The organism is Rhizobium sp. 01L419, assembly GCF_056400025.1.
This window is the reverse complement of sequence record NZ_JBFTSM010000001.1, coordinates 223498-278884: the sequence shown is the minus strand read 5'-3', so window position 1 is coordinate 278884 and position 55387 is coordinate 223498. Positions and strand designations below refer to the sequence as shown.

At 60.2% G+C, this 55387-nt stretch carries 54 protein-coding genes and 1 pseudogene (2 of these 55 running past the window's edge); 25 read left to right on the top strand and 30 right to left on the bottom strand.

Features of this window, described 5'->3' with window-relative positions; translation table 11 throughout:
• From greA to AC1DUP_RS01365, 6 genes are all read right to left on the bottom strand, one after another.
• Nucleotides 1-391, bottom strand: partial view of a transcription elongation factor GreA gene (gene greA / locus AC1DUP_RS01390; protein ID WP_113297484.1) — the 5' portion only. The gene continues 92 nt to the left of window position 1, outside the view; only the first 391 of its 483 coding nucleotides appear in the window; the start codon lies at nt 389-391; the stop codon falls past the left edge of the window.
• 32 nt (nt 392-423) lie between these two features.
• Nucleotides 424-1173, bottom strand: a complete 750-nt coding sequence (gene map / locus AC1DUP_RS01385; protein WP_115034289.1) for a type I methionyl aminopeptidase — start codon at nt 1171-1173, stop codon at nt 424-426.
• 40 nt (nt 1174-1213) lie between these two features.
• Nucleotides 1214-2275, bottom strand: coding sequence for an LLM class flavin-dependent oxidoreductase (locus AC1DUP_RS01380; RefSeq protein WP_477831900.1), 1062 nt, complete (start codon nt 2273-2275; stop codon nt 1214-1216).
• A gap of 108 nt (nt 2276-2383) precedes the next feature.
• Nucleotides 2384-2890, bottom strand: coding sequence for a GNAT family N-acetyltransferase (locus tag AC1DUP_RS01375; protein ID WP_115034287.1), 507 nt, complete (start codon nt 2888-2890; stop codon nt 2384-2386).
• A gap of 124 nt (nt 2891-3014) precedes the next feature.
• Complete coding sequence (locus AC1DUP_RS01370) at nt 3015-4277, bottom strand: RNA polymerase sigma factor (protein ID WP_477831899.1); 1263 nt, start codon at nt 4275-4277, stop codon at nt 3015-3017.
• Complete coding sequence (locus tag AC1DUP_RS01365; protein WP_477831898.1) at nt 4274-4648, bottom strand: YciI family protein; 375 nt, start codon at nt 4646-4648, stop codon at nt 4274-4276. The genes AC1DUP_RS01370 and AC1DUP_RS01365 overlap by 4 nt, the downstream gene beginning before the upstream one ends.
• A 198-nt stretch (nt 4649-4846) precedes the next feature.
• On the opposite strand from AC1DUP_RS01365, the gene AC1DUP_RS01360 reads away from it, so the two are divergent.
• Nucleotides 4847-5809 carry a hypothetical protein gene (locus tag AC1DUP_RS01360; RefSeq protein ID WP_477831897.1) on the top strand — a complete coding sequence of 321 codons (963 nt, stop codon included), beginning with the start codon at nt 4847-4849 and terminating at the stop codon, nt 5807-5809.
• 51 nt (nt 5810-5860) lie between these two features.
• Here the strand turns inward: AC1DUP_RS01360 and AC1DUP_RS01355 are convergent, their stop codons facing one another.
• Nucleotides 5861-6502 (bottom strand): HD domain-containing protein, encoded by a 642-nt coding sequence (locus AC1DUP_RS01355; RefSeq protein WP_113308751.1) that lies wholly within the window; start codon nt 6500-6502, stop codon nt 5861-5863.
• A 117-nt stretch (nt 6503-6619) separates the two neighbouring features.
• On the opposite strand from AC1DUP_RS01355, the gene AC1DUP_RS01350 reads away from it, so the two are divergent.
• Nucleotides 6620-7591 (top strand): GlxA family transcriptional regulator, encoded by a 972-nt coding sequence (locus AC1DUP_RS01350; RefSeq protein ID WP_477831896.1) that lies wholly within the window; start codon nt 6620-6622, stop codon nt 7589-7591.
• A gap of 59 nt (nt 7592-7650) precedes the next feature.
• Here AC1DUP_RS01350 and glpK read toward each other — a convergent pair whose 3' ends face one another.
• Nucleotides 7651-9144 (bottom strand): glycerol kinase GlpK, encoded by a 1494-nt coding sequence (gene glpK / locus AC1DUP_RS01345; RefSeq protein WP_477831895.1) that lies wholly within the window; start codon nt 9142-9144, stop codon nt 7651-7653.
• A 36-nt stretch (nt 9145-9180) separates the two neighbouring features.
• Entirely contained in the window at nt 9181-9327 is a 147-nt protein-coding gene (locus tag AC1DUP_RS01340; protein WP_162747107.1) for a hypothetical protein, read from the bottom strand.
• On the opposite strand from AC1DUP_RS01340, the gene AC1DUP_RS01335 reads away from it, so the two are divergent.
• From AC1DUP_RS01335 to xdhC, 5 genes and pseudogenes are all read left to right on the top strand, one after another.
• Nucleotides 9326-10102, top strand: a complete 777-nt coding sequence (locus AC1DUP_RS01335; RefSeq protein WP_477831894.1) for a 3-hydroxybutyrate dehydrogenase — start codon at nt 9326-9328, stop codon at nt 10100-10102. The genes AC1DUP_RS01340 and AC1DUP_RS01335 overlap by 2 nt on opposite strands.
• Nucleotides 10103-10131: 29 nt before the next feature.
• Complete coding sequence (gene xdhA / locus AC1DUP_RS01330; RefSeq protein ID WP_477831893.1) at nt 10132-11598, top strand: xanthine dehydrogenase small subunit; 1467 nt, start codon at nt 10132-10134, stop codon at nt 11596-11598.
• A 52-nt stretch (nt 11599-11650) separates the two neighbouring features.
• Nucleotides 11651-11740: pseudogene (locus AC1DUP_RS01325) on the top strand (endonuclease domain-containing protein); the annotation flags it as partial.
• Between the two features lie 39 nt (nt 11741-11779).
• A complete protein-coding gene (gene xdhB / locus AC1DUP_RS01320; protein WP_477831892.1) occupies nt 11780-14116 on the top strand; it encodes a xanthine dehydrogenase molybdopterin binding subunit in 2337 nt (778 codons plus the stop codon).
• 2 nt (nt 14117-14118) lie between these two features.
• Nucleotides 14119-14970, top strand: a complete 852-nt coding sequence (gene xdhC, locus AC1DUP_RS01315; RefSeq protein ID WP_477831891.1) for a xanthine dehydrogenase accessory protein XdhC — start codon at nt 14119-14121, stop codon at nt 14968-14970.
• Here xdhC and AC1DUP_RS01310 read toward each other — a convergent pair.
• Nucleotides 14946-15140 carry a hypothetical protein gene (locus AC1DUP_RS01310; protein WP_477832131.1) on the bottom strand — a complete coding sequence of 65 codons (195 nt, stop codon included), beginning with the start codon at nt 15138-15140 and terminating at the stop codon, nt 14946-14948. The genes xdhC and AC1DUP_RS01310 overlap by 25 nt on opposite strands.
• Before the next feature lie 100 nt (nt 15141-15240).
• Here AC1DUP_RS01310 and AC1DUP_RS01305 point away from each other — a divergent pair, with 100 nt between their 5' ends.
• On the top strand, nt 15241-16137 hold the full coding sequence (locus AC1DUP_RS01305) for a LysR substrate-binding domain-containing protein (RefSeq protein ID WP_477831890.1): 897 nt from the start codon (nt 15241-15243) through the stop codon (nt 16135-16137).
• Nucleotides 16138-16171: 34 nt separating this feature from the next.
• On the opposite strand, the gene AC1DUP_RS01300 is transcribed toward AC1DUP_RS01305, so the two are convergent.
• Nucleotides 16172-16504: a hypothetical protein gene (locus AC1DUP_RS01300; protein ID WP_113297641.1), complete on the bottom strand. Its 333-nt coding sequence runs from the start codon at nt 16502-16504 to the stop codon at nt 16172-16174.
• Nucleotides 16505-16922: 418 nt separating this feature from the next.
• Here AC1DUP_RS01300 and AC1DUP_RS01295 point away from each other — a divergent pair, with 418 nt between their 5' ends.
• Entirely contained in the window at nt 16923-17111 is a 189-nt protein-coding gene (locus tag AC1DUP_RS01295) for a helix-turn-helix domain-containing protein (protein ID WP_113509415.1), read from the top strand.
• 8 nt (nt 17112-17119) lie between these two features.
• On the opposite strand, the gene AC1DUP_RS01290 is transcribed toward AC1DUP_RS01295, so the two are convergent.
• On the bottom strand, nt 17120-17314 hold the full coding sequence (locus AC1DUP_RS01290; RefSeq protein WP_113297469.1) for a hypothetical protein: 195 nt from the start codon (nt 17312-17314) through the stop codon (nt 17120-17122).
• Between the two features lie 168 nt (nt 17315-17482).
• Between AC1DUP_RS01290 and puuD the strand changes: the two genes are divergently transcribed.
• From puuD to AC1DUP_RS01275, 3 genes are all read left to right on the top strand, one after another.
• On the top strand, nt 17483-18721 hold the full coding sequence (gene puuD / locus AC1DUP_RS01285) for a urate hydroxylase PuuD (RefSeq protein ID WP_477831889.1): 1239 nt from the start codon (nt 17483-17485) through the stop codon (nt 18719-18721).
• Nucleotides 18718-20040 carry a guanine deaminase gene (gene guaD, locus AC1DUP_RS01280; protein ID WP_477831888.1) on the top strand — a complete coding sequence of 441 codons (1323 nt, stop codon included), beginning with the start codon at nt 18718-18720 and terminating at the stop codon, nt 20038-20040. Before puuD ends, guaD begins: the two co-directional genes overlap by 4 nt.
• Nucleotides 20041-20124: 84 nt before the next feature.
• Nucleotides 20125-21267: an alpha-hydroxy acid oxidase gene (locus tag AC1DUP_RS01275; RefSeq protein WP_477831887.1), complete on the top strand. Its 1143-nt coding sequence runs from the start codon at nt 20125-20127 to the stop codon at nt 21265-21267.
• A 104-nt stretch (nt 21268-21371) separates the two neighbouring features.
• On the opposite strand, the gene AC1DUP_RS01270 is transcribed toward AC1DUP_RS01275, so the two are convergent.
• The 10 genes from AC1DUP_RS01270 to AC1DUP_RS01225 all read right to left on the bottom strand — a co-directional run bounded on the left by AC1DUP_RS01270 (nt 21372) and on the right by AC1DUP_RS01225 (nt 28230).
• Nucleotides 21372-22112, bottom strand: a complete 741-nt coding sequence (locus AC1DUP_RS01270; protein WP_477831886.1) for a metallophosphoesterase family protein — start codon at nt 22110-22112, stop codon at nt 21372-21374.
• A gap of 1 nt (nt 22113) precedes the next feature.
• Nucleotides 22114-22470, bottom strand: coding sequence for a hydroxyisourate hydrolase (gene uraH, locus AC1DUP_RS01265; protein ID WP_113297465.1), 357 nt, complete (start codon nt 22468-22470; stop codon nt 22114-22116).
• On the bottom strand, nt 22467-22967 hold the full coding sequence (locus tag AC1DUP_RS01260; protein WP_477831885.1) for an ureidoglycolate lyase: 501 nt from the start codon (nt 22965-22967) through the stop codon (nt 22467-22469). Before AC1DUP_RS01260 ends, uraH begins: the two co-directional genes overlap by 4 nt.
• Before the next feature lie 6 nt (nt 22968-22973).
• Entirely contained in the window at nt 22974-23336 is a 363-nt protein-coding gene (locus AC1DUP_RS01255) for a HepT-like ribonuclease domain-containing protein (protein ID WP_477831884.1), read from the bottom strand.
• Complete coding sequence (locus tag AC1DUP_RS01250) at nt 23333-23626, bottom strand: nucleotidyltransferase family protein (protein ID WP_477831883.1); 294 nt, start codon at nt 23624-23626, stop codon at nt 23333-23335. Before AC1DUP_RS01250 ends, AC1DUP_RS01255 begins: the two co-directional genes overlap by 4 nt.
• Nucleotides 23627-23683: 57 nt before the next feature.
• The gene (gene alc / locus AC1DUP_RS01245) at nt 23684-24706 is read right to left on the bottom strand and encodes an allantoicase (RefSeq protein ID WP_477831882.1); all 1023 of its coding nucleotides are present in this window, start codon (nt 24704-24706) and stop codon (nt 23684-23686) included.
• Nucleotides 24707-25204: a 2-oxo-4-hydroxy-4-carboxy-5-ureidoimidazoline decarboxylase gene (uraD, locus tag AC1DUP_RS01240; RefSeq protein ID WP_477831881.1), complete on the bottom strand. Its 498-nt coding sequence runs from the start codon at nt 25202-25204 to the stop codon at nt 24707-24709.
• Entirely contained in the window at nt 25204-26127 is a 924-nt protein-coding gene (puuE, locus tag AC1DUP_RS01235; protein ID WP_113509409.1) for an allantoinase PuuE, read from the bottom strand. Before puuE ends, uraD begins: the two co-directional genes overlap by 1 nt.
• Before the next feature lie 100 nt (nt 26128-26227).
• The gene (locus AC1DUP_RS01230; protein WP_113308738.1) at nt 26228-26935 is read right to left on the bottom strand and encodes a DUF1045 domain-containing protein; all 708 of its coding nucleotides are present in this window, start codon (nt 26933-26935) and stop codon (nt 26228-26230) included.
• A 116-nt stretch (nt 26936-27051) separates the two neighbouring features.
• Nucleotides 27052-28230 (bottom strand): NAD(P)/FAD-dependent oxidoreductase, encoded by a 1179-nt coding sequence (locus AC1DUP_RS01225; RefSeq protein ID WP_477831880.1) that lies wholly within the window; start codon nt 28228-28230, stop codon nt 27052-27054.
• On the opposite strand from AC1DUP_RS01225, the gene mnmC2 reads away from it, so the two are divergent.
• Nucleotides 28229-28948, top strand: a complete 720-nt coding sequence (gene mnmC2, locus AC1DUP_RS01220) for a tRNA (5-methylaminomethyl-2-thiouridine)(34)-methyltransferase MnmC2 (protein ID WP_477831879.1) — start codon at nt 28229-28231, stop codon at nt 28946-28948. The two genes, AC1DUP_RS01225 and mnmC2, sit on opposite strands and share 2 nt — an antisense overlap.
• Here the strand turns inward: mnmC2 and AC1DUP_RS01215 are convergent.
• Nucleotides 28945-32355 carry a response regulator gene (locus tag AC1DUP_RS01215; RefSeq protein WP_477831878.1) on the bottom strand — a complete coding sequence of 1137 codons (3411 nt, stop codon included), beginning with the start codon at nt 32353-32355 and terminating at the stop codon, nt 28945-28947. The genes mnmC2 and AC1DUP_RS01215 overlap by 4 nt on opposite strands.
• A gap of 322 nt (nt 32356-32677) precedes the next feature.
• Here AC1DUP_RS01215 and AC1DUP_RS01210 point away from each other — a divergent pair, with 322 nt between their 5' ends.
• From AC1DUP_RS01210 to AC1DUP_RS01170, 9 genes are all read left to right on the top strand, one after another.
• Nucleotides 32678-32995 (top strand): hypothetical protein, encoded by a 318-nt coding sequence (locus AC1DUP_RS01210; RefSeq protein ID WP_477831877.1) that lies wholly within the window; start codon nt 32678-32680, stop codon nt 32993-32995.
• 73 nt (nt 32996-33068) lie between these two features.
• The gene (locus AC1DUP_RS01205; protein ID WP_477831876.1) at nt 33069-34196 is read left to right on the top strand and encodes a DNA alkylation repair protein; all 1128 of its coding nucleotides are present in this window, start codon (nt 33069-33071) and stop codon (nt 34194-34196) included.
• A gap of 207 nt (nt 34197-34403) precedes the next feature.
• Nucleotides 34404-36134 (top strand): DEAD/DEAH box helicase, encoded by a 1731-nt coding sequence (locus AC1DUP_RS01200; protein WP_477832130.1) that lies wholly within the window; start codon nt 34404-34406, stop codon nt 36132-36134.
• Nucleotides 36135-36421: 287 nt separating this feature from the next.
• Entirely contained in the window at nt 36422-37831 is a 1410-nt protein-coding gene (locus AC1DUP_RS01195; protein WP_113297453.1) for a circularly permuted type 2 ATP-grasp protein, read from the top strand.
• A complete protein-coding gene (locus AC1DUP_RS01190) occupies nt 37831-38772 on the top strand; it encodes an alpha-E domain-containing protein (protein WP_113297452.1) in 942 nt (313 codons plus the stop codon). Before AC1DUP_RS01195 ends, AC1DUP_RS01190 begins: the two co-directional genes overlap by 1 nt.
• A gap of 12 nt (nt 38773-38784) precedes the next feature.
• Nucleotides 38785-39609 carry a transglutaminase family protein gene (locus AC1DUP_RS01185; RefSeq protein WP_477831875.1) on the top strand — a complete coding sequence of 275 codons (825 nt, stop codon included), beginning with the start codon at nt 38785-38787 and terminating at the stop codon, nt 39607-39609.
• A 362-nt stretch (nt 39610-39971) separates the two neighbouring features.
• Complete coding sequence (locus AC1DUP_RS01180; protein WP_477831874.1) at nt 39972-41729, top strand: peptidoglycan D,D-transpeptidase FtsI family protein; 1758 nt, start codon at nt 39972-39974, stop codon at nt 41727-41729.
• 435 nt (nt 41730-42164) lie between these two features.
• A complete protein-coding gene (locus AC1DUP_RS01175; RefSeq protein WP_477831873.1) occupies nt 42165-42971 on the top strand; it encodes an alpha/beta hydrolase family protein in 807 nt (268 codons plus the stop codon).
• 95 nt (nt 42972-43066) lie between these two features.
• On the top strand, nt 43067-43657 hold the full coding sequence (locus tag AC1DUP_RS01170) for a nucleotidyltransferase family protein (RefSeq protein WP_477831872.1): 591 nt from the start codon (nt 43067-43069) through the stop codon (nt 43655-43657).
• 204 nt (nt 43658-43861) lie between these two features.
• Here the strand turns inward: AC1DUP_RS01170 and araD are convergent, their stop codons facing one another.
• The 6 genes from araD to chvE all read right to left on the bottom strand — a co-directional run bounded on the left by araD (nt 43862) and on the right by chvE (nt 52163).
• Nucleotides 43862-45601: an L-arabinonate dehydratase gene (araD, locus tag AC1DUP_RS01165; protein ID WP_113297447.1), complete on the bottom strand. Its 1740-nt coding sequence runs from the start codon at nt 45599-45601 to the stop codon at nt 43862-43864.
• 62 nt (nt 45602-45663) lie between these two features.
• Complete coding sequence (locus tag AC1DUP_RS01160) at nt 45664-47097, bottom strand: aldehyde dehydrogenase family protein (RefSeq protein WP_113297446.1); 1434 nt, start codon at nt 47095-47097, stop codon at nt 45664-45666.
• Nucleotides 47098-47156: 59 nt separating this feature from the next.
• Nucleotides 47157-48152 (bottom strand): AraD1 family protein, encoded by a 996-nt coding sequence (araD1, locus tag AC1DUP_RS01155; RefSeq protein WP_477831871.1) that lies wholly within the window; start codon nt 48150-48152, stop codon nt 47157-47159.
• A 107-nt stretch (nt 48153-48259) separates the two neighbouring features.
• Nucleotides 48260-49471: a multiple monosaccharide ABC transporter permease gene (gene mmsB / locus AC1DUP_RS01150; RefSeq protein WP_113297444.1), complete on the bottom strand. Its 1212-nt coding sequence runs from the start codon at nt 49469-49471 to the stop codon at nt 48260-48262.
• The gene (gene mmsA, locus AC1DUP_RS01145; protein WP_113297637.1) at nt 49468-51006 is read right to left on the bottom strand and encodes a multiple monosaccharide ABC transporter ATP-binding protein; all 1539 of its coding nucleotides are present in this window, start codon (nt 51004-51006) and stop codon (nt 49468-49470) included. The genes mmsB and mmsA overlap by 4 nt, the downstream gene beginning before the upstream one ends.
• Before the next feature lie 92 nt (nt 51007-51098).
• Nucleotides 51099-52163: a multiple monosaccharide ABC transporter substrate-binding protein gene (gene chvE, locus AC1DUP_RS01140; protein WP_113297443.1), complete on the bottom strand. Its 1065-nt coding sequence runs from the start codon at nt 52161-52163 to the stop codon at nt 51099-51101.
• A gap of 270 nt (nt 52164-52433) precedes the next feature.
• Between chvE and AC1DUP_RS01135 the strand changes: the two genes are divergently transcribed.
• Complete coding sequence (locus tag AC1DUP_RS01135) at nt 52434-53447, top strand: LysR family transcriptional regulator (protein WP_113297442.1); 1014 nt, start codon at nt 52434-52436, stop codon at nt 53445-53447.
• A gap of 71 nt (nt 53448-53518) precedes the next feature.
• The gene (locus tag AC1DUP_RS01130; protein ID WP_477831870.1) at nt 53519-53983 is read left to right on the top strand and encodes a hypothetical protein; all 465 of its coding nucleotides are present in this window, start codon (nt 53519-53521) and stop codon (nt 53981-53983) included.
• On the opposite strand, the gene AC1DUP_RS01125 is transcribed toward AC1DUP_RS01130, so the two are convergent.
• A complete protein-coding gene (locus tag AC1DUP_RS01125) occupies nt 53984-54250 on the bottom strand; it encodes a hypothetical protein (protein WP_477831869.1) in 267 nt (88 codons plus the stop codon).
• A 218-nt stretch (nt 54251-54468) separates the two neighbouring features.
• On the opposite strand from AC1DUP_RS01125, the gene iolG reads away from it, so the two are divergent.
• Nucleotides 54469-55387, top strand: partial view of an inositol 2-dehydrogenase gene (gene iolG / locus AC1DUP_RS01120; protein WP_477831868.1) — the 5' portion only. 74 nt of this gene lie beyond the right edge of the window; the window shows 919 of its 993 coding nt (coding positions 1-919); its start codon is at nt 54469-54471; the stop codon falls past the right edge of the window.

The following is a 55387-nucleotide window of genomic DNA, read 5'->3' as shown; positions in this document are numbered from 1 at the left end:
CGTAGGAAATCGATCCCGCCTTCGGGTCGGCCTCGTCCTCTCCGACGATGCGATATGTCTGGACCCGGCCATCATCGCGGCTGAAGGTGACCGTGCTTCCGAAGGCAACGGTAGCAGTCGAGATCGGGTTGGAGACGAGTTGGGCCGTGCGAATTCTTTCGGCAAGGTAACGCAGATCGCGCAACGGGCCAGACGTCTGGCGTCGGCGCTCATTGACGTCCTCGATAGTGCTCGCAGCCTCATAGGCCTGGCGCGCTTCGTGCACCTGCAGTTCCAGCGCCTTCAGTCCGGTTTCTGTGACGAGATTGGGATGAGGCGAAATCGCGCGATCGGGCAGCAGCGTTTCCGATGCGGTTTCGGCACTCTCTTCCTTGGTAAAGGCAACAGCCATCTCGACCTCCAACAGCGAGGGGGTGATGCCCCTTAAGCCGCCAATGTCAGAATAATCGGCCCGTTGCGTGTTGCAACGACGGTATGTTCATACTGCACCGTCGGGGCCTTGGGATCGGCATAGAGCGTCCAGGCGTCATCACCGCCTTCCGCCCATGTTGCGCCGAGCGACAGGAAAGGCTCGACGGTGAAGACGAGACCTTCCGTCATCATGCGCCGTTCCGACGGATCGGGCCAGGTGGAAAGCTCGGCCGGCTCCTCATGCAGCGAACGGCCGACGCCGTGGCTGGCAAGATTGGCGACAAGCGTATAGCGGTTCTTCTGCGCGAAGGCACCGACAGCATTGCCGATCTTCGCCAGCGGCTCGCCGGCCTTGATCTGGTTGAGGCCAATCCAGAGCGCCCGCTTTCCGTCGCGGCAAAGCTTCTCGATCTTCGATTTAGACGGTGGCACCGCGAAGGAAGCGCCGGTATCGGCAAAGAAACCGTCTTTTTCCGCCGACACGTCAATATTGACGAGATCGCCTGGGCGGATGATCCGCTTGCCGGGGATGCCGTGGGCGATTTCCTCATTGACGCTGATACAGGTGGCGCCCGGAAACTGGTAGCAGAATTCAGGCGCCGAACGCGCACCGGCATCTTCCAGCACCTTGCGGCCAATCTGGTCGAGCTCCAGCGTCGTCATGCCCGGCTCCATCGCCGCCGCCATCACCTGTATGGCATTGGCGCAGATGCGGCCGATATCCTTAAGCTTGGTAAGTTCTTCGTCGTTCTCGATAACCATAGACCGTTCCGGATTTTACCCGAGAGCGACAGGCTCTGCGTCAAGCGGTGGCTTTCGCGCCTTCGGCAGCCTCAGTCAATGCCTTTCTGACGATCGGCGCCACTTTTGTACCGTAGAGCTCGATGCCGCGCATGATCTGGTCGTGCGGCATCAGGCCGATCGCCATCTGCAGCAGGAAGCGGTCGTTGCGGAAAACCTTGTGGGCGGCAATGATCTTCTCGGCCACCACTTCCGGATCGCCGAGGAAGAGATTGCCGGTCGGGCCGCGCGACATGTCGAAATGCGCCCGGCTCGTCGGGCCCCAGCCGCGCTCGCGGCCGATGCGGTTCATCACTTCGGCCTGCGGGCCGTAGAACTGGTCGGCAGCGGCCTCTGTCGTATCGGCTATGAAACCGTGCACGTTGATGCTGGTCTTCAGCTTCGCCGCATCCTGCCCTGCCCGGCGAGCAGCCTCCCGATAGAGATCCAGCAGCGGCGCAAAGCGCGGATATTCGCCGCCGATGATGGCGATCGCCACAGGCAAGCCGAGCGCACCCGCGCGGGCAACGGATTGCGGCGTACCGCCTACCGCGATCCACAGTGGCAACGGATCCTGCAGCGGCCGCGGATAGACGCCGCGTCCCTGGATCGGCGCGCGGAGCTCGCCCTTCCAGTCGACTATCTCGCCATCGCGCAGCGCCAGGAGAAGATCGAGCTTCTCCTCGAAAAGCTGGTCGTAATCTTCGAGATTGTAGCCGAAGAGCGGGAAGGATTCGATGAAGGAGCCGCGTCCCGCCATGATTTCCGCACGGCCGTTAGAGATCAGATCGAGCGTCGCAAACTGCTGGAACACCCGCACAGGATCGTCGGAGGAGAGAACCGTGACGGCGCTGGTGAGACGAATATTCTTCGTCTTCACCGCAGCCGCTGCCAGCGCAACCACCGGCGCCGAGGCCACATAATCAGGCCGGTGATGTTCGCCGAGCCCGAAGACATCGAGCCCGACCTGATCGGCAAGCTCGATCTCCTCGATCAGATGCTTGATCCGCTCGGCCCCTTCCACACCCTTGTTGCGGGACGGATTGGGGTTGACGTCTGCGAATGTATAAAGACCCAGTTCCATGGTCGGCATCCTGTTGAATTCAGCCTCGAGATAAGGACGCCGCGAGTGAAGAGCAAACAGAAATTCTGGAACGATAGCTTCGAGAAAATCGATAGCCGGAACACCCCGTCAGCATAGCCGCGGTTCGGCCAGAATACCCATGATCACCACGTCCTGATAGTCGCCATCAAGCATGATTGCATTGCGCAATACACCCTCATACTCGAAACCGGATTTCTCGTAGAGACGAATGGCCCGCTGATTGGAGGCATTCACGCTGAGCTCGATCCGGGTCAGCCCGATGGACCATGCCGCGGCAAGCGCCGCCTCCATCAGGCGGCTGCCGATGCCCTTCCCGCGGTAATCGGCAAGCACTCCCATTCCGAGCATTCCGGCATGCAGCGCATTGAACTCGGTATTACGTCTGACATCACACCAGCCGACGACGCTGACGCCATCGAGCGCAACGAAGTGCGGATTGCCCCGCTCCATATTCTCAAGCACGAAGGCCCTGCTCCGTTCGATCGGCGGTGCGTCTTCGCGCGCCAGATATTTCCGTTCCCGCGCAACGGCACCGAGAACGTGGTGATACTCGTCGATAGTATCGACGGTGATTGGCGCGATGGAGATGGTCATCCGAAATTCCCTGCTGAAATGACGCCACCCTATGGGCAAAAGAGCGGCTCCACCAATTCAACCTGTTTGCGGATACCAGCAGCGAATGTGATGGATTGTCGTTTCGATCGAACAGGAAACGAGACTACGTTCTCGCGACAGGCTGCGCCGCCTCTTCCTGCATCTTGTCGATCTGCCGGCGGATATGCGCAGCTTCCGCCGCCGAGTGCGCAAGCGCGATGGCGCGATCGAAGGCTATGCGCGCCGGTGCAATGCGGCCGAGCTGCTTCAGCAAATTGCCGCGCAGGCCATGATAATAGAAATAGCCGTCGAGTTTCTCACCGAGTGGCTCGATGAGATCGAGCGCCTCGTGGGGTCCATTCAGCTTTGAGACCACGACCGCGCGGTTGAGCGTTACCACGGGCGAAGGCTGAACACGTTCGAGCGCACGATAGAGCAGATCGATTTCCACCCAGTCGGTATCCTCGGCGCGTTTGGCGCGGGAATGAACAGCGGCGATTGCCGCCTGCAGCTGATAGGGACCGGGCTTGCGGTGACGCAGTGCCTTGTCGAGCAGCGCCAGCGCCTCGTTGATGAACGGCCGGTTCCAGAGCGAGCGGTCCTGATCTTCCAGAAGCACGATCTCCTCTTCGGTGTTGAAGCGCGCCTGCCGGCGGGAAATCTGCAGCAGCATCAGGGAAAGCAGCCCCATCAGTTCCGGCTCGGCGGGGAAGATGTGCAGCATCAGCCGTGCCAGCCGGATCGCCTCGTCGCTGAAGGCAGCCGCCTCCTGCTTCGGGTCGGCCTGGCTGTAGCCTTCGTTGAAGATCAGATAGATCATCGTGCTGACGATCACCAGCCGCTCGGCCCTCTCTTGCGGGCTGGGCGTCTCGAACGGCACGCCAGCCTTTGCCACTCGCGCCTTGGCGCGGGTAATACGCTGCTCCATCGCGCTTTCGGAAACGAGGAAAGCGCGAGCGATCTGCATCACCGACAGGCCGGAGACGATGCGTAGCGCCAATGCGATCTGCTGGGTGGCCGGCAGGTCCGGATGGCAGCAGATGAAGAGCAGTCGTAGGATATCGTCGCGATAATGGGAATCGTCCAGCCGGTCGGCGATATCGCTTTCGGCGTCCTCTTTATCTGAAATCTGGTCCTCATCCGGCAGAGCCTGGATCTTCGCCCGCTTGCGCACCGCATCGATGCCGCTATTGCGGCCGACGAAGATCAGCCAGGCGGTCGGGTCGCGCGGCGGCCCCTTTTCCGGCCATGTCCGGATCGCCCTCAGGCACGCCTCCTGAAACGCCTCTTCCGCCGTATCGAGATTGCGGAAATAGCGTAGCAGCGCACCGAGCGCCTTCGGCCGGGCCGAGGCAAGCGCGAGGTCGATCCAGGCAATGTCTGTCATGATGCGGTATCTCCCGGCCTGAAGGTGTAGAACGGCCGAATTTCGTAAGAGGTGGAACCCGGATTGACCGCCGAAAGCTGCTTGGAGAAGGCGATCACCTCATCCAGCGTTTCGAAATCAACCGTGTAGAAGCCGAGAAGCGCCTCCTTGGTTTCCGCAAACGGCCCGTCGACGACGAAGGCCTCGTCCTTGCCCTTGCGCACGGTCGTTGCCGTCGTCGTCGGCATCAGCCGGCCGGTCGGGCCGAGCTTGCCGGCAGCGACGAGCGGCTCGATCACGGCATGGAGATTTCCCATGACGGCAGCCTCTTCCTCCTCGGTCCAGGCGAAAACGGTTTCCTCATTGGCGTAGCAAAGGATTGCGTAAAGCATCGGTAGCTCCTCTTTCCGAATGACGAAGGAGTAACCGTTTGGCCGACAGGCCGCATCAAAAAATTACGGATGGGAAAACCAGTAAATTTGATTGAACCGCCCCGGTTAACTATGCGCACGGGCGCGATAATCGCCGCCATTGAGTTGCCCAATTTGGCCCCGAGAGCTGTCGGCGCTTTCCATCCATTCGAGAACCCTATGAACAAATCTCAGAGACTTCTCGTCGCACTCGCCACCCTCGTGTTGCCGATGCAGGCTGCCCATGCCGCCTCCGCTCCGGAAAACTTCCTCTATATGGGCTCCGGCGACCTCGCCGCCGCAAAGGCGAAGCTCGCTCGGCCCGATATCGGTGGCGTGCAGGTGGTCTATAATTGGAAAAACCTGGAAACTGCGAAAGGCCAGTACGACTTCTCTGCCATCGAGCAAGACCTCGCCATCGCTAAAAGCCTGAACAAGAAAATGTTCATCCAGGTGCAGGATCGCTTCTTCAATCCGAAGGCGCGCAACATTCCAGACTACATGCTGACCGAGCCGGAATATGACGGCGGCCTCACCCCGCAATTCGACAATCCCGGCGAAAACAAGCCCGTCGGTTCCGGCTGGGTTGCCCAACAGTGGAACCCGGCCGTTCGCGAACGTTACCAGGCGCTGCTGAAGGCGCTCGCCGAAAAGTTCGACGGCCAAGTCTACGGCATAAACCTGCCGGAAACCTCCATCGATCTCGATCCCAAGCACGAGCCGAAGGGTTTCTCTTGCGATGCCTATTTCTCGGCCGAGATGGAAAACCTTGCCTTCGCCCGCAAGGCCTTCGAAAAGTCGCTGGTCGTGCAATATGTGAACTTCTGGCCCTGCGAATGGGAGAACGACCACAACTATATGGGCCGGCTCTTCGACTATGCCGCCAAGAACAATGTCGGCCTCGGCGGCCCCGACATCGTGCCGAACCGCAAGGCACAGATGAAGAACTCCTACCCCTTCTTCAACAACTACAAGGGCAAGCTTTCCTATGTCGGCCTCGCCGTCCAGGAGCCGACGCTGACCTACAAGAACCCGCTGACCAGGAAGCCCTTCACCAAAGAGGAGTTCACCACCTTCGCGCAGGACTACCTCGGCGCAAACGTGATCTTCTGGAGCACGGCGACACCCTGGCTGAAGAAGTAACGAGAACAGGCAGGCGGCATCGAAGCCGCCTGCCTGGAGTTTTCGAATACTCTAGCCGACCCAGGCCGAGTTGCGGATCACACTGCAGAAATTGCCTCTGTGGAAATGTGGATCCTTGTCGGCCAGCACATCCGCCTTCACATTGCCGAAGGTCGTTTCCGGCTTGTGCTTGATGCCTTCGTAGAAGGTCTGGAGGATATCCTCTTTAAAATGCGGCGTGCGCGGATGCGTATGCACCACAGCTTCGCGATCGGTGTCATGGAAACCGTGATAATCGATGCCGAGCACGTCCATCTCCACGCCCGCCGTCACCAGCGCGACGACCGGATGCATGTGCTGCGGAATGCCGGGTGTCGTATGCAGCGCAATTGCCGTCCAGACCGTGTCGATATCACCTTGCGAGATGCCGTAACTCCTGAGGAAATCACGAGCGGCATTGGCGCCATCGACCTCGAAACGCTCATGCTCCGAACTGTGCTGATGCGTCAGTCCCATGTCGTGGAACATGGCACCGGCATAGAGCAGTTCAGGGTCGAACTTCAGCCCACGGCGCTTTCCCGAGAGTGCGCCGAAATAGTAGACCCGGCTGGAATGGTGAAAGAGCAGCGGCGACTCCGTGTCCCGAACCAGCGCGGTGATGTCGCGTGCCAGCTTGCTGTCTGGAATGCTGATATCGCCAATCGTCAATGTCATCGTCTTTCTCCTTGATGGTGGATGTCAGGGAGAGTAAAAGCGGCCCACAATGGCGGCAATCGACGCTATCCGTCATTTTCTGCCAAAACCATTCCGCCGCGGACATGAGGCCGTCAGATGAAACCCAGGAACATCGCCATCCTTGCCGTTCCCGGCGTCCAGCTTCTGGATGTCTCCGGCCCGCTCGACGTCTTCGCCGAGGCTAATGTTCAAAGCGGCACGGAGGCCTATTGCCCCGTCGTTATCGCCACCACCCATGGCCATATCCGCAGTTCCTCCGGCGTGAGGCTGGTCGCCGACTACACGATCGAGGATGAGATCGGTCCGCTGGATACGCTGCTCGTCGCCGGCTGCCCGAATGCGGCCGAGATCGAACCCGATGCAAAACTGCTGACATGGCTCGGCAAGACCGCACCGAGGGCCCGGCGTTACGGCTCAGTCTGCAGCGGCGCGTTTCTGCTCGCGGCCGCCGGGCTGCTCGACGGCCGACGAGTAACGACCCATTGGGCCGTCGCGGAAAGGCTGCGTGAAGCCTATCCTTCCGTCGCCGTGGAGGAAGATGCGATCCACGTAGCGGATGGTGAACTGAGGACCGCGGCCGGAGTTACGGCCGGCTTGGACCTCGCCCTCTCCCTCGTCGAAGAAGATCTCGGCCGTGACGTGGCGATGCGCACGGCAGCCCAACTCGTCATGTTCTTCAAGCGTCCGGGCGGCCAGATGCAGTTCAGCCGCAAGGGCGAAGCAGCCCCTGCGGGCCGTTCGGCATTGCAGGAGGTGCAGCGTTGGATCGCCGCCAATCCGGCCGTCGACCATAGCGTGGCGGAACTCGCCCGCCGGATGGAACTCAGCCCTCGTCATTTCGCCCGCCTCTTCCGCGAAGAGGTCGGGATGACACCGGCAAGCTGGGTCGAATCCAGTCGCATCACGGCTGCCCGCCGGTTGCTCGAAAGCGGCCATGCGCCGAAACAGGTGGCCAGCGAATGCGGCTTTGCCGACGACGACACCCTGCGCCGCGCGTTCACGCGCCATCTTGGCGTAACACCTGCGGAATACCGCAAGCAATATGCTCATATGAGCCCGGTAACCTAGCGCGATCCCAGCAAAAGTGTGCAGCGGTTTTGCGTCCGGAATTGCGTAAATAGAAAGAGTCAGAGCTCGCTCAGCGTCCGCTTCACCGCATTCTTCCAACCCTTGAGCTTGGCAGCACGGGTCTTCTCGTCCATCGAGGGCTCGAAGCGTCGGTCACGCTTCCAGGTCGCGGAGAACTTCTGCCGGTCCGGCCAGACACCGGCCCTGCTGCCGGCAAGCCAGGCAGCACCGAGCGCTGTTGTCTCAAGAATGACGGGACGGTCGACCGGCGCTTCCAGCAGGTCGGAAAGACGTTGCATCGTCCAGTCGGAGGCGACCATGCCCCCGTCGACGCGCAGCACCGTATCGTCGGTGCCGTTCTTCCAGTCCTTCTGCATCGCCTCCAGGAGGTCGCGCGTCTGGTAGCAGACGGCCTCAAGTGCGGCACGGGAAAGCTCCGCCGGCCCACTATTGCGCGTCAGGCCGTAGATCGCGCCGCGCGCCTTGGCATCCCAATGCGGCGCGCCAAGGCCGGTGAAGGCCGGCACGAGATAGACCTCCTGCGTCGGATCGGCCTTCTCCGCCAGATCATTCGTATCGGATGCCCTGTCGATAATACCGAGCCCGTCACGCAGCCACTGGACAGCCGCCCCTGCAATGAAGATCGAGCCTTCAAGCGCATAGGTCGTCTGACCATCAAGGCGATAGGCGATGGTGGTCAGCAGCCGGTTCTTTGAGCGCACCATGTCGCTGCCGGTATTCAGGAGAGCGAAGCAACCTGTGCCATAGGTCGATTTCAGCATCCCCGGCTCGAAGCAGGCCTGGCCGATCGTCGCCGCCTGCTGGTCGCCGGCAACGCCGAGGATCGGGATGGACGCGCCGAAAAGCTCGGGATCGACTGTGCCGAAATCATCGGCGCAATCCTTCACCTCCGGCAGCATGGCGGCCGGCACGCGCAGGATATCGAGCAGGTCTTCGTCCCACTCGTTGGTCGCGATGTTGAACATCAGCGTGCGCGACGCATTGGTCGCATCGGTGACAAAACTCTTGCCGCCGGTCAGCCGCCAGATGAGGAAAGTGTCGATCGTGCCGAAGCAGAGATCGCCCCGCGCCGCCCTCGCCCGCGCGCCCTTCACATTGGCGAGCATCCAGGAAAGCTTCGTTCCCGAGAAATAGGGATCGAGGATAAGGCCGGTCTTTTTCGTGAAAGTGCGTTCGAGATCCTGCCGCTTGAGATTGTCGCAATAGCTTGCCGTGCGCCGGTCCTGCCAGACGATGGCGTTCTGGATCGGCTTGCCGGTCTCGCGCTCCCAGACGACGACGGTCTCGCGCTGGTTGGTGATGCCAAGTGCTGCTATATCCCCAGCCGTTACCTTGGCTTCGCGCAGCGCCATATGGACTGTGGAAACGACCGAATCCCAGATTTCCTCGGGATCATGCTCCACCCAGCCGGAGCGCGGATAGATCTGTGTGAATTCCTTCTGGCCCATGCCGGCGATCTTCATGTCGCCGTCGAAGACGATCGCCCGTGTCGAGGTCGTTCCCTGATCGACCGCCAGAACATATCCACCCATGCGATTCCTCCCGCTGCATGCTGTTGTCGTGGCAAATCAATAGGGCAGGTCCGCCTGGCTTGGAAGGGCGTAAGTGGCGGTCTGGCCTCTCAGCCACTTCCCGATTGCCAGCACGCCGCCTTTGGGCATAACCTCGCGCTGACGCTGCAATGCAGCATCTCGCATCCAGGGAGGAAGAAGCATGAGCAGATCCGTCGTCGTCACCGGCTCCACCAGCGGTATCGGGCTTGCGATCGCCACCGCCTTTGCCGCCAGGGGCGACAACGTCGTCATCAACGGCTTCGGAAAGGACGACGAAATCAAGGCGATAATCGAACGCCTTGAATCATCGTCGAAAGCGAAGGCACTCTATCACCCGGCCGACATGACGAAGCCATCAGAGATTGCCGATCTGATCGAGACTGCCGGCAGGACCTTCGGAACGGTCGATGTGCTCGTCAACAATGCCGGCATCCAGCATGTCGAAAAGATCGAGGATTTCCCGATCGAGAAATGGGATCAGATCATCGCGATCAATCTGTCCAGCTCTTTTCATACGATGCGTGCCGCGATCCCGCTGATGAAGGCCAAAAAGTCCGGCCGCATCATCAACATCGCTTCGGCGCATGGTCTGGTCGCCTCGCCCTTCAAATCTGCCTATGTAGCGGCAAAACATGGTATATTGGGTCTGACGAAGACGGCAGCACTCGAGCTTGCCGAATTCGGTGTGACGGTAAACGCCATCTGCCCCGGCTACGTGCTGACCCCGCTCGTCGAAAAGCAGATCCCCGATACCGCCAAAGCGCGCGGCATGACCGAAGAGCAGGTCAAGACCGAGGTTATCCTCAAGGCACAGCCGACCCACGAATTCGTCAAGGCCGAGGAGATCGGAGCGCTCGCCCTCTACCTTGCAAGCGAGGAAGCCCGGCAGGTGACCGGCACGCATATCTCGATTGACGGGGGCTGGACAGCGGCATAACCATTTTAAGAAAAACAACCGGGAATATCATGAACGACAGCATCCGCTTCATCCTCAATGGCGAGGACGTTTCCTTGAGCAACGTCCGCCCGACAGAGACTCTTCTCGATTTTCTCCGGCTGAAGCGGCGGCTGACGGGCACCAAGGAAGGCTGCGCCGAAGGCGATTGCGGCGCCTGCACCGTGCTGGTCGGCCGGCTGATCGACGGCAAGCTCTTCTACGAATCCGTCAATGCCTGCATCCGCTTCACTGGCTCGCTGCAAGCGACCCATGTCGTGACGATCGAGCATCTGGCTGCCAGAGATGGCACGCTGCATCCGGTGCAGCAGGCCATGGTCGATTGCCACGGTTCACAATGCGGCTTCTGCACGCCCGGCTTCATCATGTCCCTTTACGGCCTCTGGCTGTCCAACGAGAAGCCTGACCGTGCCGAGATCGAAAAGGCACTGCAAGGCAATCTCTGTCGCTGCACAGGCTATGAGCCTATCGTCAAGGCCGCCGAGCAGGTGAGCCTGCAGCGACCGAGCGCCCTCTTCGATCCACTCGAAAAGACCCGTGCCGAAATCATCTCTCGCCTCTGGGCCATGCAGGCATCCGATACGATCTCGATTGTGTCAGAAGAAGGCCGCCTCATTGTGCCGCGCTCCGTTGACGCGCTTGCGCGGGTGCTTGCGGCCGAGCCGACGGCGACCATCGTTGCCGGCTCCACCGATGTCGGCCTCTGGGTGACGAAGCAGATGCGTCAGCTGAACCCCGTCGTCTTCGTCAATCACCTGACGGAGCTTCAGACGATTACCGCGGGCGAATATGGCATCGCGATCGGCGCCGGCGTCACCTACACCCGCGCGCTCGACACCATCGCCCGGAAGATCCCCGCCTTTGCCCGCCTCATCACCCGTATCGGCGGCGATCAGGTGCGCAACATGGGCACGATCGGCGGCAATATCGCCAACGGCTCGCCGATCGGCGACAGCCCGCCGCCCCTGATCGCACTCGGCGCGCAATTGACGCTGCGCTCGGCCGAAGGCGCCCGCACGATCCCGCTGGAGGATTACTTCATCGCCTATGGCAAGCAGGATCGCCAGCCAGGCGAATTCGTCGAAAGCGTCTTCGTGCCCTACCCCATGGCGGATGTTAAATTCGCCGTCTACAAGATCAGCAAGCGCCGGGACGAGGATATCACCGCCGTACTCGGCGCCTTCTATCTGGTGCTGGATGAGACGGACCGCGTTACCGACATCCGCATTGCACTCGGTGGCATGGCGGCAACGCCCAAGCGCGCCCGCAGCGTCGAGGCCGAGTTGATCGGCGAGCCTTGGACGGAAGCAACCATAGAGGCTGCACGCCCGGCCTTCGACACCGACTTCCAGCCGCTGACGGACTGGCGCGCGACTGCTGAATATCGCCAGTTGACGGCCAAGAACCTGCTGACGCGGTTTTACCTCGAAACGGTCGGTGCGCCCGCTGAACTGAAGCGGTTCGAGGAGGTGGCATGATGAGGATGACGCATATCGGCGCAAGCCGCCCCCTCATCCGCCCTTCGGGCACCTGCTCCCCGCTGGGGAGAAGAGGATGCCGGGCCGTCTCGTTTCCCCCTTCTCCCCTCGGGGAGAAGGCGCCCGAAGGGCGGATGAGGGCCCCACGCAGCACCACATTTCCTCCTGAAGGAGGCATCTAATGGACAAGTCTACCTTCGAGGATCGCAAGCTCATCAACGGCCAGATGCATGTCTCGCTTCGTCATGATTCAGCGCATAAGCATGTCACCGGAAGTGCCGATTATATCGACGATATTCCCGAACCCTCGGATCTCTTGCACGGCGCGCTCGGCATGTCCGACCGCGCCCATGCCGAGATCCTCTCGATGGACCTGTCGGAGGTCGCGGCCTATCCCGGCGTCGTCTGGGTCTTCACCGGCAAGGACATTCCGGGTGTCAACGACGTCAGCTCGAACGGTAGCCATGACGAACCACTGCTTGCCGAAACCCTGGTGCAATTCCACGGCCAGCCGATCTTTGCCGTGATTGCCGAAACCCGCGAGATCGCCCGCCGCGCCGCCCGCAAGGCGACGATCGAATATCGCGATCTGCCGCACTGGAGCGATATCGACGGCGCCATCGAGAACGGCAGCCCGCTCGTCATCACGCCGATGACGCTGAAGCGGGGCGAGCCCGAAACAGAAATGGCAAACGCCCCGCGCCGGCTGAAAGGCCGCATGCGCATCGGCGGCCAGGAACATTTCTACCTCGAAAGCCATATCGCCATGGCGATCCCAGGCGAGGACGACGAGGTCACCGTCTGGTCTTCGACCCAGCATCCAAGCGAAATCCAGCATATCGTCGGCCATGTTCTGAACATTCCATCGAATGCCGTGACTGTGAACGTGCGCCGCATGGGCGGCGGCTTCGGCGGCAAGGAAACACAGGGCAACCAGTTCGCAGCCCTTGCCGCAGTCGCCGCCAAGAAGCTGAAACGCGCCATCAAGTTCCGCCCCGACCGCGACGAGGATATGAGCGCCACCGGCAAGCGCCACGATTTTCGTGTCGACTATGAACTCGGCTTCGATGACGAGGGCCGCATTCATGCGGTCGACGCCACCTATTCGGCCCGCTGCGGTTTCTCCTCGGATCTGTCGGGCCCGGTCACCGACCGCGCGCTCTTCCATGCCGATTCCAGCTATTTCTATCCGCATGTGCACCTGGTCTCTCAGCCGCTGAAGACGCATACGGTCTCCAACACCGCCTTCCGCGGTTTCGGCGGCCCGCAGGGCATGCTCGGCGCCGAACGCTTCATCGAGGAGATCGCCTATGCCGTTGGCAAGGATCCGCTCGATATCCGCAAGCTGAATTTCTACGGTCAGCCGGGCTCGGGACGCACGACGACGCCTTATCATCAGGAAGTCGAGGATAACATCATCGCCCGTGTGGTCGAGGAGCTGGAGGACAGCGCCGACTACCGCGTCCGGCGCAATGCCATCGTCGCCTTCAATCGAGACAGCCGCTACATCCGCAAGGGCATCGCGCTGACGCCGGTCAAGTTCGGCATTTCCTTCACCATGACCGCCTTCAACCAGGCCGGCGCGCTCGTCCATATCTATCAGGACGGCTCGATCCACCTGAACCATGGCGGCACCGAGATGGGCCAGGGCCTCTATACCAAGGTGGCGCAGGTCCTGGCCGACAGCTTCCAGGTCGATATCGACAGGGTGAAGATCACGGCGACCACGACAGCCAAAGTGCCGAATACGTCGGCCACGGCCGCGTCTTCCGGCTCGGACCTGAACGGCATGGCCGCCTATGACGCGGCGCGCCAGCTCAAGGAACGACTGGTCGCCTTCGCGGCCGAGAAATGGGAGGTTCCGGTCTCGGAGATCGCCTTCCTGCCGAACCGCGTGCGGGTCGGCGAGATCGAAATCCCCTTCCCCGATTTCATCAAGCAGGCCTATTTCGCCCGCGTGCAGCTTTCCGCTGCCGGCTTCTACAAGACGCCGAAGATCCACTGGGACCGCAAGGCCGGCCGCGGCACGCCCTTCTACTATTTTGCCTATGGCGCCGCCTGCACCGAAGTCTCGATCGACACGCTGACCGGCGAGTATCTGATCGACCGCACCGATATCCTCCACGATGTCGGCCGTTCGCTGAACCCGGCAATCGACATAGGCCAGGTCGAGGGCGCCTTCGTTCAGGGCATGGGCTGGCTGACGACCGAAGAATTGTGGTGGGACGACAAGGGCCGCCTGCGCACGCACGCGCCCTCCACCTACAAGATCCCGCTCGCTTCCGACCGCCCGAAGATTTTCAATGTGCAACTCGCCGAATGGTCCGAGAATGCGGAAGCCACGATCGGCCGTTCCAAGGCCGTCGGCGAACCGCCCTTCATGCTGGCAATATCGGTCCTCGAAGCGCTCTCCATGGCCGTTGCCAGTGTCGCGAACTACCGCGTCTGTCCCCATCTCGATGCGCCCGCAACGCCCGAACGTGTGCTGATGGCTGTCGAGAGGATGAAGAGGGTGTAGCCATGACGCGGCGCGAGATCCTTTCCGGTTTTGTGCCCGGCAGCGACTTCCGCGCCTTTCTGGCCCTGCAGCCCGAAGCGATCCTCGTCGAAATCACCGATACACAGGGCTCGACGCCGCGCGAGGCCGGCACCTTCATGCTGGTCGCGGCTGGCAGCGTGTGGGGCACGATCGGCGGCGGCCACTTTGAATTCATCGCCATCGGCAATGCCCGCGAATTGCTGGCGGGCACCGGCGGCACTGACATGATGGATATTCCGCTCGGACCGGAAATCGGCCAATGCTGCGGCGGCCGCACGCAACTGCGCTTTCGGCATGTGACAGATGCGGTCAGAGGCGAATTGGAGAAGAAGCAGGAAGACGAGGCAGAACGCCTGCCCGAGGTCTACGTCTTCGGCGCCGGGCATGTCGGCCGCGCCCTTGCCACCGCACTCGCCCCGCTGCCGCTTTCGGTCACCGTCATCGAGACCCGGCAGGATGAGCTTGCCAATCTTCCAGCTCGGACAAAATGCCTGTTGGTGCCGATGCCCGAGGCATTGGTGAAAGATATTCCTGCTGGTGCGGCACTCGTCATCCTCACGCACGACCATGCGCTGGATTTCCTGATCGCTCATGAAGCGCTCGCCCGCACCGACCTTGCCTATATCGGCATGATCGGCTCGGCGACCAAACGCGCGACCTTTGCAAGCTGGCTCTCTCGCGAGGCAGGCGGCGAACGCTCCTGGCTCGATCGCCTTACTTTGCCGATCGGCGGATCGGCGGTGAAGGACAAACGCCCCGAAGTGATCGCTGCCATGACGGCAGCCGAAATCTTGACCGCACTTGCCGCCTATCGCAACCGGTCATCCTCGTAACGCGGATCGCGTCCGTCCAGGAAGCCGAGATCACGCTTGATGCGATCGGGTGTGACATCCATATCCAGCTGCGGCATCCGGCTGCCGATGCCCCGGGCCAGCCGGCGGATCGTGATGGTGAGCAATCCTTCTCTTGTGGGAGAACGCTCTTCGATATTTTGGCAATCCATGACATCACCTTGATGGTTTGATGAGATGATTGCAGTTTGCCGGGAAAAATGCTGCAATTCCAATCGAACAACCGTCTGCATCCATAAAGAGAACTTATCCATGAAGCTGTCGAAGCAGTTCCCGCTGAATGCGCTGCGCGTCTTCGAAGCCGTGGCTCGGCTCAGCAGTTTCACCAAAGCCGGCGACGAGCTCGGCATGACGCAGACGGCGGTTAGCTACCAGATCAAGCTTCTGGAGGAGAATATCGGCGAGCCGCTCTTCCTGCGCTTGCCCCGCCAGATCGAGTTGACGGAAGCAGGCAAACATCTCGCGCCCAGGGTTTCCGAAGCATTCAACATTCTGATCGAAGCCATGGCCTCGATGCGCAAGACAACAGGGGAAACGCTGACGATCCATTCGACGGCGACCTTTGCCCAGCAATGGCTCTCGCGCTACATCGGCGCGTTCCAGCTGCAATATCCTAATATTGCGGTGAGGCTGATCACATCGGGCACCATCGTCGATTTCCAGAAAGAGGCCGCCGACGTGGCGATCCGTTGGGGTCGCGGCGATTGGCCGGGCCTGATCAGTCATCGGCTGATGAGACTTGATTACTCCCCCATGCTGAGCCCCAAGCTCGCGGCCGAAATCGGTGGCATCCACGAGCCGGCAGACCTGCTGAAGCTTTTCCTGATCAGCGCCGGCGATTCCTGGTGGGCAGAATGGTTCACGGCGGCCGGCGTCAAGGATGCCGATCTCTCCCGCTATCCGAAAAGCGAATTCGGCACCCAGATCCTCGATGCCAGCATCGCCATTGCCGGCGGCGGGGTCGCCATGCTCAATCCCGGCCATTTCCAGGACGATGTCGCCGCCGGCAGGCTTTATCAGCCCTTTGAACTGACCGGCAATGACGGGCGCGACTATTGGCTCGCCTATCCTGAAAACAGGCGGAACGTGCCGAAAATCAGGAATTTCCGGAAATGGCTGCTGCAGAAATTCGATGTGGAGCAGGACTGAACATGTCACGCAAAATGGCGGGGCTTAAATCCTCTCAGTAGCCCATATCGGGCGCATAGAAACATCGCGGCGTATCTTCGTTCGGGAACAGGCAGATATGGTAGTCGCTATCGCCTGAATGCATCGCCCTGGTCATCGGCAGCAGGAAGACATGGCTTCGCGTTACCAGCCGGTGATCGCCGGGTCTCAGCGTCACGCGATAGCCATCCGGCGTGATGGCCACGGTCTTGGACGGGATCATCTGGCAATCGCCGTTTTCGGCATTTCCATTGCAACAGTAGGGGTCGTAACTCCAACCCGTAGCGGCGTCGTGGGCTGTCGCGAACGACGCATAGGCAATCATCACGCATGTCAGAATGCTGCGCATGGGCATCTTCTCCGTCGATGAATGCGCCGCCAGTGTCATGCGGTTTCCACCTCATCCCGGCGGCCTGTATTTCAAAACTGTAACCCGATCTTCACATTTCAAGGAATCGTTTGCTCCACTTTGGAGCATTAGCGGTGGATAAAATGTCGCAGAAATCCGCCATTTTTTAAGGCGTGCGAATGAGACGTCCGCTCCACAGCACAGCGTACAACCAGATTGCCACCTCAAATTGCGCGGATATAAGCACTGCGACGGAAGAGCAGTGATATGCTTTCGGCCGTTTCATGCTCGACCCCGGCAGCGGCGTGCTGCGGGATGGCCAGCCAGTTGCGCTCGGCCAGCGCGCGATTTCACGGCTCAAGGCGCTGCTTGATACCCGACGGTCGCCAGGTTGGAAAAGGCGGGCTGGCCCGGGCTGATGGTCGAGGACGGTAATCTTTCTGTACAGATCACCCATCTGCGCGAGGCACTCGGACAACAGCCGGATGGCCAGGAATGGATCATGACGCTGCCGCGCCTCGGCTACCGCCTTCTCAGGAACCGGGCTCGGCTTACCGACATCGGTGCACGGCCCCTTGCCGCGGCCGGCGCGACTGCACCGGCTTAAACCGTGAATTAGTGCTTCTTCTGCTGCTCCTCGGCAGCCGCAACGCGGTTCAGCATCGCCACCATCTTGGTCTTGATCGAGCCATAGGTGCCGAGTTCGAAATTGCAGTTGAAGCAGGTGATGATGTCGCTGTCGATCGGCTGCGGGCGCGGAAATTTCATGCGCGTGTTGCGGCACTTCGGGCAAGGGACTTCGATCTGCATGTTTCAGCGGCTCCTTATTAGCGTCGTCGGCGATGCCTTAGCACAAATGCCGCACCCGGCAAGCTCTTCCTGCAATCTCCACTGCGGCAAGAAACCCCACGTGCCCCCTTTCCTCGCGCTTGAATTTCTCGCAATCTCACGAGTCGGGAAGAAGAACAGGGGAACTGAATGTATGAATATGCAATAGCCTGGGAGTGGCTGGCCTTTGCGGCGCGCTGGTTCCATGTCATCACCGCGATCGCCTGGATCGGATCGTCCTTCTATTTCATCGCGCTCGACCTGGGGCTGGTGAAGCGGCCGCATCTGCCCGCCGGTGTTCACGGCGAGGAATGGCAAGTCCATGGCGGCGGCTTCTACCATATCCAGAAATATCTGGTGGCGCCGGCGCAGATGCCGGAACATCTGACCTGGTTCAAATATGAGAGCTATTTCACCTGGCTCTCCGGCTTCCTGATGCTCTGCATCGTCTATTATGGCGGCGCCGACCTCTTCCTGATCGACCGCCATGTGCTCGATATCAGCAGACCGGTGGCGATCCTGATCTCGCTTGCATCACTGGCCGGCGGCTGGATCATCTACGACCTGCTCTGCAAATCGCCGCTCGGCAGGAACACCTGGGGCCTGATGGCAGTCCTCTACGTCGTGCTGGTCGTCATGGGCTGGGGTTACACCCAGGTCTTCACCGGACGCGCCGCCTTCCTGCATCTCGGCGCCTTCACCGCCACCATCATGTCGGCCAATGTCTTCATGATCATCATCCCCAACCAGAAGATCGTCGTCGCCGACCTGATCGCCGGTCGCACGCCGGACGCCAAATACGGCTACATGGCCAAGCAGCGCTCTCTCCATAACAACTACCTGACGCTGCCCGTCATCTTCTTCATGCTGTCGAACCACTATCCGCTGGCTTTCGGCACCGCCTTCAACTGGGTGATCGCCGCATTGGTCTTCCTGATGGGCGTCACGATCCGCCACTGGTTCAACACCACTCATGCCCGCAAGGGACGGCCAACCTGGACCTGGATCGTCACCGTCGTGCTCTTCATCCTCATCATGTGGCTGTCGACCGTGCCCAAGCTGCTCACGGGCGAAGATGAAAACGCGTCGGTCGCTCCCGCCTTCCAGCAGTTTGCCGGCGATCCGCATTTTCCCGCCGTGAAGCAGCTTGTCTCCACACGCTGTTCCATGTGCCATGCCGCAGAGCCGGTCTATGAAGGCATCGCCCGGCCACCGAAAGGCGTCGTTCTGGAAAATGACGCGGAAATTGCCGCGCATGCGCGGGAAATCTATATACAGGCCGGCCGCAGCCATGCCATGCCGCCGGGCAACGTGACCGACATTACCCCCGACGAGCGCAAGCTGCTCGTCGCCTGGTTCGAAAGCGCAGTCGAAGGCAAACGAGAATGACCACAACACTCCTGCGCGGGCGTCTGCTCTCCTTCCGCCGCGCCCCGCTCAGCCTCGCCGATAGCGAGAGCTATATTTATGAGACGGATGGCGGCCTGCTGATCGAGGATGGCATCATCGCAGCTGTTGGCGCCTATGACGACATCAAGGCGAAGGCGCCCGAAGACGTCAGCGAAATCGATCATCGCCCGCATCTCATCATGCCGGGCCTGATCGACATGCATCTGCATTTCCCGCAGATGCAGGTCATTGCCTCCTATGCCGCAAACCTTCTGGAATGGCTGAACACCTACACCTTCCCGGAGGAATGCCGCTTCGTCGAAAGCGCCCATGCGCAGAGGATAGCCACGCATTTCTACGACGAGCTGATCCGCCATGGCACGACGACGGCGGTTGCCTATTGCTCCGTTCATAAGACATCTGCCGATGCCTATTTCGCAGAAGCTCTGCGCCGCAACATGCGCATGGTCGGCGGCAAGGTGATGATGGACCGCAACGCACCGCAGGGGCTGCTCGACACGCCTGAGATGGGCTACGACGAGACCCGGCAGGTGATTGCCGACTGGCATGGCAAGGGCCGCAACCACGTCGCCATCACGCCGCGCTTTGCGATCACCTCGACGCCCGCCCAAATGGAGGCAACGGCAGCACTCTCCCGCGAATTCCCCGACCTGCACATCCAGACGCATCTGTCGGAAAATCACGACGAGATCAAATTCACCTGCGAGCTCTATCCGGAGGCGATCGACTACACGGATATCTATGCCCGCTACGGACTGCTCGGACCGAAAAGCCTTTTCGGCCATGCCATCCATCTCTCGGAGCGGGAGGCCGACGCCATGAGCGAAGCGGGCGCGGTTGCCGTCCATTGCCCGACCTCCAACCTCTTCCTCGGTTCCGGCCTGTTCCCGCTGAAGGCGTTTGCCCGCCGCGAAAAGCCGGTCCGTATCGGCGTTGCCACCGATATCGGCGGTGGTTCCAGCTATTCCATGCTGCGGACCATGGACGAGGCCTACAAGATCCAGCAGCTTCTCGGCGAACGGCTGAACCCGCTCGACAGCTATTATTACATGACGCTCGGCAATGCCGAGGCACTTTCGCTGGCCGACAGGATCGGCACGCTGGAGCCCGGCACGGATGCCGACCTCGTCGTTCTCGATGCCGCCGCGACACCTGCCATGGCCCTGAAGATGGAGGTGGTGAAGACGCTTCCGGAAGAACTTTTCCTGTTGCAGACCATGGGCGACGACCGCTCCGTGACGGAAACCTATGTTGCCGGCGTGGCGATGAAGAGTGGGCTTTCCCAAGCTGCCCGCTGAGGTGAAAACCGGCGTGGAATCAAATACCAAAGGCCGAAAAAGCATGGTATGCGAAAGCATCTTTCAGATGTGAAGGTCCGCTTCATGGCCACGCCGCTTACCATCGCCGATCTCAAGACAATGGCTCGGCGCCGCGTGCCGAAGATGTTCTTCGACTATGCGGATTCCGGCGCCTGGACGGAATCGACCTACGCCGCGAACGAAGCCGATTTCAGGGATATCAAGCTGCGCCAGCGCGTGCTGGTCGACATGACCAACCGCACGCTCGAAACGACGATGGTCGGCCAGAACGTGTCGATGCCGGTGGCACTTGCTCCGACCGGCATGACCGGCATGCAGCATGCCGACGGTGAAATGCTGGCGGCCCGCGCCGCCGAGGAATTCGGCGTACCCTTCACGCTCTCGACCATGAGCATCTGCTCGATCGAGGATGTCGCCTCCGTCACGACGAAACCATTCTGGTTCCAGCTCTACGTCATGCGCGACAGAGGCTTCGTGGTCGATCTCATCAACCGCGCCAAGGCCGCCAAATGCTCAGCGCTGGTGCTGACCGCCGACCTGCAGATTATTGGCCAGCGCCACAAGGATCTGCGCAACGGCCTCTCGGCGCCGCCGAAATTCACGCCGAAACATATCTGGCAGATGGCGACGCGCCCCTTCTGGTGCATGGAGATGATGAAGACGAAGCGTCGCAACTTCGGCAACATCCTCGGCCACGCCAAGGGCCTCGACGACCTTCCCTCGATCACCACCTTCGCGAACGAACAATTCGACCCGCAGCTATCGTGGAAAGATGTCGCCTGGATCAAGGAACAATGGGGCGGTCCGCTGATCATCAAGGGCATTCTCGATGTCGAGGATGCGAGGCAGGCAGCCGAAACCGGAGCCGACGCCATCATCGTCTCCAATCATGGCGGTCGCCAGCTCGATGGCGCCCCCTCTACGATCAGCATGCTGCCGCGGATCGTCGATGCCGTCGGCGACCGTCTCGAAGTGCATATCGATGGTGGTATCCGCTCCGGCCAGGATGTTCTGAAGGCCGTGGCACTCGGCGCACGCGGCACCTATATCGGCCGCCCCTTCCTTTATGGCCTCGGCGCCATGGGCAAGGAGGGCGTCACGCTGGCGCTCGAGATCATTCGCAAGGAGATGGACATCACCATGGCGCTCTGCGGCAAGCGCGACATCAAGGATGTCGATTCCTCGATCATCGCAGGGCGGCAATAGAGCAATTCCAGCAAAAGTGCACAGCGGTTTTCCGCCGGGAATTGCGCAAAAACAGAGAGACAGAGCATCTTCGTGCTTCGAGGAAAAACGAAGATTCTCGAGGCTCAGCGCACGCGACCGCTCGCGAGCGCAGACGCCCATTCTGGGCGACCGTTGGCCTTTGCCAACGCCGACATAGCCATGTTGTCGTATCGGATATTGCGGAATTGTGCCGTCCATCCACTGGCCGATTTTTCCAGCACCGCATAACTCGCCAGCGCGTGGCCGGTTTCGACCTTGTGCGGATAGGGCTTGTCGTCATCATAGGCCGGGCAACCGACGCTGCCGGGATTGACGATAAGACGGCCGCCGGAAAGTGCTGCCATGCGCGGAATATGTGTGTGGCCACATAGGATCAATGGGCTTTCGATACCTTCCGCCAGCGCTTCGATCTCTGCCTGCGGCCTGAACACCACGCTGCCATCGGCAGCGGCCATATCCAGCCAGTAGAGATTATCATCCTCAGGCGTTGCGTGGCAGAGATAGACTTCATCCCGGTAGATCAGGTCGACCGGCAGCGACCGCAGCCAATCGAGATGCGCGGCGTCGAGCTGCGCATAGGCGACGGAGTCGGAGATGTGCATATCCTCCGGCCGTTGCTCGATCAGATATCTGTCGTGATTGCCGCGCACGGTCGGAATGGCGAGTGACAGCAGCCGGTCCGCCACCTTGCCAGCCTCCAGCGGACCGCTGAAGCAGTCGCCGAGATTGACGATATCGACAATGCCCAATGCTGCTATGTCGGCAAGCACCGCTTCCAGCGCCGTATGGTTTCCATGAATATCGGCGATCGCGGCAAAGCGCATGTCAGCTTCCCCGATAGGTGGAATAGCCGTAGGGCGAGATCAGCAGCGGCACATGGTAATGCGCCGAGGTATCCGCGATGCCGAACCGGATCGGCACGAGATCGAGGAAGGCCGGATGCGGCAGCGGTGTGCCGTTTGCCCTGAGATAATCGCCGGCATGGAAGAGCAGTTCGTAAGTGCCAGTTCGAAAGCTCTCGCCGATCAGGATCGGCCCGCCATCGACCCGCCCATCCGCATTGGTTTCGACGGACTTGAGATGGTGGCGAACCTCACCCTCGATATGGAAGAGATCGATCCTCAGCCCCTGCGCCGGCTTGCCGAGAGCAGTATCGAGAACATGGGTGGTCAGTCCGGTCATAGCTCTGGCTCTTTGATGATGAAGGGGATGTCGAAGAAGAATTCTTCCAGATTGTTGCCAGGCCCGTCGCGATCGACAACCAGAAAATCGGAGGGCTCGCCGAGCGCCATCAGCGGATGGTGCCAGACATTGCGCCGATAGTTCACGCCCTGATCGCCGCGGGCGAGAAAGACCCGAGGACGCCCCGGACGCCCGTCTTCATCTTCAGAGACGACGACCAGGAAAGGACGGCCCGATATCGGCGAGAAGCTCTGGCTGCCGAACGGATGCCGCTCCATCATGCCGACGTCATAGGGAAAGCCGCGTGGCTGGCCGCGAAAGAGATTGATGATGACCCGCGCGCCCGCGCCCGCGGCTTCCGGTGCCGCAAGCGCATGGAAGCGCTCGGTATTGCCGCCGTTGATATAACGCATGGTCGCGGGATCGGCTTCGATCACCTCGCCGAACGTTGCGAAGGCGGACTCTGTGAGAGGTTGTATGTCGAGATATCGGGACATTGCCTACTATTCGCCCTGCGCACGCCAGTTGCGGACAAGATCGAGCCTGTCGAGCAGATCAGGCACATCGTCCTTGGCTGTGGCCCAGACTGTCTCAAGATCAATGTCGAAATAACCATGCGCGATGCGGTTGCGTATACCGCGCATCGCCCCCCATGGAAATTCCGGGTGCTCGACAGGAAATTCGGGATGAATCTTCATCAGCTGAGCAGCTGTTTCCGACGCCATCAAGAGACTCATCCCTACAGCGCGCTGCAGGATAATATCCTCAAGAAACCGCTGCTTGCTGACATCCGCGATCATTGCATTGGCCTCGGCCGCCGCGGATCGCATCCGCTCGAGAAGATACGGGATACGACTTTCGTTCATATGGACTTCGCCTCGGAAAGTACCCGGATGCGGATCGGTTCGGGAAAGTCGCCGGGGGTCAGCAAGTGGATCGGCGTGCCAAGCATCATTTGCTCCAACGCGTCCTGCAAACCGCCAAGTGTCAGCAATGTGCTGCCCGGCAAAGCATCCACCAGAATATCCAGATCGCTATCCGGCAGATCCTCGCCGCGGGCGACGGAGCCGAAGACTCGCGGGTTTGTCGCGTTGAAGCGTTTGGTCGCTTCGCGGATCGCCTGCCTGTTCTTCTCCAGCACTTCCGACGGTCTCATCGCGGCATCACTCCTGATGCCGCGAATATAAGGGACGCGTTGGAAAGAGGAAAGAACTCAAGCCTTCACCCCATGAAGCCGAAGGCGCATCGTTCCGCCATCCGGATGCATGGCATAGCGCACATGTGTGACCGGGCCGATATCGGCAACGACGTCGCTGCCATATTCATGGATATGGTCCATCTGCAGCTTGCTGCGAGGCAGGATCGGCTTCCAGCTTTCGGAGGCAGCGATATCGGCCTCCGAAAGCGTGTCGCCGAGATCAGGCAGGTAGGCGCCAAACAGTTCGCAGGTGTCGGGGAAATTGCCCTTGTAGAAGGCGGTGTCGACGATGACGCGCTTGATCGTGCCGGGATGACCGAGGCGAATGATTGCCCAGTCATGGCCCGGGCCGCGGCGACGCTTGGTTTCCCATCCATCGCCCATGTTGAGGCCACGTCCGGGGCCGAGCAGCTTGTCGGGATGGCCGTAATGCGCATCCGACCAGGCAAGCGCCTTCGCGCCGTTGAAGATATAGGCGAGATCGACTTCCTCGCCGGCGCCGACCTTCGACCAGTCGAAATAGGCCGAACCATAGACCCGCAGGCGCGCCACGCCACCATCCGGATAGATATGCAGGCGCAGATGCGTCCAGATCTTTTGCTTGTCGGCATTTTCGAAGAAGTGGTGCGCGCTGGAGCCGAGCGGCGACTTCGTCAGGATTTCGCTCCACTGCGTCGCATCGGTCGGATCGCCGCTCTCCACGAAGGCAGCCTCGATCGAGCAATGCGGCGGGTAATTGCCGGTGAAATAGCTGGTATCGACATCGAAGCCGAAGATGCGGCCCGGCATGGCAAGCTTGACGATCGCCCAGTCATGGCCGGGAACGCGCTTGCGGCGGCTTTCCCAGCCGTCCATGTACTTGCCGTTATCGTCGTAGAGATCCGGATCGAAGCTTGCCGGCACATCCTGCAGCATGCGCTCCAGCGGCGCGAAAAATTCGTCGGTGGCAGAAAGTCCCTTGGCGCCGAGACGGGCCGAGGCGAGATTGATGGCGCCGGTGGCGAAGGCTGGCAGGCTGGTATCGGTTGTATCGGTCATTCAAGTCTCCGGAAGCATGGATGTCAGGCGAAGCAGCGCGATCTTCTCGACCTGTGCTGCCGCAGTCACGAATTCCTCGTCGCTGCTGTTGTCGATCCGCTTTTGGAAAGCGGCAAGGATGTCATCCTTGTTCAGCCCCTTCACGGCGATGATGAAGGGAAAGCCGAATTTCTGCGTATAGGCGGAATTGAGTTCGGTGAAGCGCGCATGTTCGGCGGGGCTCAAGCGGTCAAGCCCGGCGCCCGCCTGCTCCTTTTTGCTATCTTCAGTCAGCTCGCCCGATATCGCCAGCCGCCCGGCAAGATCGGGATGAGCGCGCAAGACACCGAGACGCTCCTCTCGGCTCGCGGCGCGGAATATGGCCACAAGCTCCGTATGCACGCGGTCCACTGTCAGCTTTTCGCTGACAAAACCGTCGTCATAGGCCCGTTCGGCAACGAACGGCGAATGCTCGAATACGCCGCCGAAGCGGGACACAAACTCGTTGCGCGAGATCATCAGATCGTTTCCGGCTTATGGTTCGCATGCCAGTGCTGCGCAATCTCGACGCGGCGCGGAATCCAGACCTTGTCGTGCTTCAGCACATATTCGATGAAACGTCGCAGCGAGGCTATGCGCCCCGGCCGGCCGACGAGACGGCAATGCAGGCCGACCGACATCATCTTCGGGCTGCCCTCCTTGCCCTCCTCGTAGAGCGTATCGAACGCATCCTTGAGATAGGCAAAGAACTGGTCGCCGGAATTGAAGCCCTGCGGCGTGGCAAACCGCATGTCGTTGGTATCGAGCGTATAGGGGATGATGAGGAAAGGGTTGTCGTCGATGCCCTTCACCCAATAGGGCAGATCGTCGGCATAAGAGTCCGACGAATACAGGAAACCGCCCTCCTCCTGCACCAGCCGCAGCGTGTTGTCGGAGGGCTTGCCCTGGTACATGCCATAGGGTCGCTCGCCAGTCAGCTCGGTGTGCAGCCGCACAGCCTCAAGGATGTGCTTACGCTCCAGATCTTCCGGGAAATCCTTGTATTCCAGCCAGCGATAGCCGTGGCTGGCAATCTCCCAGCCGGCTTCCTTCATGGCGGCGACCGCTTCCGGATTGCGGGCCATGGCAAGCGTCACGCCATAGACGGTTGCCTGCACCTTGAGATCGGTGAAAAGACGCCAGAGCCGCCAGAAACCGGCACGGGAGCCATATTCATAAATCGACTCCATGTTGAGATTGCGCTGGTTCGGCCAGGGCTGCGCGCCGACGATTTCCGACAGCAGGTTTTCCGAAGCCGGATCGCCGTCGAGAATAGAGCTCTCGCCGCCCTCTTCGTAGTTGATGACGAACTGCACTGCGACGCGCGCCTCGCCGGGCCACTTCGGATCGGGGGTCTTGCGCCCGTAACCGACGAGATTGCGCGGATAGGTCTCGGATACCATCAAATCACCTTCTGAAAAGACAGGTGAAACGGTAGCATCCACTGGCGGAATGTCGAGGCGTAAAAGTGCTCAGATGACCTTTGGCCCGAGGCTCGGCGCGTCAGGCGATCTTGCGCGCGCTCACCTTGCCCATCGGATGCAGCGAGTGGACCCGGAACGGCCCGCCGGCACCTTCTTCGATCATCAGCGCGACATTCGAGACCGTCACCGGCTCGACAAGCACCGGATCGAAGAGCGATCGCAGCGCCTGCTCGATGCGTGGCATGTCGACCGCGTTGACCGGACCTGTGACCGGCATATGGAAGCGGAACTCATCCATCACGTAAGGATTGCCCCAGCGATGCAGGTTCGCAAATTGCGCCGCCGAAAGACCATCCGGATCGCTGCGCTCGATATCCGCCTCGGTCAGCGGCGCCCGGAAACGATCGAATTCCTGAACGATCGCCGAAGCGACGTAGTGAACCTGATCGCAGGGCCGGATCGGTGACAGGCTGTAGAATGTGCCGAGACGCGCAACTTCCAGACGCGGAATCTGGAAAGGCGAAAGCGTCCCGCAAAACCGCATCATGTCGCGCAGGAGTTGCGATTCGGACACCTCGGAAGAGAGGTGGAAAGGAGCCTTCAACACGCCATGGAATCCGTAGCGACGCGGCACTGCCGTATGAAAGGCGATCTCATGGATACCGAGCCCGCGGATTGCCGGGGGCTCGACCATATCGCCTGAAAATACGTTGCGGCCAAGCCAACTGGCCGCCACATGCGAGAGCGGATCGCTCGCTGATGGCGTGAAGCAAATGGCATAGCGCATGCGATTTCCTCCATCGGATGAAATGAGCGCGGGATCGCGTCCCGCGCCCTTGATGCGCAAGCAGATAGGTGATTTGCATGACAGAATAACGAAGCGGAGCGGTTTCTAATTCACGTCTAACGTGAAGAGACCGCGATGTGGTTTGAAATTCCAAAGCTTTCCGGCAATAAAAATTCCGTGGGTACATCGCTTGCGATGCATATTGCCGCTTCCGCCAGCCGGTGCGCCAGGCCGAAGCTGACCTTAAAGCCACCCGTCAAGGCAATGAGGTTGCGATTCGCCGGATGCGCTCCGACCATCGGGTCGCGGTCGACCGCCTTGGGGCGCAATCCGGCCCAGCGCTCGATGACAGGCGCATCGCGCAGCGCCGGCACCATGTCTCGGGCCGCCTCGATCAGCACTTCGAGCTGCTCGTCCGTGGAAAAGGGGTCGGCGAAGCTGTTTTCGCTGGTGCTGCCGACAGCCACATGACCGCCCTCATGCGCGACGACATAAAGCCCATCCCGGAAGATCGTCGGCAAGCCGGGATCGATATCGGCGGCAAGCAGCGCAGCCTGCCCTTTCACGGCTTGTCCGAGAGGTTTTTGCAGGCCCGGCGTCAGCTTCTCCAGAAGGGGAAATGAGCGATATCCCGCGGCAAGGATGCAGCGCCCGAAGGCGATCGTCCCGGCTCCGGTCGACGCCGTTCCCCGTACCGGATCAAGGTCCAGGATGTCCATATTTTCCAGCACACGGACATGCCTCGCCTTGCGCAGAAAGGCTGCCTGGGCAGCGACAAGCGAACGAGGCGCAACGCGGGCGGCAAGCGTATCATGCACGAAACCGCTCTCGCCGGCCGCCGCAGCGATCCAGCCGTCACCCGGCGGCCGGTCCAGCACATGCCAATGGAACCGTCGTTCCCCCGCCTTCCAATGGGCCTCGGCATCTGCGGAATGGCCTGACGCAATCTTGCGCAGATGTGGCTTCGGCAGCGGAATGAGCCGACCGGAGCGCCGATAACCGGCAGAAAGACCGGTCGCCACTTCGATGGCGGCAATCTCTGCCTCGAGAGAAACAAGCGCATCGAACTGGAACTGCTTCTTTTCCGACCAGCGGTCCGGCATATGCGGCATCAGGGCGCCAAGCAGTCCGCCGCTTGCGCCGCCTCCGAGCTGGCCCGCATCGACAAGCAGTGTTTCAATGCCACGCCGCTCCGCATGGACGGCCGCCCACAGCCCCATGATGCCGCCGCCGATGATGAGGAGATCGATGGATGATTGACCCGAGGCCAGGGCCGGACTATCGGCTTTTTCCATGACAGACATTAATCCCGATCAGATCGGCGCGGGCAAGCCGCAGCCCCTCGAATGGCGCGACGGCGATATGCCCTATTCGACCGCCTTTGGCGACCATTTTTATTGCCAGACCGACGGTCGGCTGGAATGCGGCCACGTCTTCCTCTCTGGAAACGGTCTGCCTGAACGATGGAACGATCGCCCGACCTTTCTTATCGGCGAACTCGGCTTCGGCACCGGGCWGAATTTTTCCGAGACATGGCGGCAATGGAAGCTTTACCGCCAGCCCGGCCAGCACCTGCACTTCATGTCCTTCGAGCTCTATCCGATGCGCCGGGAGGAAATCGACCGGGCGCTGGCTCACTGGCCCGAAATCGATACCGAACGGCAGGCGCTGGCGGCCCTCTGGCCGGATATGCCCGAAGGCATCGTCTCGCTTGATCTCGACGACCAGACGAGACTCAGCGTCGTCTGTGGCCGCGCCCTCGACGGTGTCGCCGAAGCTGCTCCCGTCTTCGATGCCTGGTATCTCGACGGCTTCGCCCCGTCGCGCAACGGCGACATGTGGTCGGAAGAGCTGATGCGCCTCGTCTGCGAAAAGACATTTCCCGGCGGAAGCTTCGCCACCTATGCAGCCGCAGGCTTCGTGCGCCGCAATCTCGCCGCCGCAGGCTTTACTGTCGAGCGACGCAAGGGTTTTGCCGGCAAGCGGGAAATGCTCTGTGGGATCAAGCCTTAGTAGCCCGAACGGCCCGGCTGCAATTCGCCACCGCCGAGCCACTGACGGATCTTGTCTTCCAGCAGCTCCGGGCTGATCGGCTTGGACATATAGTCGTCCATGCCCGCATCGAGGCAGAGTTCCCGGTCGCTTTCCAGCGCATGCGCCGTCACACCGATCACGGGCACGCGGTGCCCCTGCCCCTGTTCCTTCTGGCGGATCATTCTGGTTGCCTGGTGACCGTTCATGACGGGCATCGAGACATCCATCATGATCAGGCGCGGCGTATGCTGCTCCCAGGCTTCGACAGCTTCCTGCCCGTTATTGACCACGAGGAAGGAAAGCCCGGTTCCCTGCAGGATCTGTGTGAAGACAATCTGGTTGACTTCGTTGTCTTCGGCCACGAGGACATCGACGAAATCGGCAGCGCGCTTCGGAGCGGGTGCAGGCGCCGGCGGCGGCGCCACCTCCACTTCCTTCTGCAGTCGCGTGATCTCCGCCTCGGAGGCCTGCTTGACACGGTTTGCACGCACGACTTCGACAACCGTGTTGCGGAGCAGATTGGCGCGCGCCGGCTTCATCAGATGCGCATGGCCGTTCAGCGCCGCAAATTCTTTCTCCGTCCCCGATATATCCATCGACGTCAGGAAGATGATCGGCAATTCTCCGAAGCGGCTGTCGGCCCGCAGGCGACGGGCGACTTCGGCGCCGTTCATGTCGGGCATATGGTAGTCGAGCACGACGGCATCTACCTTGATGCCGAGATCGGCGGCGGCTTCCAGAATGGCAAAAGCCGTCGCACCACCTTCTGCGGCAACGCCGTCGAAGCCCCAGAGGCTCAACTGTTCGGTCAGGATACGGCGATTGACCTCGTTATCGTCGACGACAAGGACGCGCGCACCCTGCACGTTGATCGGCAGCGGCTTCGGCTCGACGCGAGCAGCGGCAATGGCGAAAGGCAGCTTGACGGTGAAGATCGAGCCCTTGCCCCATTCGCTTTCGACATCGATGTAACCGCCGAAGAGATCGACGAGACCGGCAGTGATTGCCAAGCCCAGGCCCGTGCCTTCATGCCGACGGGTTGACGAGGCGTCGACCTGCGAGAATTTGTCGAAGACCGAGTCCACCTTCTCGGGCGGAATGCCAATGCCGGTATCCTCGATGCGGATGCTGACCATGATCTCGCCGCCGGCGGATGGCTCGGAGCCGATATCGACGAAGACATGGCCGCGCTCGGTGAATTTCACCGCATTGCCGACGAGGTTCGTAACGATCTGGCGGAAGCGCCCGGCATCGCCGATAACGGCTGCAGGCAGATCGGGGGCCGCACGCACCAGAAGCTCGATATCCTTCTCGGCAGCGGGCGAGGAAAGCAGTGTCGCCACATCCTCGACAGCCTCGATCACATCGAAGGCCGCCTTGCGCAGCTTCATCTGCCCCGCATCGATCTTCGAGAAATCGAGGATGTCGTTGATGATCGTCAGCAGCGCGTTGCCCGACTTGACGATGATGTCGACGAAGGTCTTCTGGCGCGTATCGAGATTGGTTTTGGCCAGCAGTTCCGCCATGCCGAGCACACCGTTCATCGGCGTGCGGATCTCGTGGCTCATATTGGCGAGGAATTCCGACTTGGCGCGATCGGCGGCCTCGGCGCGCGACAGAAGCTCCGTCAGCTCCTCCTCGCGCTGCTTCATCTCGGTGACGTCGGTGAAGAGCGCCACCCAGTGCTGCCGTTCGCTGATGGTGGCGTCCATGTTCACCCAGCGCTCGCCGCCGACATGGAAAACGGTGGAGATCGGCTGGCGCGCTGCGATATTGGCGCGCCACTCCTCCAGCGTTTCGACCGCCTTGTCGTGGAAATCGCCGCGATTGGCGCAGAACTGGAAGAGATCGATCCATTCCCGGCCAACGTCCGTCAGTTCGGCCGGAATGTGCAGCACGTCGGCCAGCCCGTCATTGGAAAGCTTGATCACGCCGTCCTGGACGATCGCCAGCCCCTGCGGCATCGCATGCGTCGCATCGCGCATCATCTCGCCGAGGTTTTCGAGTGCCTCGCGCGCCTCATGGATTTCCTGTTCGCGCACCCGCACGGCGGAAATGTCGGAATAGGTCAGCAGGATGCGATTGCTGGAAATGCGCCTGGAGTCGAAGATGACCGACTTGCCGGCAGCCCAGTCGAGCTGGATCGGCTCCGGGTTTGTAGCCTCGAAAAGCCCCTTGCGGAACGTATAGATATCTTCCGGCGCCTGCGTGTCGCCGTAGCGGCCGAGCTCGTGATTGCGCTTGATGACATCGATGAACGGCCGCCCATCGAAACGGTCGTCGAGCGGCAGTTCCCAGATACTGTAGAACTCGTCATTGACGTAGAGAATCGTGTGATCGTTATCGAGGATCAGCACGCCGACCGGCAGCGAGCGCAGGATGCTCTCGATTTCCTGATGCAGCACTTCTTCCTGTTCGCGCGCCTCGATCAATTCCTTCTCGCGCGCTTTCAGCGGAGTGATGTCGGAGAAGGAACCGACGACATAGCGCTTGCCATCAGGTGTGACGACGCGGTTGACGCGGGAGATGACCTGGAAGATTTCCCCGTCGGTATTCGGCAGATTGCTCTCGACCTCGGTCAGAACGCCGTTTCTCAGCGCCCGCAGGTTCTCCCGGTAAATCGCCTCGCCTGCCTCCTGCCCGAACATGTCGTGTTCGGTCATGCCGAGCGCTCTGGAGCGGGCGTGGCCGGTAAAGGTCTCGTAATATTGGTTGGCGTAGACCAGCCGGTGATCCTCGTCGCGCACGAAAGCGGCGACCGGAAGATCCTCCATGATGGTACGCAGCAGGTCGCGCTCCCGCACGCTTTCATGCCAGGCAGTCTCGCTGGCCGGCGCAGGCGTGCTGCCATCTGGCGCAGGCGAACTGCCAGCTGGCGCAGGTTTGCTGCCATTGCGATAGGCGGCATTGACGATCAGCGGACGGCCATCCTCCGCAAAGATGCCGATCGGATGATCGAGATTTTCGAGCGTCTCGCGGATTCGGCCGAGATCGGTGGCAATCGTATCGGCAACTTCAGGAATGGCGCGGTGGGGTTCGCGCGGTTCGAAGATACCGAGCACATAGGCCCGGTCCTGCGAGGGCGAAAAGCTCTCTATCAGCACCCGCTCATGGCTAAGACCGGCAGCGTCGAAGGAGATGGCACTCTCTTCCGTGCCGAAAACCAGCGCACGACGCTCGCGGTCCTCGCGCTCCTCTTCTTCGGGGCGCTCGAAGAGCTCGCGGCTGCGCTGCCCGATGAAATCGGAGATTTCGCGGCCGAAGAAGCGGGCATAGGCCTCGTTGACGGCGACATAGCGGAGTTCGCTGTTTTTGACATAGGCCGGGGTATCCAGATCAGCGATCCGGCGGCAGGCCAGCTCCAAGAGTTCCCCGGTAGAAATCAAAAAGTCTTCACTCCCGCAATGAATGAAATATCCCTTAGAACAACTATAAGGCCAAGGCCTTTAACAAGCTGTTAACCATAAAATTCCACAGGCAATAATTCCAAGCCGGCTCATGAAGTTGATGAATCAGAGTGACAACAAAGGCTTGCACGAAGCTGAAATGGTCAGAAGATCACGGGGAAAACGCCGACAGCCCAATTCAGGTACGGCAAGTATGGAGAAAATTTAATTCCCGCACGGCTTGCGTGACCATCAACGCGCCGAGATCGGAGCAGAGTCTGATCGTGGCTTGAATGACGAGCCTAAAATGAAAGGAATCGACATGTCCGTTCTTCATAAGACAATGGCGGCGGGCCTGATTGCACTGACATTTGCCGGCGCCTCGCTGGCATCAGCCGATACCGCAAACGCCCAGCCGCGCGATGCCTTCTGGGGCGGTGTAGCCGGTGGCGTCGTCGGCGGCCTCGTGGGCGGAGCGATCGCTTCGGGTCCCGCTTATCCGGCACCCTATGCCTATTATCCGCGCTCCTACGCTTACTATCCTGCATATCCTGAATATTATGGCCCGCGCTTCTGCCATCCGGAATGGCGCTACGACCGTTGGGGTCAACCCTATCGCATCGAAGTCTGCAGGCGCTGAGGGTCTTTCCGGCGACGCTTGACCTCCAGCCGACGCCGGGCCATGCATCGCATGGTCAGAGGGAGATTATGCGATGCCGGAACCACTCAAGAACCTTCTGCATCCGGCGCTCGTGCGTGGGATGGCAGATATCATCGCCGCCAACGCGCCGTCTTTCGAGAGCGGCCGGTTCACGGCGCTCGCAACCGATGGCATCGAATCGCTGGAACTCATGGAGCGCGCAGCACTGATCCGTGACGCGCTCTTTGCGACCCTGCCCGAAAACTTTCCCGAGGCTGCCGCAATCCTTGACGCAAGCCTGCCGTCCCCCGGCAAGGCGGGGCTGACGGGCTGGATGCTGCTGCCCGTCAGCCAGTTCATCGCTGTGCGGGGTCTGCAGCATTTCGATATCGCGCTCGATCTCCTGAAAGCGCTGACGCCGCATTTTACCGCGGAGTTCGGTATCCGCCAGTTCATCCATCAGGATCAGGAACGTGCGCTGGCGACGATCACCCCCTGGGTCGATGATCGGAACCATCATGTCCGGCGGCTGGCAAGCGAAGGCACCCGCCCCCGCCTGCCATGGGCGATGCGCCTGCCGCAACTGATCAAGGATCCCTCTCCCCTATGGCCGATCCTGACGGCGCTGATGGACGATCCCGAGGATTATGTTCGCCGCTCCGTCGCAAACAGCCTGAACGACATCGCCAAGGACCATCCGGACCTCGTCGCGGCCTTCATCGCCGAGCATATCGGGGGTGCCTCGGCCGAACGCCGCTGGCTCCTGAAACACGCCTCCCGAACCCTTTTGAAGAAAGGTCACGCTCAGGCGCTCGCCAATTTCGGCTTCGGTGCAGCCGCATCTCTGGAGTGCGAACTGCTGCTGGCGAAGCCGGCAGTGCTTTTCGGTGGAGGACTGGATTTCGAAATCCGCCTGCGCAATGCCGGCGATATCACGCAATCCCTGATGATCGACTATGCCATCCATCACGTGAAGGCCGACGGTTCGCTCTCCCCGAAAGTCTTCAAATGGAAAACCGTCACGCTCGCAGCAGGTGAAGACCATGTCGTGCAGCGCCGCCATGCAATGCGGCCGATCACGACGCGACGCTACTATCCCGGCGAACATCGCATCGCGATCCTGATCAACGGAACCGAGGCTGCCACAGGAAGTTTCGTCCTTTCCATGCCCGCAGAGGCTATTATCGGCACATCCTCTTGACTTTCGATAGGAAATAGACCAAATGCGGCTCAGCTTTCACCTTCCGGCCGCCGCGTGAGCGTGCCACTGCGATAGACGCTGAAGAAGGATAGAGCGCATTCTGATAATGCCGCGACCCAAGTGCGGCAAGACGCGCTGGAAAGTTTTTCCAACTTACAAGTTCCCATTTCACGCGGGGTTCTTGACGCCAGATTGACACCGGACCGCATTCGGCGATCCGGCGTTTTCGTTTGGCGCGCCCTAAAAGGTTATGACTTGACCAATTTTGAATCGCTTGGCGTATCCAAGCCGATCGTCGCCACCCTGTTCCAGCTCGGCATCGAAACGCCGACGCCCATTCAGGCACAGGCAATCCCCCTTCTCATGCAGGGCCGTGATCTCATCGGCCTCGCCCAGACCGGCACCGGCAAGACCGCGGCCTTCGGCCTGCCGCTGATCGAGCGCCTGCTCACCGAGGAAAAGCGCCCGGACAACCGCACCGTCCGCACGCTGATCCTGGCCCCGACGCGTGAACTGGTAAACCAGATCGCCGACAATCTCAGGAAGTTCGTCCGCAAATCGCCGCTTCGCATCAATCTCGTCGTCGGCGGCGTCTCCATCAACAAGCAGCAGCTGCAGCTCGAAAAAGGCACCGACATCCTCGTCGCCACGCCCGGCCGCCTGCTCGACCTCTGCAACCGCAACGCCATCACGCTGACAGCCGTGCGATATCTCGTACTCGATGAAGCCGACCAGATGCTGGATCTCGGTTTCGTGCACGACCTGCGCAAGATCGCCAAGATGGTGCCGAAGCGCCGCCAGACCATGCTCTTCTCGGCAACCATGCCGAAGGCGATTGCCGATCTCGCCAGCGATTACCTGACCGATCCGGTCACGGTCCAGGTGACACCTCCGGGCAAGGCTGCCGACAAGGTCGAGCAGTATGTGCATTTCGTTCCCGGCAAGAACGACAAGACGGTTCTCTTGAAGAAGACGCTGACCGAGAACCCCGATGGCCGCTCCATCGTCTTCCTGCGTACCAAGCATGGCGCCGAAAAGCTCGCGAAGCATCTGGAACAGGTCGGCTATTCCGTCGCCTCCATCCATGGCAACAAGAGCCAGGGCCAGCGCGAACGCGCCCTGAAGGGTTTCCGTGAAGGCTCCATCCAGACGCTGATCGCCACCGACGTCGCCGCTCGCGGCATCGATATCCCGGCCGTCAGCCACGTCTTCAACTACGACCTGCCGGAAGTGGCGGAAGCCTATGTCCACCGCATCGGCCGCACGGCGCGCGCCGGGCGCGATGGCATTGCCATTGCCTTCTGTGCACCCGACGAAGCCCGCCTGTTGCGCGATATCGAAAAGCTGATGGGCATCGATATCAAGGTTGCAAGCGGCGAAGCGCCTGCCGATATGCGTGCCGCTCCCCGCGCCGCCAATCGTGGCCGCGGCCAGAACCAGCAGCGCGGCCAGGGTGGTCAGCGCGAAGGTGGCCAGCGTGAAGGTGGACGCGGACGCGGTGACGGCGAAGCCCGGCGCAGCGAAACCCGCAATGGCAGCGGTCGTCCCGCCGGCCATGGCGATCGCCGCCCGCGTAACGGGGGCGATGCCACTGAAGTCCGCGCCGGTGAGGACCGTCGCGGCGGCCCGCAGCACGATCGCCGCAACCAGGATTTCCGTGGCCAGCGCCGCAACGAACAGGCTCCGGATCACGGCCCGGACAATGATCTGGTCTCGACCTCGGATTTCCGCCCGGCTCGCAAGCCGCAGCAGCAGCGCCCGGCCCAGACGGCCGACGCTAACGGCCATCACCGCGGCAACAAGCAGCATGTCCACGGCCGCCCGCCGCGCAATCACGGCGACCAGCAGCCCCAGGGCGAACAGCGTGGCGACGGCAATGGCGGCATGCGCCGCACCAAGAACCGCAATGGCGGCGGCCAGCGCCGCGAACGGGCATAAGTTTTAACGACAGGCAGGGCCGGAGCGATCCGGCCCATTCTTTTTGCCGTCAGCCGCGGACAGAGTTTGATCCGCCGCCGGAGCAGTAAATAATCACCTGCTCATCTTTTGTGCGCCGTCATACAATTGATCCGGATCCGCGCGGCGCCACTTCTCGGTAAATGCCCAGTTTTTCACCCACTTTTCGCACTGCAGAAGATTTTATGAATCTTCCATGCGAACTGCGCATGGTTCTTGCATTGCCTTTTGCGTTGTATTCAAATGAACAAAAAAGGGGAGCCACACCTTTGGCATTTGATGAAATGATCACCGGAGACGAAAGTCCCCGAGCGCCATATGAGAAATATTTCGAGTGGTACAATAGCCAAGACCGGACGCACCTGATTGCCAAGTCCCGCGATGCGGAAAACATCTTCCGGAAAACCGGCATCACCTTCGCGGTTTACGGCCACGCCGACAGTGCCGAAAAGCTCATTCCCTTCGACATCATCCCCCGCATCATTTCCGGCCGAGAATGGCGCAAGCTCGCGCAAGGCATCGAGCAGCGGGTGATCGCGCTCAACGCCTTCCTCGACGACATCTATCACAAGCAGGAAATCATCCGCGCCGGCCGCATCCCGCGCGAACTGATCGAGAAGAACGTTACCTTCCTGCCCGAGATGATCGGCTTCCGGCCGCCCGGCGGCGTCTACACGCACATTGTCGGCACTGACATCGTGCGCACTGGCGAGGATGAGTTCTATGTGCTGGAGGACAATGCCCGCACGCCGTCAGGCGTCAGCTACATGCTGGAAAACCGGGAAACCATGATGCAGATGTTCCCCGAGCTCTTCCACGAAAACAAGGTGCAGCGCGTCGAGGACTATCCCTATCTCCTGCGCCAGAGCCTCGCTTCGCTCGCACCTCCCGGCTGCAAGGGCAAGCCGCGTGTCGCCGTCCTGACGCCTGGCATCTATAATTCCGCCTACTACGAGCACTCGTTCCTCGCCGACACGATGGGCGTGGAGCTCGTCGAAGGTTCGGATCTGCGTGTCATCGACGGCAAGGTGAAGATGCGCACGACGCGCGGTTACGAGGCGATCGACGTGCTCTATCGCCGCGTCGATGACGACTTCCTCGATCCCCTCACCTTCCGCCCGGATTCAGCCCTCGGCATTCCCGGCATCATGGATGTCTACCGCTCCGGCAACATCACCATCGCCAATGCGCCCGGCACCGGTATTTCCGACGACAAGGCGATCTATTCCTACATGCCCGAGATCGTCGAATTCTATACCGGCCGCAAGCCGATCCTCGAGAATGTGCCGACCTGGCGCTGTTCGGAAGCCGGCAGCCTGAAATATGTGCTGGAGCACCTGGAAGAACTCGTCGTCAAGGAAGTACACGGCTCGGGCGGTTACGGCATGCTCGTCGGCCCGACCGCGTCCAAGAAGGAGCGCGCCGATTTCGCCGAGAAGCTGAAGGCCAAGCCGAGTAACTACATCGCTCAGCCGACGCTTTCGCTGTCCACCGTTCCGATCCTCGTCAACAAGGGTATCGCACCCCGCCATGTCGACCTGCGCCCTTACGTGCTGGTCTCCGACAAGGTGCAGATCATTCCGGGCGGGCTCACCCGCGTGGCGCTGAAGCAGGGCTCGCTGGTGGTCAATTCCAGCCAGGGCGGCGGCACCAAAGACACCTGGGTATTGGAGGACTGATGCTCGGAAGAACTGCAAACGGGCTCTACTGGATGTTCCGGTATATCGAGCGCGCCGAGAATATCGCACGTCTTGTCGATGCCGGCCTGCGCATGTCGCTGACGCGCAGCGACGCTGGCGACGACAATTGGGACGGCGTGCTGCAAAGTGCTGGTGTCCGCGAACTCTATGACGAGACCCATTCGAAGCTGACCGGTCCCGATGCGATCGATTATATGCTGCGCGACCGCCAGAACACGTCGAGCGTCATGTCCTGCATCGATTTCGGCCGCAACAATGCCCGCATGGTGCGCACCGCACTGACACGCGAGACCTGGGAAGCGACCAATGAATGCTGGATCGATCTCAAGGAACTGCTGTCGAAGAAGCTGAAGGCGGCAGAGCTGCCCGAGGTCATCGATGCCATCAAGCATCGCGCCGGCCAGATCCGCGGCGCCTTCCATGGTTCGATGCTGCGCAACGAGCTCTATAATTTCGCGCGCATCGGCACCTTCATCGAGCGGGCCGACAATACGAGCCGCATCCTCGACGTGAAATATTACGTGCTGCTGCCCTCGATCTCACAGGTCGGGTCTTCGGTCGACAACGTTCAGTGGGAGTCGATCCTGCGTTCGGTCTCCGCCCATCGCTCCTACAGCTGGGCCTATGACGGCGAATACCGCGCCGCCAATATCGCCGATTTCCTGATCCTGAACGGTCAGATGCCACGCTCGCTCGCCTATAGCTACGAGAAGATCGTCAGCAACCTCGGTTACATCGCCAAGGATTACGGCGAGCGGCTGGCCGCGCATGATACGGCGGATGCCATTCGCACCACGCTGCAGACATTGAAGATAAAGGATGTCATGGATCAGGGTCTGCATGAGTTTCTCGAGGATTTCGTCGCGCAAAACAACAAGCTCGGCAACGAAATCTCCGATGGCTACCGGTTCTATGCTTAAGCGGGTCAGATCATGAAACTGAAGATCAGCCACCTCACCGAATACCGCTACGACGAACCGGCACAGTTTTCCCTGCAGCGGCTGCGCCTGACGCCGCCGACCACGGGCGGCCAGACCGTGCTCAACTGGTCGCTGCATGTCGAAGGCGCCAAGCCGGAAGTCGAATATGACGACCAGTTCGGCAATCATGTGAACCTCGTGTCGCTGGAAGGCGAACAGCAGGTGACGCGCATTGTCGCCGAAGGCGAGATCGAGACCGAAGACCGCAACGGCATGAGCGGTGCTCATACCGGCTTCTGCCCGCTCTGGCTCTTCCTGCGCGATACGCCGCTGACAAAAAGCGGCAAGCTGGTAAAGGAACTGATCAAGGGCGTAACCGGTGAGAACGAGCTCGCGCGCATGCATGCGCTGATGGCGGCAATCCACGAGAGCGTCGAATACAAGCCCGGCACCAGCAGCACCGAAACCACTGCCGAACAGGCGCTGGAAAAGAAGACCGGCGTCTGCCAGGACCACGCCCATATCTTCATTGCTGCGGCGCGTGCACTGGATGTTCCGGCGCGCTACGTCTCCGGTTATCTGATGATGGAAGAAAAGGTCGATCAGGCCGCCACCCATGCCTGGGGCGAAGCCCATATTCCAGGCCTCGGCTGGGTCGGCTTCGACCCTGCCAACAAGATCTGCCCGGATGACCGTTACGTCCGCATGGCCTCCGGCCTCTGCTACCGCGATGCGGCTCCCGTTTCGGGTATGCGTATCGGTACACCAGGTGAAAAACTGTCGGTCACCGTAAAGGTCGAGGACAACGGCCAGATGCAGAGCCAAAACCAGAGCTGACAAAAACAGGCCGGTTTGCTGCGGCCTCTTTGAGAGTTGAAATAGGCAATAATTGCCGTCGCAACCAGTTCCCTGCTTCGAGCGAGCCTGATGTTAAAACGGTGGGCGGATGCTGTAGGCTGATAAGCGCTTCCCTTGGCGCCGCCGAGAGCACGGAGTTTCTTGCGTCGTCGATACCACGGTTAACGAAACGCTAAATACCCGTATGCAATTTTAAATATATATTAATACAGATTCAATCACATTGGGTACTCCGCCAGCGCTCCCCTTGGTTCCTGGATCATTCAAGTGCAGGTTTCAATTCGGCGGTTTGCAGGACCGTTGAAGTTCCAATTCGTTGGCATGCATGGGTTTTAATCGGAATGATCGCTTTTGTGGTCCGGCTTAAAAGCCGCGCACATTTCATCCTACAGGGCAAAACCGGCCCGAGCACCGGAGCCTTCGCTGGTGCTGCCGATCGTCGCAATCGTACAAGGCAGAGGCTGACCATCCTGATCGCCGGGTTTGCAGTGATGTACCTGACTGTCGGCACGCGCCTCGTCCAATACGGCATCGCAGAACCTGTCGTGACAGGCTCGATCGATTTCAATGCGAACGCCGTGGCCTCCCGCCCGGATGTCCTGGACCGGAATGGCGAACTGCTGGCGACAGATATCAACACCGTGTCGCTGTATGCTGAGCCCCGGCGTATCGTCGATGCCGATGAGGTCGTGGAAAAGCTGGCCACGGTCCTTCCCAATCTCGATTGGAGTGACACTCATAAAAAGCTCCGGTCAGGCTCTGGATTCCAGTGGTTACGGCGCCAACTCACGCCTCGACAGCAGTCTGATATTCTTGCCCTCGGTATACCCGGCATAGGGTTTCGTTTAGAGAAGCGCCGCTTCTATCCAGGCGGCGTCACCGCTTCCCATATTGTCGGTCATGTAAACATTGACAATCTCGGCCTGGCCGGCATGGAACGGTATATCGATCAGCAAGGATACGCCGATCTGCGAGCTGCGGGATTGACGAATGGCACCCGGCTTGAACCGGTCCGTTTGTCGGTTGACGTTCGTGTTCAGCATATCGCTCGTGAAGTCGCCGCACGCGCAATGAAAGACTATCAAGCCGAGGCGGCCGGTGCCGTGATCCTCGATGTTGAGACCGGCGAGGTTATCGCCATGGCGTCGGTCCCCGACTATGATCCGAACCAGCCTTCCCGCACGCTTCCCGACGGCACTGTGGACAAGGAATATGAAAAGGGCTGGTTCAACCGGATCAGCAATGCGACCTTTGAAATGGGCTCCACCTTCAAGAGCTTCACACTTGCGATGGGTCTGGATGCCGAAAAGATTACTTTGAACTCGGTTGTCGATGCTTCCCGCCCCATCCGAATGGGCGGTTTTACGATCAAGGATTTCAAAGGCAAGAACCGGCCTCTCTCCATCCCTGAAGTATTCCAGTATTCGTCGAATATCGGCACCGCGGCAGTTGCCGACAGGGTCGGGATCGAAGGTCACCGGGAATTCCTGACAAGGCTTGGACTTCTTTCGAAGATGGAAACGGAAATGCCGGGGGTCGCCGCGCCCACACAACCCCGGACATGGAAGAAGATCAATTCCGTCACTATCTCGTTCGGACATGGGGTCGCCACTACCCCGCTGCAAACCGCTGTCGCGGCCGCAGCCCTCATCAATGGTGGAAACCTGACCAACCCAACCTTTCTTCCGCGCTCCAAAGACGAGGCAGCGAGCATTTCACGCACCGTCATCAAGGAAAAAACGAGCGCCGATATGCGATTTCTCTACACTTGGAACGGGCTGAAAGGCTCCGGCCGCGCCGCACAGGTAGAGGGCTTCAACGTCGGCGGAAAAACCGGGACGGCCGATAAGGTGATTAATGGCCGATATGCCAGTGACATCAACTTCAACGCTTTCGTGGCGGGCTTCCCGATGGACAAGCCGAAATACATCGTCCTGACGATAATCGATGCTCCCAAAACCGGTATCCATGGCGGACGAACAGCGGCTTCCACCGCAGCCCCGATGGCGAAGGAAATCATTGCTCGAACAGCCGCCCTGCTTGACGTCAAGCCACGATTTGGCGCTGAAGGGAATCCGCAATTCCTTGTCAACTACTAATAGGGCAATCGGGCACTTGGAATGACAGGTCCTGTTAGTGCGGGGCAGCTACGTTGAGAGCTCTGTATCAGGGCAATCTCTTGGCCGATTATTTCCAGATATACCTGCGCGACGAGGCCTATCCCGATCTACCCGACGACTACACCGATGAAACGATCGCCCGCCGTCTCGTGGCCGGGCCGCATGCGGTCATTTTCCACATAGTGCGCACTATGCCCGTGCCGTGGCGATCGATCATTTTATTCAACTCTGCATTGGTAAATCGAACACTTGGGATTCCAGAAATGAACGTTCGCCCCTACAATGCATCATGGCACGTCTTTCTGGAACAGACCGTGCGCGCCCGCCGCTTCTGCCGGAAGCGGTTGACGAATGCATGGGACCCGACAAGCCGCGGATCCGCTCAGGTGGCACACGTATGGATATTGCAGCCTCATGAAGTTGGAAAAGTTCTTCATACCCTCCGACGAGACAGATGCACGATTGGAAATCGTCGCAGCCAAGCCTCAACGCGAAGGGCCATATCCGACAATTATTTTCAATCATGGCTCTACCGGACGGGGGCATAATCAATCCCTGTACACAAGGACCATGTGTCCGCCTGTTGTTGGAAACTACTTCGTCGAACGAGGCTGGATGGTTCTCTTTCCGCAACGCCGGGGCAGAGGAAAATCAGGTGGAAACTATGGAGAGGGACTTGCTCCGGACGGCTCCGGCTATTCCTGCAATGTCGAAATTACGATTGCGGGTTTCGAGCGGGCCGTCGCGGATGTGGATGCTGTCGTGCGCCATCTTCGCGGTCGCTCCGATGTGGATCAGAGCCGGCTTGCCATCGGGGGAGTTTCACGCGGCGGCATCTTGTCCGTAGCCTATGCGGGTATGCGCCCGGCCACGTTCCAGGCTGCCATCAATTTCAACGGTGGTTGGCTCGGGAGAGGATGCGCCACTCATGAAATTGTAAATCCGGCTATTTTTGAACGTGGAGCATCAGCGGGAATTTCAACGCTTTGGTTGCACGGAAGTCATGACCAATATTATCGAATAGGGCACTGCAGAGGAAATTTCGAACGATTCCTCCTGGCGGGCGGAGAAGGAAAATTCATTGCTGCTCCTGCAGGCCATGCGTTGCTGTTTAAGCCGGCGTTGTGGAAGAGCCATCTCGATCACTACATGGACGGCCTTGTCCTGTCGCGTAATCCCGACAGACCGTCAGAAAACCCGAGCGGGGGATCCGAAGGTTAGGCTGCGCGCGGGTTTTCGGATGGTCTGTTCGAGTTTCGAACAATGGGGATTTCGGGGTAACCGATTTGCCGAAGCTATCGGACAAAGGAGAGGCTATGTCGTTTAGCGAGCAGCAATTCATCTGGTCTGTCCGCCGTAACCCGATAAATGCCGAATTGCTAACCCGGTTGGGGCCCCTCCAGATTCCTCAAGGTATTCTGACCGCTGGCTGCCTCGTGCAGACAATTTGGAATCTGAAGTCCGGCTATGACCCTCGGTACGGGATAAAGGATTACGACGTCTTCTACTTTGATGACTCCGACCTATCCTGGGACGCCGAAGACGTCGTCATTCGCCGGGTGCAGCAGGCGGTCGCCGATCTGCCCGTAACGGTGGAGATCAAGAACCAGGCTCGGGTCCATCTCTGGTACAAGAACAAGTTCGGAGCGGAATATCCAACGTTGCAAAAGGCCGAGGATGGCATCGACCGCTACCTCACGCTTTGCACAAGGGTCGGTATTCGCCTTTACGACGGCAGCCTTTATGCGCCTGACGGCTTGGAGGACATGTGGAATGGCATCCTGCGCCTGAACCCTCTCAATCCTCAGCGTGGCCTATTTCTGGATAAATGCACCCAGTATTTGCAGCGATGGCCCTGGCTAACGACTATCGATGATCAAATCGGAGATAGCCATGTGCTGCCGTAATGACCGTCCGCATTGCGCCATTCCGACCTTTTCACGGAATTCCAGCCTTCAGGATAAACCCGCCAGCACTGGACTTTCCGTAAATTTCTGTCGCAAAAGCCACCCGTAGAAGTCGGCGTTTCGCGACAGAAAGTATTCCACATTTCAGCTGCAGGCGGGGGGCTCCCCCCGCTTTCCCGTCGATTTGCGGTCGGATACGCCCTGTTAGTGGCTGTCCTTGCCGACTGCACTCCCGCGACATCCCTTGAGGAAGTCGAGGTCGGCGCCGGTATCGGCTCCTTCGACATGCTGCTGGTGCAGGAACGCATAGCCCGACGTCGGCAGATCGTGGTTCGGCTGCCATTCGGCGAGACGACGCGCCAGTTCCTCTTCGGAAATGTCGAGATGCAGACGGCGGTTCGGCACGTCAAGCTCGATCATGTCGCCGTTCTTGACAACCGCGAGCGGGCCACCGACAGCGGCTTCCGGCGAGGTGTGCAGCACCACGGTGCCGTAAGCCGTGCCGGACATGCGGGCGTCGGAAATACGCACCATGTCGGTGATGCCCTTCTTGAGCACCTTCGGCGGCAGGCCCATGTTGCCGACTTCGGCCATGCCCGGATAGCCCTTCGGACCACAGTTCTTCATGACCATGACGCAGTTCTCGTCGATATCGAGATTGTCGTCGTTGATCTTGGCCTTGTAATCGTCGATGTCCTCGAACACGACCGCCCGGCCCTTGTGCACCATCAGGTGCGGCGAGGCGGCAGACGGCTTCAGGACCGCACCCTTCGGCGCGAGATTGCCGCGCAGGACGACGATGCCGCCCGATTGCGTCAGCGCCTTGTCAGCCGGAAGGATGACGTCCTCGTTCCAGTTGACGACATCCTTTACTTCGTCCCAGACGGTGTCGCCCGATACCGTCAGCGCATCCTTGTGCAGCAGGCCGGCTTCGCCGAGGCGCTTCAGCACGACCGGCAGGCCGCCGGCATAGAAGAACTCTTCCATCAGGTACTTGCCCGACGGCATCAGGTTGACGATGGTCGGCACGTCGCGGCCGCAACGATCCCAGTCGTCGAGCGTCAGATCGACGCCGACGCGGCCGGCCATGGCGAGCAGATGGATGACGGCATTGGTCGAACCGCCAATCGCCGCATTGGTGCGGATGGCGTTTTCGAAGGCCTGCTTCGTCATGATTTCGGAAGGCTTCAGGTCGTCCTTGACCATCTGCACGATACGGCGGCCGGTGAGCTGCGCCATGACCTTGCGGCGGGAATCGACGCCCGGGATCGCAGCGTTGCCGGAAAGTGCCATGCCGAGCGCTTCAGCCATGGATGCCATGGTGGAAGCCGTGCCCATCGTGTTGCAGGTGCCCGAAGAACGGCTCATCGAAGCTTCGGCTTCCAGGAATTCGGCCTGCGTCATCTCGCCGGCCTTCACCATTTCGGAGAACTTCCACAGATGCGTGCCGGAGCCGACGCGCTCACCGCGGAAGTAACCGTTCAGCATCGGGCCGCCGGTGACGACGATCGACGGAAGGTCGACGGAGGCTGCGCCCATGATCAGCGACGGCGTGGTCTTGTCGCAGCCGACGAGAAGCACGCAACCGTCCATCGGCTGGCCGCGGATCGCTTCTTCGACTGCGAGAGCGGCAAGGTTGCGGTACATCATCGCGGTCGGGCGGAAGGTATTTTCGGAGGCCGAGAAAACAGGCACTTCGAGCGGGAAACCGCCGGCTTCCCAGACACCCGCCTTCACCTTTTCGGCGAGCTCGCGCAGGTGACCGTTGCACGGCGTCATGTCCGACCAGGTGTTCAGGATGCCGATGACAGGGCGGCCGTCGAACAGGTCGTGCGGATATCCCTGGTTCTTAAGCCAGCCGCGGTGGTAGATCACGTCGCGGCTCGTGCCGCCGTACCATTCCTGCGACCTCAGCCTGCGCGGCCATTCTGCTTTCTTCTTCATAGTCTCCGTCCTTCAGGATACCCCCTGATCGCCTCGTACGATCAGGGTTATCGCGCTTCGTCTCAAGCCAGTGTGTAGGCCGTCTTGACGGTTGTATAGAATTCGGCGGCGTACTTGCCCTGCTCGCGCGGGCCGTAGGACGAGCCCTTGCGGCCGCCGAAAGGAACGTGGAAATCGACGCCGGCGGTCGGCAGGTTGACCATCACCATGCCGGCCTCGGCATTGCGCTTGAAATGCGTCGCATGCTTCAGGCTGGTCGTGGCAATGCCTGATGACAGGCCGAACGGGGTGTCGTTGGCGGTTGCCAGCGCCTCCTCGTAGTCCTTCACCCGGATCAGCGAGACGACAGGTCCAAAAATCTCTTCGCGCGAGATGCGCATCTGGTTGGTCGCTTCGGTAAACAGCGTCGGCTGCAGATAAAAGCCCGGCGTTTCGCGCGAAACGAGTTCGCCGCCGAAGGCGAGCCTGGCGCCTTCCTTTTTGCCGATCTCGATATAGTCGGTATCGGTCTTCAGCTGCCGGTCATCGACGACGGGGCCGATATGGGTGCCCGGCTTCATGGCGTGATCGACGACGATGGTCTTCAGCTTTTCGGTGAGCGCAGCAACGAACTTGTCGTGGATGCCCTCGGTGACGATCAGCCGCGACGAGGCCGTGCAGCGCTGGCCGGTGGAGAAGAAGCCGGAATTGGCGGCTGCTTCGACGGCGACGCTCAGGTCGGCATCGTCGAGCACGACCATCGGGTTCTTGCCGCCCATTTCAAGCTGGAACTTGCGGTTATGTTCGAGCGAAGCGGTAGCGACGCGCTTGCCGGTGCCGACCGAACCGGTGAAGGTGATGCCGGAAATATCGGGACTGTCGAGCATCGTCTGGCCGACCACGGAGCCCTTGCCCATGACGAGGTTCAAGACACCCTTCGGCAGCCCTGCCCTGTGCAGAATATCGACGATCGCCCAGCCACAGCCAGGCACCAGATCGGCCGGCTTGAAGACGATGGTGTTGCCGTAGCAGAGCGCCGGCGCGATCTTCCAGGCCGGAATGGCGATCGGGAAATTCCAGGGCGTGATGATGCCGACGACGCCGAGCGGCTCGCGGGTGATCTCGACGCCGATGTTCGGACGCACCGAGGGAATGACTTCGCCGGCAAGACGCAGCGCTTCGCCGGCGAAGAATTCGAAGATCTGCGATGCACGGATCGTTTCACCGATGGCTTCCGGCAGTGTCTTGCCTTCTTCGCGTGCCAGCAGAGCGCCGAGCTCGTCCTTGCGCGCCATGATCTCGTCGCCGGCCTTCTTCAGGATGACATGACGTTCCCAGATGCCGGAACGCGACCAGGCCGGAAAGGCAGCCTTGGCGGCCGCGATCGCCGCCTTGGTATCGTCGGCACTCGCCTGAGCGTAGAGGCCGACAACCTCGTTCGTATCGGACGGGTTGATGTTCTCGACGCCATTTGCGCCGGTCCATTCGCCGGCAATGAGATTCTGATGGACGGTCATGGCCTTGGAGCCTCCTTTGGACAAGTGACCGGCCACTTCATGGCGGCCGGCCTTGGAAATCAGAGCTGCTTGACGGCGATTTCTTCCTCGGCAGCAACCTTCAGCGGATTGCGCAGCGGCAGGCCGAACTCGGCCACCTCGATTTCGAAGACATCGCCCTCTTCCGCCTTGATGCCATCGGCAAAGGAAAGCGTCGCCGTACCGAACATATGGACGTGGATGTCGCCCGGCACGCGGAAGAGGCCATACTTGAAATGGTGGTATTCGAGGTTGGCGAAAGTGTGAGACATGTTCGCTTCGCCGGAGAGAAACGGCTTTTCGAAGATCACATGGTTTCCGCGCTTGATGCGCGACGTGCCGCGGATATCCTCAGGCGCAACACCGATCCGGATTTCCGGACCGAAGCTTGCCGGACGCAGCTTGGAATGGGCGAGGAAGAGATAGTTGATCCGCTCGGTGACGTGATCGGAAAACTCGTTCGACAGCGCAAAGCCGATGCGGAACGGCGTGCCGTCCTTGGCAATGACGTAGATGCCGGCCATCTCAGGCTCTTCGCCGCCATCGAGCGCGAAGGACGGAGAAACGAGCGGCGCGCCCGGAGCAGCAGCGCCATAGCCATTACCCTTGTAGAACCACTCGGGCTGCACGCCCTTCTGGCCGGCAGCCGGCTTGCCGCCTTCAAGACCCATCCTGAACATCTTCATGGAGTCGGTCAGCGTTTCCTCTGCCGCCTCGGACGTCTTCTTGTGCATGGAATCGCGCGTTGCCGCGGAGCCAAGGTGGGTCAGGCCCGTGCCGGTCAGATGCAGGTGCGCGGCATCGGGATGGGTGATCGGCGGCAGGAAGCGTCCCTCCGCATAGGCCTTTTCAAGATCGACGGCATCGCCGTATCCGTGAGCCTCGATGACGGAGACGAGCGACTTGCCGCTGTCTGCGGCTTCCAGCGCCAGAGCGTAGACGCTCGTTGCACCCTTGACGGTCTTGGCGACGGCACCCGGTTCACGCACGGCGACGATGATCTCTCCGCTTGCGCCCTTGATCTGCGAAATAAGCACGTTCCTGATCCTTTCGTTTGGCGATGACAAAGCTCCGCCGCTCCGGCTCCATCCGGAGCCGGAATTCAATTTTCATATGACTTCGAATGCTCGGGCTGAGTTAGGCCTCAGCCCTTGTTCTTGTTGTAGACGTCGAAGAAGACGGCAGCGAGAAGCACCGCACCCTTGACCATCTGCTGGGAGTCGGTGCCGAGCCCGTGGATCGACATGCCGTTGTTCATGATACCCATGATCAGAGCGCCGATGACAGCGCCCGTGACCTTGCCAACGCCGCCCTGTGCCGATGCGCCGCCGATGAAGCAGGCCGCGATCACGTCGAGCTCGAGACCGAAGCCGCCCTTGGCCGTTGCCGAGTTGAGGCGCAGCGCAACGATCAGACCAGCCAGACCGGCAAGCAGACCCATATTTGCGAAGGTGAGGAAGGTCAGGCGCTCGGTGTTGATGCCGGAGAGCTTCGTTGCCTTCTCGTTACCGCCCATCGCGTAGATACGGCGGCCGATCGTCGTGCGACGGGTGATGAAAGCGTAAGCCGTGATCAGCACCAGCATGATGACGAGCACGTTCGGGAAGCCCTTGTAGATCGACAGCTGATAGCCGAGCGCCAGGATGGCGAGAGCGACGATGCCGTTCTGTGCGATGAAGAAGCCCAGAGGCTCGACGTCATTGCCATGCTTTTCGTTCGACTTGCGCGCGCGCCACGCCAGATAGACGAGGGTCACGGCGCCGATGACGGTCAGGATGAGCGAGGTCGAGTTGATGCCGCCCATATCGAAAAGGTTGGGCAGGAAGCCGATGCTGATCAGCTGGAAAGCCGGTGGGAACGGACCGATGCTGGTGCCCGTTCCGGCTCCCGTCATCACGGTCAGCGTCAGGCCGCGGAAGACCAGCATGCCGGCGAGCGTGACGATGAAGGACGGTATCTTGTGATAGGCGACGAAATAACCCTGGAGGCCGCCGACCAGCGCACCCACGGCCAGACAAATAACGGTCGCGAGCACATAGTTCATATGCCACTGCACCGTCATGACGGCGGCGATGGCGCCGATGAAACCGACGACGGAGCCGACCGAGAGATCGATATGGCCGGCAACGATCACCAGCAGCATGCCCAGCGCCATGACGACGATGAACGAGTTCTGCAGGATGATGTTCGTCAGGTTGAGCGGCCTGAAGAGAACGCCGCCGGTCGAGATCTGGAAGAACACCATGATCGCGATGAGCGCGATGAACATGCCGTATTCACGGATGTTACCGCGAACAAATTCGCCGATGGAGACGACGCGCCCCTGCTCGGTGATGGGTTGATTGATCGGGGTCATTGTTTCTTCTCTCCTGAGCGCATGATGGCGCGCATGATGGTTTCCTGGCTCGCTTCTCCCTTCGGCAGTTCCGCAACGATCCGTCCTTCATTCATGACGTAGATGCGGTCGCACGTACCAAGAAGCTCAGGCATTTCCGACGAAATCATCAGAACGCCTTTACCGTCAGCCGCGAGCTGGTTGATGATAGTATAAATTTCATATTTGGCGCCAACATCAATGCCGCGCGTCGGTTCGTCCAGGATCAACACTTCGGGATCCGAGAACAACCATTTCGACAGAACGACCTTCTGCTGGTTGCCGCCCGACAGGTTGACCGCTTCCTGGAAGATGCTGGAGGAACGGATGCGCAGCTTCGACCGATAGTCGGAGGCGACCCGCGATTCCCTGACACTGTCGATGACGGTGGCTTTCGACACCGCTTCCAGATTGGCAAGCGTCGTGTTGTGAACGATCGTCTCGCCCAGCACGAGGCCGAGATGCTTGCGGTCCTCGGTCACGTAGGCGAGACCGGCGTCGATTGCCTTGCGCACCGTCGTCGTGTCGACCTTCTTGCCGTCGACGAAGACGTCGCCGGTGATCTTGTGGCCGTAGGACTTGCCGAAGACGCTCATGGCGAATTCGGTGCGGCCGGCGCCCATCAGTCCGGCGATGCCGACGACCTCGCCCTTGCGGACATGGACGTTGATGTCGTGCAGGACCTGGCGGTCGCGATGCTGCTGGTGGAAGGCGTTCCAGTTCTTGACTTCGAAGATCGTCTCGCCGATCGGCACGGAGCGCGGCGGATAACGGTCGGCGAGGTCACGGCCCACCATGTTCTTGATGATGATGTCTTCGCTGATCTCGTCCTTGTGACAGTCGAGCGTCTTGACGGTCATGCCGTCGCGCAGGACCGTGATCTGGTCGGCGACCTTGCGGATCTCGTTCAGCTTGTGGGAAATGATGATCGAGGTGATGCCCTGCTTGCGGAATTCCATCAGCAGGGTGAGCAGCGCATCGGAATCGCTTTCGTTCAGCGATGCGGTAGGCTCGTCGAGAATGAGCAGCTTGACGCTCTTCGACAGTGCCTTGGCAATCTCGACCAGCTGCTGTTTGCCGACGCCGATGTCGGTGACAAGCGTGTTCGGAGATTCCGCCAGGCCCACCTTGGCGAGCAATTGCTTCGTGCGATTGAACGTCTCGCCCCAACTGATGACGCCGTTCGTGGCGTTTTCATTACCGAGGAAGATGTTTTCGCCGATTGAAAGCTGGGGCACCAGCGCCAGCTCCTGGTGGATGATGACGATACCGATTTCTTCGGAATCCTTCAGAACCTTGAAGTTGCGCACATCGCCTTCATAGACGATGTCGCCATCATAGCTTCCTGCCGGATAGACGCCGGAGAGTACCTTCATCAGGGTCGACTTGCCGGCCCCGTTTTCGCCCACCAATGCGTGGATCTCACCCTGGCGAACCCTGAGGTTCACATTCTCGAGCGCCTTGACGCCCGGGAACGTCTTGGTGATGTTCCGCATTTCGAGGATTGTATTTTCCATGACTAAAAACCCAACGCCGCGATCAGAAATGACCCGGCGATCATAGAATCGAAGACCGGAACCCGCAATCGCGCGGGTTCCGGCCATTCATATTACTTCAGCTGGTCTTCTTTGTAGTAACCGCCGTCAACGAGAACCGTCTTGTAGTTCTCCTTGGTCACGGCGACCGGCTTCAGCAGGTAGGACGGAACAACCTTGACACCGTTGTCGTAGGTCTTCGTGTCGTTGACTTCAGGCTCCTTGCCGGACATGACGGCATCTACCATCTGAACGGTAACCTTCGCCAGATCGCGGGTATCCTTGAAGATCGAGGAATACTGCTCGCCAGCGATGATCGACTTGATCGACGGGATTTCCGAGTCCTGGCCGGTAACGACAGGCAGCGGCTGCCCAGCCGAACCGTAGCCGACGCCCTTCAGCGACGAGAGGATACCGATCGACAGACCGTCGTAAGGAGACAGGACAGCGTCAACCTTGGCGTCGGTGTAGTTAGCCGAGAGCAGGTTGTCCATGCGGGCCTGGGCCGTTGCCGGATCCCAACGCAGCGTGCCGACCTTGTCCATGCCGGTCTGGCCGGACTTCACGACGAGCTTGCCGGAGTCGATGTAGGGCTGCAGGACGGACATTGCGCCATCGTAGAAGAAGAAGGCGTTGTTGTCGTCAGGCGAACCGCCGAAGAGTTCGATGTTGAACGGGCCCTTGCCGTCCTTGAGGCCGAGCTTGTCGACGATCGTGCCAGCCTGGAGAACGCCAACCTGGAAGTTGTCGAACGTGGCATAGTAGTCGACATTGGCCGAGTCGCGGATCAGACGGTCATAAGCGATGACCTTGATGCCGGCGTCATGAGCCTTCTGGAGAACGTCCGACAGGGTCGTGCCGTCGATCGAAGCGACGACGAGAACCTTGGCGCCCTTCGTGACCATGTTTTCGATCTGCGAAAGCTGGTTCGGAATATCGTCGTCAGCATACTGCAGGTCGGTCTGGTAGCCGGCAGTCTGGAGCTGCTTGACGATGTTGTTGCCGTCGTCGATCCAGCGAGCCGAAGCCTTCGTCGGCATTGCGATGCCAACCAGACCCTTGTCCTGTGCCATTGCCGGCATAACGAACGATGCGACGCCGAAGGCGGCCGCAGCCATCAATGAGATAATGGATTTCATTTCTCTCTCCCTTGTTAAAGATTTACGGACGAAAAATCGCCCGCCCCGAAACTGTGGCAGGTTCCGTATTGGATAGTTACTTCAGATGGTGAGAAACGAAGTAGGTCTCCTCCACGATCTCACACGTGTTGAGTGCCAACCAGCACACGGCGGCAAACTGGTATGGATTCCTATAACTGTCAAATAGAATAACTGGCAATGTGCATAACAAATTTGGTATATCGTTAAAAAGTATTACTTTTAATGGAACACAGTGGGGAGGCTGCAACCATGACGATCATCTCCGGGCCGTTTTCGTTGGAACATGTCGACATCAACAGCGACAATTTTGGCGATGACAGCCTTTTGCGCGCGGGACTTAAGCTGAATCACCTGCGAATGATTGTCGCAATCGAAGATAGCGGGCAGATTTCCGCCGCCGCCGAAGTGCTGAACATATCGCAGCCGGCAGCGTCGCGAATGCTGTCCGATATGGAGTCGATCGTGAAGACTCCGCTCTATGAGCGTGTCGCCCGCGGCGTGGTGCTCACCACCTTCGGCGAAGCTCTCGCCAGGCGTGCGCGAAAGATCCTTCTGGAGCTCAGGGAAGCGAGCCGCGAGATCGGCGAATTGAAGAGCGGCAAGGGCGGCTCGGTCTTTATCGGCGCCGTCACCGCACCCGCCATGAGCCTCGTCGTTCCCGCCATCAATACGGTGCGCAAGACCTTTCCGGGCATCGAGGTCAACATCCAGGTCGAGACCAGCAACGTGCTGGCGCGCGAGCTTCTCGCCGCCCGCCACGACTTCATTATCAGCCGCATCCCCGATGACCTGAACCCGCGCCTTTTCGAGGTCCGCGAGATCGGCACAGAGAAGGCCTGCCTGATCGTGCGCAGCGGCCATCCCCTGTTAAAGAAGAGAAACAGGCCGAGCAGCCTCTCGGAGATCAAGGATTACGACTGGGTATTCCAGCCGCCCGGCACGCTGCTGCGCCGCACGATCGAGGATATCTTCCTGTCGCGCGCCGTCCAGCTTCCGGAAAATATCGTCAACACCTCTTCGCTGCTGCTGACCTGCGCGATCATCTGCGAGACGGATGCGATCGCCCCTGTTGCCGTCGATGTCGCCCAGTTTCTCGCCTCGCAGAGTTCGAAAGCATCCGATGTGCGCATCCTGCCGATCGATTTCGAGATCAACGTCAAGCCCTACAGCCTGATCACCGTGCGCGAGCGCGCCCTGCCCCCAAGCGCCCGGCTGCTCTACGACCTCGTCCTGGAAGAAAGCATCCGGCAGGCCGAAAGGTAGGATCCCGCGCCGAAATCCAGCCCGGCGCCAACTTGCCGCCGTCTAATGCGCCCGCGTAAAAAGGAAGGCGCATGCTGTTCGGACAATCCATATTCCAATCCGTTCTCGAACGGCTGAAAGAGGAAGAAGACGCGGCCGGCGAAATGGAAGAGCCGGTCAGCCATCGCGTTTCCGGCTTCAGCACCGGTCTCGCTTTCGATGTGATGGAAGGTGTATCGGCCTCTTCGCAGCGGGTCGGCCAAGCCTATTTCGACAATCTCGGCCCCGATCCTGCACTCGAGGAGCCTCCCCCACCGGCGCCTGAGCCGGAACCGGTCATGCCGGATCATCTCGCCCGCATTGCACCGGAAGAGATTGCCGCAGAATTGTCGATTGCGGCCCACGATACGCTGCAGACGCTGAACGAGAAGCGGCGCGCCTTCGCCAAGACCAATCATCCTGACGGCGTCGCCCAGCCGTTCCGCGCCAATGCAAACAGGCGTATGATGATCGCCAATCTGCTGATCGACGAGGCGCTGCGCCGGCTGGCGCGCTGACTATTCCGCCTTTTTCTCTTCGTCGGTTGCAGGCTTTTCCTCACCCTCGTCCTCGGATGCGGCAGGCGCCGGTGCTTCCGGAGGCTTCGGGTTGAAGGCCCAGATCAGCATATAGAAGGAATAGACGCCGGCGCCGCCCGCAAGCATGCCCCAGAAGGGATCGCCTGTCGTGAATTCGACGACCGCCCAGCCAAGGCATACAACGACAATAAGGATACGGACCCAGAGGTGCCGATAGGCCGAATGATTGGGATCGATAAGCTGCATCTCTGTCTCATTGTCGCATTGACCCGTCTCACTCTTGTGATGACCCGTCTCACTCTGGTGATGACGCCGTCTCACTCTTGTGATGACCACACTTGTCTTTAGGATGGATTTCACAAATGTGAAAGGGCCGCGGGCTTGACGTGGCGACAGGAAAATGGAATGAAAATTCTAAACTTATATCAATTCGGTTTATTTGTTCCGAATCCAGGGAGGCAGTAATGACAGTGAGATTTGGTCTTCTCGGCGCCGGCCGCATCGGCAAGGTCCATGCGAAAGCGGTCAGCGGCGATGCCAATGCAAAGCTCGTGGCCGTCGCCGACGCCTTCCCGCAGGCTGCCGAAGCGATCGCGTCCGCCTATGGCTGTGAAGTGCGCAGCATCGAAGCGATCGAGGCCGCCAAGGATATCGACGCCGTCGTCATCTGCACGCCGACCGATACGCATGCCGACCTGATCGAGCGTTTCGCCCGTGCCGGCAAGGCGATCTTCTGCGAAAAGCCTGTTGACTTGAATGTTGCGCGCGTAAAAGCCTGCATCAAGGTCGTGGAAGAAACCGGCGCCAAGCTGATGGTCGGCTTCAATCGCCGCTTCGACCCGCATTTCATGGCGGTCCGCAAGGCCATCGACGACGGCAAGATCGGCGATGTCGAGATGGTGACGATCACCTCGCGCGATCCCGGCGCCCCGCCGGTCGATTACATCAAGCGTTCCGGCGGCATCTTCCGCGACATGACGATCCACGATTTCGACATGGCCCGCTTCCTGCTCGGCGAAGAGCCGGTCTCGGTCGTCGCGACCGCAGCCGTCCTCGTCGACAAGGCGATCGGCGAAGCCGGCGATTACGACAGCGTCTCGGTCATCCTGCAGACCGCTTCCGGCAAGCAGGCCGTCATCTCCAATTCCCGCCGTGCCACCTATGGCTACGACCAGCGCATCGAAGCGCACGGTTCCAAGGGCGTCGTCTCGGCCGAAAACCAGCGCCCGGTCTCGATCGAAATCGCCAACGGCGACGGTTATACCCGCCCGCCGCTGCACGATTTCTTCATGACCCGCTACACGGAAGCCTATGCCAACGAGATCGCCAGCTTCATCTCGGCGATCGAAAAGGGTTCGAAGATCACGCCGTCAGGCGCCGATG

Excerpts from the sequence above, each read along its gene's own strand:
- AC1DUP_RS01180 (WP_477831874.1), top strand. The coding sequence starts at position 39,972 with ATGATCGCTTTTGTGGTCCGGCTTAAAAGCCGCGCACATTTCATCCTA.
- AC1DUP_RS01295 (WP_113509415.1), top strand. The coding sequence starts at position 16,923 with ATGGTCGAGGACGGTAATCTTTCTGTACAGATCACCCATCTGCGCGAG.
- AC1DUP_RS01170 (WP_477831872.1), top strand. The coding sequence starts at position 43,067 with ATGTCGTTTAGCGAGCAGCAATTCATCTGGTCTGTCCGCCGTAACCCG.
- mmsA (WP_113297637.1), bottom strand. The coding sequence starts at position 51,006 with ATGGAAAATACAATCCTCGAAATGCGGAACATCACCAAGACGTTCCCG.
- AC1DUP_RS01185 (WP_477831875.1), top strand. The coding sequence starts at position 38,785 with ATGAAACTGAAGATCAGCCACCTCACCGAATACCGCTACGACGAACCG.
- AC1DUP_RS01380 (WP_477831900.1), bottom strand. The coding sequence starts at position 2,275 with ATGGAACTGGGTCTTTATACATTCGCAGACGTCAACCCCAATCCGTCC.
- AC1DUP_RS01205 (WP_477831876.1), top strand. The coding sequence starts at position 33,069 with ATGCCGGAACCACTCAAGAACCTTCTGCATCCGGCGCTCGTGCGTGGG.
- AC1DUP_RS01230 (WP_113308738.1), bottom strand. The coding sequence starts at position 26,935 with ATGCGCTATGCCATTTGCTTCACGCCATCAGCGAGCGATCCGCTCTCG.
- AC1DUP_RS01360 (WP_477831897.1), top strand. The coding sequence starts at position 4,847 with ATGAACAAATCTCAGAGACTTCTCGTCGCACTCGCCACCCTCGTGTTG.
- guaD (WP_477831888.1), top strand. The coding sequence starts at position 18,718 with ATGACCACAACACTCCTGCGCGGGCGTCTGCTCTCCTTCCGCCGCGCC.
- puuE (WP_113509409.1), bottom strand. The coding sequence starts at position 26,127 with ATGGTATCCGAGACCTATCCGCGCAATCTCGTCGGTTACGGGCGCAAG.
- AC1DUP_RS01255 (WP_477831884.1), bottom strand. The coding sequence starts at position 23,336 with ATGAACGAAAGTCGTATCCCGTATCTTCTCGAGCGGATGCGATCCGCG.
- alc (WP_477831882.1), bottom strand. The coding sequence starts at position 24,706 with ATGACCGATACAACCGATACCAGCCTGCCAGCCTTCGCCACCGGCGCC.
- AC1DUP_RS01175 (WP_477831873.1), top strand. The coding sequence starts at position 42,165 with ATGAAGTTGGAAAAGTTCTTCATACCCTCCGACGAGACAGATGCACGA.
- AC1DUP_RS01250 (WP_477831883.1), bottom strand. The coding sequence starts at position 23,626 with ATGAGACCGTCGGAAGTGCTGGAGAAGAACAGGCAGGCGATCCGCGAA.
- uraD (WP_477831881.1), bottom strand. The coding sequence starts at position 25,204 with ATGATCTCGCGCAACGAGTTTGTGTCCCGCTTCGGCGGCGTATTCGAG.
- AC1DUP_RS01160 (WP_113297446.1), bottom strand. The coding sequence starts at position 47,097 with ATGACCGTCCATCAGAATCTCATTGCCGGCGAATGGACCGGCGCAAAT.
- AC1DUP_RS01300 (WP_113297641.1), bottom strand. The coding sequence starts at position 16,504 with ATGCGCAGCATTCTGACATGCGTGATGATTGCCTATGCGTCGTTCGCG.
- AC1DUP_RS01130 (WP_477831870.1), top strand. The coding sequence starts at position 53,519 with ATGCTGTTCGGACAATCCATATTCCAATCCGTTCTCGAACGGCTGAAA.
- AC1DUP_RS01260 (WP_477831885.1), bottom strand. The coding sequence starts at position 22,967 with ATGTCCCGATATCTCGACATACAACCTCTCACAGAGTCCGCCTTCGCA.
- chvE (WP_113297443.1), bottom strand. The coding sequence starts at position 52,163 with ATGAAATCCATTATCTCATTGATGGCTGCGGCCGCCTTCGGCGTCGCA.
- AC1DUP_RS01305 (WP_477831890.1), top strand. The coding sequence starts at position 15,241 with ATGAAGCTGTCGAAGCAGTTCCCGCTGAATGCGCTGCGCGTCTTCGAA.
- AC1DUP_RS01275 (WP_477831887.1), top strand. The coding sequence starts at position 20,125 with ATGGCCACGCCGCTTACCATCGCCGATCTCAAGACAATGGCTCGGCGC.
- araD (WP_113297447.1), bottom strand. The coding sequence starts at position 45,601 with ATGAAGAAGAAAGCAGAATGGCCGCGCAGGCTGAGGTCGCAGGAATGG.
- AC1DUP_RS01375 (WP_115034287.1), bottom strand. The coding sequence starts at position 2,890 with ATGACCATCTCCATCGCGCCAATCACCGTCGATACTATCGACGAGTAT.
- AC1DUP_RS01340 (WP_162747107.1), bottom strand. The coding sequence starts at position 9,327 with ATGCTTCTTCCTCCCTGGATGCGAGATGCTGCATTGCAGCGTCAGCGC.
- mmsB (WP_113297444.1), bottom strand. The coding sequence starts at position 49,471 with ATGACCCCGATCAATCAACCCATCACCGAGCAGGGGCGCGTCGTCTCC.
- xdhB (WP_477831892.1), top strand. The coding sequence starts at position 11,780 with ATGGACAAGTCTACCTTCGAGGATCGCAAGCTCATCAACGGCCAGATG.
- puuD (WP_477831889.1), top strand. The coding sequence starts at position 17,483 with ATGTATGAATATGCAATAGCCTGGGAGTGGCTGGCCTTTGCGGCGCGC.
- uraH (WP_113297465.1), bottom strand. The coding sequence starts at position 22,470 with ATGACCGGACTGACCACCCATGTTCTCGATACTGCTCTCGGCAAGCCG.
- AC1DUP_RS01350 (WP_477831896.1), top strand. The coding sequence starts at position 6,620 with ATGAAACCCAGGAACATCGCCATCCTTGCCGTTCCCGGCGTCCAGCTT.
- glpK (WP_477831895.1), bottom strand. The coding sequence starts at position 9,144 with ATGGGTGGATATGTTCTGGCGGTCGATCAGGGAACGACCTCGACACGG.
- xdhC (WP_477831891.1), top strand. The coding sequence starts at position 14,119 with ATGACGCGGCGCGAGATCCTTTCCGGTTTTGTGCCCGGCAGCGACTTC.
- AC1DUP_RS01190 (WP_113297452.1), top strand. The coding sequence starts at position 37,831 with ATGCTCGGAAGAACTGCAAACGGGCTCTACTGGATGTTCCGGTATATC.
- AC1DUP_RS01135 (WP_113297442.1), top strand. The coding sequence starts at position 52,434 with ATGACGATCATCTCCGGGCCGTTTTCGTTGGAACATGTCGACATCAAC.
- AC1DUP_RS01290 (WP_113297469.1), bottom strand. The coding sequence starts at position 17,314 with ATGCAGATCGAAGTCCCTTGCCCGAAGTGCCGCAACACGCGCATGAAA.
- AC1DUP_RS01210 (WP_477831877.1), top strand. The coding sequence starts at position 32,678 with ATGTCCGTTCTTCATAAGACAATGGCGGCGGGCCTGATTGCACTGACA.
- AC1DUP_RS01365 (WP_477831898.1), bottom strand. The coding sequence starts at position 4,648 with ATGCTTTACGCAATCCTTTGCTACGCCAATGAGGAAACCGTTTTCGCC.
- AC1DUP_RS01225 (WP_477831880.1), bottom strand. The coding sequence starts at position 28,230 with ATGGAAAAAGCCGATAGTCCGGCCCTGGCCTCGGGTCAATCATCCATC.
- AC1DUP_RS01335 (WP_477831894.1), top strand. The coding sequence starts at position 9,326 with ATGAGCAGATCCGTCGTCGTCACCGGCTCCACCAGCGGTATCGGGCTT.
- AC1DUP_RS01310 (WP_477832131.1), bottom strand. The coding sequence starts at position 15,140 with ATGGATTGCCAAAATATCGAAGAGCGTTCTCCCACAAGAGAAGGATTG.
- xdhA (WP_477831893.1), top strand. The coding sequence starts at position 10,132 with ATGAACGACAGCATCCGCTTCATCCTCAATGGCGAGGACGTTTCCTTG.
- AC1DUP_RS01270 (WP_477831886.1), bottom strand. The coding sequence starts at position 22,112 with ATGCGCTTTGCCGCGATCGCCGATATTCATGGAAACCATACGGCGCTG.
- AC1DUP_RS01370 (WP_477831899.1), bottom strand. The coding sequence starts at position 4,277 with ATGACAGACATTGCCTGGATCGACCTCGCGCTTGCCTCGGCCCGGCCG.
- AC1DUP_RS01125 (WP_477831869.1), bottom strand. The coding sequence starts at position 54,250 with ATGCAGCTTATCGATCCCAATCATTCGGCCTATCGGCACCTCTGGGTC.
- AC1DUP_RS01355 (WP_113308751.1), bottom strand. The coding sequence starts at position 6,502 with ATGACATTGACGATTGGCGATATCAGCATTCCAGACAGCAAGCTGGCA.
- map (WP_115034289.1), bottom strand. The coding sequence starts at position 1,173 with ATGGTTATCGAGAACGACGAAGAACTTACCAAGCTTAAGGATATCGGC.